Annotated in this window: 52 protein-coding genes and 1 tRNA gene (2 of these 53 cut by a window edge); 27 read left to right on the top strand and 26 right to left on the bottom strand. The window is 66.0% G+C overall.

Annotation, left to right across the window (positions count from 1 at the left end):
• Together cobA and RSW2DRAFT_RS00790 are read right to left on the bottom strand one after the other, a co-directional pair.
• On the bottom strand, window positions 1-511 hold the 5' portion of the coding sequence (cobA, locus tag RSW2DRAFT_RS00795) for a uroporphyrinogen-III C-methyltransferase (RefSeq protein WP_008027073.1). 293 nt of this gene lie to the left of the window's left edge; only the first 511 of its 804 coding nucleotides appear in the window; the start codon lies at window positions 509-511; the stop codon falls past the left edge of the window.
• A 74-nt stretch (window positions 512-585) separates the two neighbouring features.
• The gene (locus tag RSW2DRAFT_RS00790) at window positions 586-2346 is read right to left on the bottom strand and encodes a nitrite reductase (protein ID WP_008027070.1); all 1761 of its coding nucleotides are present in this window, start codon (window positions 2344-2346) and stop codon (window positions 586-588) included.
• A gap of 150 nt (window positions 2347-2496) precedes the next feature.
• On the opposite strand from RSW2DRAFT_RS00790, the gene RSW2DRAFT_RS00785 reads away from it, so the two are divergent.
• The 8 genes from RSW2DRAFT_RS00785 (at window position 2497) to RSW2DRAFT_RS00750 (ending at window position 10968) form a co-directional block, all read left to right on the top strand.
• A complete protein-coding gene (locus tag RSW2DRAFT_RS00785) occupies window positions 2497-4515 on the top strand; it encodes a NosR/NirI family protein (RefSeq protein WP_008027068.1) in 2019 nt (672 codons plus the stop codon).
• A 3-nt stretch (window positions 4516-4518) separates the two neighbouring features.
• Window positions 4519-5364 carry an FAD:protein FMN transferase gene (locus RSW2DRAFT_RS00780; RefSeq protein WP_008027065.1) on the top strand — a complete coding sequence of 282 codons (846 nt, stop codon included), beginning with the start codon at window positions 4519-4521 and terminating at the stop codon, window positions 5362-5364.
• Between the two features lie 103 nt (window positions 5365-5467).
• The gene (locus RSW2DRAFT_RS00775) at window positions 5468-5920 is read left to right on the top strand and encodes a c-type cytochrome (RefSeq protein ID WP_008027063.1); all 453 of its coding nucleotides are present in this window, start codon (window positions 5468-5470) and stop codon (window positions 5918-5920) included.
• A 12-nt stretch (window positions 5921-5932) separates the two neighbouring features.
• Window positions 5933-7297, top strand: a complete 1365-nt coding sequence (locus tag RSW2DRAFT_RS00770; protein ID WP_008027061.1) for a cbb3-type cytochrome c oxidase subunit I — start codon at window positions 5933-5935, stop codon at window positions 7295-7297.
• Window positions 7298-7302: 5 nt separating this feature from the next.
• A complete protein-coding gene (locus RSW2DRAFT_RS00765; RefSeq protein ID WP_008027058.1) occupies window positions 7303-8136 on the top strand; it encodes a CbbQ/NirQ/NorQ/GpvN family protein in 834 nt (277 codons plus the stop codon).
• Between the two features lie 8 nt (window positions 8137-8144).
• Entirely contained in the window at window positions 8145-10100 is a 1956-nt protein-coding gene (locus RSW2DRAFT_RS00760) for a nitric oxide reductase activation protein NorD (protein WP_008027056.1), read from the top strand.
• Complete coding sequence (locus RSW2DRAFT_RS00755; protein ID WP_008027055.1) at window positions 10097-10711, top strand: cytochrome c oxidase subunit 3; 615 nt, start codon at window positions 10097-10099, stop codon at window positions 10709-10711. Before RSW2DRAFT_RS00760 ends, RSW2DRAFT_RS00755 begins: the two co-directional genes overlap by 4 nt.
• Window positions 10708-10968 carry a hypothetical protein gene (locus RSW2DRAFT_RS00750; RefSeq protein WP_008027053.1) on the top strand — a complete coding sequence of 87 codons (261 nt, stop codon included), beginning with the start codon at window positions 10708-10710 and terminating at the stop codon, window positions 10966-10968. The genes RSW2DRAFT_RS00755 and RSW2DRAFT_RS00750 overlap by 4 nt, the downstream gene beginning before the upstream one ends.
• Before the next feature lie 6 nt (window positions 10969-10974).
• Here RSW2DRAFT_RS00750 and RSW2DRAFT_RS00745 read toward each other — a convergent pair whose 3' ends face one another.
• Complete coding sequence (locus tag RSW2DRAFT_RS00745; RefSeq protein ID WP_008027051.1) at window positions 10975-11676, bottom strand: Crp/Fnr family transcriptional regulator; 702 nt, start codon at window positions 11674-11676, stop codon at window positions 10975-10977.
• An 81-nt stretch (window positions 11677-11757) separates the two neighbouring features.
• Window positions 11758-12960, bottom strand: coding sequence for an NnrS family protein (locus tag RSW2DRAFT_RS00740; RefSeq protein WP_008027049.1), 1203 nt, complete (start codon window positions 12958-12960; stop codon window positions 11758-11760).
• Window positions 12961-13102: 142 nt separating this feature from the next.
• Between RSW2DRAFT_RS00740 and ric the strand changes: the two genes are divergently transcribed.
• Window positions 13103-13768: an iron-sulfur cluster repair di-iron protein gene (gene ric / locus RSW2DRAFT_RS00735; protein WP_008027048.1), complete on the top strand. Its 666-nt coding sequence runs from the start codon at window positions 13103-13105 to the stop codon at window positions 13766-13768.
• Between the two features lie 476 nt (window positions 13769-14244).
• Window positions 14245-15014, top strand: a protein-coding gene (locus RSW2DRAFT_RS17310) for an IS5 family transposase (protein ID WP_156790588.1) whose coding sequence is annotated in 2 segments (ribosomal slippage) — window positions 14245-14566 and window positions 14566-15014 — 771 coding nt in all. Because the reading frame shifts where the segments join, the coding sequence is not laid out codon by codon here.
• 254 nt (window positions 15015-15268) lie between these two features.
• Here the strand turns inward: RSW2DRAFT_RS17310 and RSW2DRAFT_RS00720 are convergent.
• From RSW2DRAFT_RS00720 to RSW2DRAFT_RS00690, 8 genes are all read right to left on the bottom strand, one after another.
• A complete protein-coding gene (locus RSW2DRAFT_RS00720) occupies window positions 15269-16714 on the bottom strand; it encodes a tryptophanase (protein WP_008027041.1) in 1446 nt (481 codons plus the stop codon).
• A 697-nt stretch (window positions 16715-17411) separates the two neighbouring features.
• Window positions 17412-17597, bottom strand: a complete 186-nt coding sequence (locus tag RSW2DRAFT_RS18760; RefSeq protein WP_332250504.1) for a hypothetical protein — start codon at window positions 17595-17597, stop codon at window positions 17412-17414.
• Complete coding sequence (locus RSW2DRAFT_RS18755; RefSeq protein ID WP_332250502.1) at window positions 17597-17851, bottom strand: hypothetical protein; 255 nt, start codon at window positions 17849-17851, stop codon at window positions 17597-17599. The genes RSW2DRAFT_RS18760 and RSW2DRAFT_RS18755 overlap by 1 nt, the downstream gene beginning before the upstream one ends.
• Before the next feature lie 201 nt (window positions 17852-18052).
• Entirely contained in the window at window positions 18053-20518 is a 2466-nt protein-coding gene (locus RSW2DRAFT_RS00710) for an arsenate reductase (azurin) large subunit (RefSeq protein ID WP_008027033.1), read from the bottom strand.
• Between the two features lie 13 nt (window positions 20519-20531).
• A complete protein-coding gene (locus RSW2DRAFT_RS00705; RefSeq protein ID WP_008027031.1) occupies window positions 20532-21059 on the bottom strand; it encodes an arsenate reductase (azurin) small subunit in 528 nt (175 codons plus the stop codon).
• A 150-nt stretch (window positions 21060-21209) separates the two neighbouring features.
• Window positions 21210-22430, bottom strand: a complete 1221-nt coding sequence (locus tag RSW2DRAFT_RS00700) for a sigma-54-dependent transcriptional regulator (protein WP_008027029.1) — start codon at window positions 22428-22430, stop codon at window positions 21210-21212.
• Complete coding sequence (locus RSW2DRAFT_RS00695) at window positions 22424-23836, bottom strand: ATP-binding protein (RefSeq protein WP_008027028.1); 1413 nt, start codon at window positions 23834-23836, stop codon at window positions 22424-22426. Before RSW2DRAFT_RS00695 ends, RSW2DRAFT_RS00700 begins: the two co-directional genes overlap by 7 nt.
• Before the next feature lie 3 nt (window positions 23837-23839).
• Entirely contained in the window at window positions 23840-24694 is an 855-nt protein-coding gene (locus RSW2DRAFT_RS00690) for a substrate-binding domain-containing protein (RefSeq protein WP_008027026.1), read from the bottom strand.
• A 157-nt stretch (window positions 24695-24851) separates the two neighbouring features.
• Here RSW2DRAFT_RS00690 and RSW2DRAFT_RS00685 point away from each other — a divergent pair, with 157 nt between their 5' ends.
• The 3 genes from RSW2DRAFT_RS00685 to arsB are packed head-to-tail and all read left to right on the top strand — an operon-like array spanning window position 24852 to window position 26707.
• Window positions 24852-25226: an ArsR/SmtB family transcription factor gene (locus tag RSW2DRAFT_RS00685; protein WP_394295231.1), complete on the top strand. Its 375-nt coding sequence runs from the start codon at window positions 24852-24854 to the stop codon at window positions 25224-25226.
• Window positions 25219-25656 carry an arsenate reductase (glutaredoxin) gene (gene arsC, locus RSW2DRAFT_RS00680; RefSeq protein WP_008027022.1) on the top strand — a complete coding sequence of 146 codons (438 nt, stop codon included), beginning with the start codon at window positions 25219-25221 and terminating at the stop codon, window positions 25654-25656. Before RSW2DRAFT_RS00685 ends, arsC begins: the two co-directional genes overlap by 8 nt.
• A 1-nt stretch (window position 25657) precedes the next feature.
• Complete coding sequence (arsB, locus tag RSW2DRAFT_RS00675; protein WP_008027021.1) at window positions 25658-26707, top strand: ACR3 family arsenite efflux transporter; 1050 nt, start codon at window positions 25658-25660, stop codon at window positions 26705-26707.
• 18 nt (window positions 26708-26725) lie between these two features.
• Here the strand turns inward: arsB and RSW2DRAFT_RS18170 are convergent, their stop codons facing one another.
• The 5 genes from RSW2DRAFT_RS18170 to RSW2DRAFT_RS00650 all read right to left on the bottom strand — a co-directional run bounded on the left by RSW2DRAFT_RS18170 (window position 26726) and on the right by RSW2DRAFT_RS00650 (window position 30806).
• Entirely contained in the window at window positions 26726-27145 is a 420-nt protein-coding gene (locus RSW2DRAFT_RS18170) for a hypothetical protein (protein ID WP_008027018.1), read from the bottom strand.
• Between the two features lie 415 nt (window positions 27146-27560).
• Window positions 27561-27637: transfer RNA gene (locus RSW2DRAFT_RS00665), tRNA-Pro, on the bottom strand.
• Window positions 27638-27719: 82 nt separating this feature from the next.
• Window positions 27720-28691, bottom strand: a complete 972-nt coding sequence (locus RSW2DRAFT_RS00660; protein WP_008027015.1) for a DMT family transporter — start codon at window positions 28689-28691, stop codon at window positions 27720-27722.
• A 51-nt stretch (window positions 28692-28742) separates the two neighbouring features.
• A complete protein-coding gene (gene leuB / locus RSW2DRAFT_RS00655) occupies window positions 28743-29849 on the bottom strand; it encodes a 3-isopropylmalate dehydrogenase (RefSeq protein ID WP_008027013.1) in 1107 nt (368 codons plus the stop codon).
• A gap of 60 nt (window positions 29850-29909) precedes the next feature.
• Window positions 29910-30806, bottom strand: a complete 897-nt coding sequence (locus RSW2DRAFT_RS00650; RefSeq protein ID WP_040671400.1) for a LysR family transcriptional regulator — start codon at window positions 30804-30806, stop codon at window positions 29910-29912.
• A gap of 88 nt (window positions 30807-30894) precedes the next feature.
• On the opposite strand from RSW2DRAFT_RS00650, the gene RSW2DRAFT_RS00645 reads away from it, so the two are divergent.
• On the top strand, window positions 30895-31776 hold the full coding sequence (locus RSW2DRAFT_RS00645; protein ID WP_008027011.1) for an NAD-dependent epimerase/dehydratase family protein: 882 nt from the start codon (window positions 30895-30897) through the stop codon (window positions 31774-31776).
• Here RSW2DRAFT_RS00645 and RSW2DRAFT_RS00640 read toward each other — a convergent pair.
• The 4 genes from RSW2DRAFT_RS00640 to leuC form a co-directional block, all read right to left on the bottom strand.
• Window positions 31763-32713, bottom strand: coding sequence for an endonuclease/exonuclease/phosphatase family protein (locus RSW2DRAFT_RS00640; protein ID WP_008027010.1), 951 nt, complete (start codon window positions 32711-32713; stop codon window positions 31763-31765). The two genes, RSW2DRAFT_RS00645 and RSW2DRAFT_RS00640, sit on opposite strands and share 14 nt — an antisense overlap.
• 101 nt (window positions 32714-32814) lie before the next feature.
• Window positions 32815-33681 carry a hypothetical protein gene (locus tag RSW2DRAFT_RS00635; RefSeq protein ID WP_008027009.1) on the bottom strand — a complete coding sequence of 289 codons (867 nt, stop codon included), beginning with the start codon at window positions 33679-33681 and terminating at the stop codon, window positions 32815-32817.
• Between the two features lie 235 nt (window positions 33682-33916).
• Entirely contained in the window at window positions 33917-34522 is a 606-nt protein-coding gene (gene leuD / locus RSW2DRAFT_RS00630) for a 3-isopropylmalate dehydratase small subunit (protein WP_008027008.1), read from the bottom strand.
• Window positions 34523-34534: 12 nt separating this feature from the next.
• Complete coding sequence (gene leuC, locus RSW2DRAFT_RS00625) at window positions 34535-35956, bottom strand: 3-isopropylmalate dehydratase large subunit (RefSeq protein WP_008027007.1); 1422 nt, start codon at window positions 35954-35956, stop codon at window positions 34535-34537.
• A 219-nt stretch (window positions 35957-36175) separates the two neighbouring features.
• Between leuC and RSW2DRAFT_RS00620 the strand changes: the two genes are divergently transcribed.
• Window positions 36176-36793: an SOUL family heme-binding protein gene (locus tag RSW2DRAFT_RS00620; RefSeq protein WP_008027006.1), complete on the top strand. Its 618-nt coding sequence runs from the start codon at window positions 36176-36178 to the stop codon at window positions 36791-36793.
• 15 nt (window positions 36794-36808) lie between these two features.
• Here RSW2DRAFT_RS00620 and RSW2DRAFT_RS17695 read toward each other — a convergent pair whose 3' ends face one another.
• On the bottom strand, window positions 36809-36955 hold the full coding sequence (locus RSW2DRAFT_RS17695; RefSeq protein WP_008027005.1) for a hypothetical protein: 147 nt from the start codon (window positions 36953-36955) through the stop codon (window positions 36809-36811).
• A gap of 227 nt (window positions 36956-37182) precedes the next feature.
• Between RSW2DRAFT_RS17695 and rsfS the strand changes: the two genes are divergently transcribed.
• From rsfS to RSW2DRAFT_RS00590, 6 genes are all read left to right on the top strand, one after another.
• Window positions 37183-37626 carry a ribosome silencing factor gene (gene rsfS / locus RSW2DRAFT_RS00615; RefSeq protein WP_008027004.1) on the top strand — a complete coding sequence of 148 codons (444 nt, stop codon included), beginning with the start codon at window positions 37183-37185 and terminating at the stop codon, window positions 37624-37626.
• A complete protein-coding gene (rlmH, locus tag RSW2DRAFT_RS00610) occupies window positions 37626-38096 on the top strand; it encodes a 23S rRNA (pseudouridine(1915)-N(3))-methyltransferase RlmH (RefSeq protein ID WP_008027002.1) in 471 nt (156 codons plus the stop codon). The genes rsfS and rlmH overlap by 1 nt, the downstream gene beginning before the upstream one ends.
• Window positions 38097-38215: 119 nt before the next feature.
• Window positions 38216-39733, top strand: coding sequence for a 2,3-bisphosphoglycerate-independent phosphoglycerate mutase (gpmI, locus tag RSW2DRAFT_RS00605; protein ID WP_008026997.1), 1518 nt, complete (start codon window positions 38216-38218; stop codon window positions 39731-39733).
• Entirely contained in the window at window positions 39733-40860 is a 1128-nt protein-coding gene (locus RSW2DRAFT_RS00600) for a murein hydrolase activator EnvC family protein (protein ID WP_008026995.1), read from the top strand. Before gpmI ends, RSW2DRAFT_RS00600 begins: the two co-directional genes overlap by 1 nt.
• A gap of 7 nt (window positions 40861-40867) precedes the next feature.
• A complete protein-coding gene (locus tag RSW2DRAFT_RS00595; RefSeq protein ID WP_040671367.1) occupies window positions 40868-42217 on the top strand; it encodes a S41 family peptidase in 1350 nt (449 codons plus the stop codon).
• A gap of 48 nt (window positions 42218-42265) precedes the next feature.
• Window positions 42266-42754 carry an RNA pyrophosphohydrolase gene (locus tag RSW2DRAFT_RS00590; protein ID WP_008026991.1) on the top strand — a complete coding sequence of 163 codons (489 nt, stop codon included), beginning with the start codon at window positions 42266-42268 and terminating at the stop codon, window positions 42752-42754.
• An 81-nt stretch (window positions 42755-42835) separates the two neighbouring features.
• Here RSW2DRAFT_RS00590 and RSW2DRAFT_RS17035 read toward each other — a convergent pair whose 3' ends face one another.
• Window positions 42836-43843, bottom strand: coding sequence for a Hint domain-containing protein (locus RSW2DRAFT_RS17035; RefSeq protein ID WP_008026989.1), 1008 nt, complete (start codon window positions 43841-43843; stop codon window positions 42836-42838).
• A 350-nt stretch (window positions 43844-44193) separates the two neighbouring features.
• Here RSW2DRAFT_RS17035 and dapE point away from each other — a divergent pair, with 350 nt between their 5' ends.
• From dapE to RSW2DRAFT_RS00560, 5 genes are all read left to right on the top strand, one after another.
• Window positions 44194-45339, top strand: coding sequence for a succinyl-diaminopimelate desuccinylase (dapE, locus tag RSW2DRAFT_RS00580; RefSeq protein WP_008026987.1), 1146 nt, complete (start codon window positions 44194-44196; stop codon window positions 45337-45339).
• Window positions 45336-45758, top strand: a complete 423-nt coding sequence (locus RSW2DRAFT_RS00575) for a GNAT family N-acetyltransferase (RefSeq protein ID WP_008026985.1) — start codon at window positions 45336-45338, stop codon at window positions 45756-45758. The genes dapE and RSW2DRAFT_RS00575 overlap by 4 nt, the downstream gene beginning before the upstream one ends.
• 113 nt (window positions 45759-45871) lie before the next feature.
• Window positions 45872-48121, top strand: a complete 2250-nt coding sequence (gene rnr, locus RSW2DRAFT_RS00570; protein ID WP_008026982.1) for a ribonuclease R — start codon at window positions 45872-45874, stop codon at window positions 48119-48121.
• A 56-nt stretch (window positions 48122-48177) separates the two neighbouring features.
• Window positions 48178-49431, top strand: a complete 1254-nt coding sequence (locus RSW2DRAFT_RS00565; protein ID WP_008026980.1) for a lytic murein transglycosylase — start codon at window positions 48178-48180, stop codon at window positions 49429-49431.
• An 84-nt stretch (window positions 49432-49515) separates the two neighbouring features.
• Complete coding sequence (locus RSW2DRAFT_RS00560; RefSeq protein WP_008026979.1) at window positions 49516-52305, top strand: error-prone DNA polymerase; 2790 nt, start codon at window positions 49516-49518, stop codon at window positions 52303-52305.
• A 97-nt stretch (window positions 52306-52402) separates the two neighbouring features.
• Here RSW2DRAFT_RS00560 and RSW2DRAFT_RS00555 read toward each other — a convergent pair whose 3' ends face one another.
• Both RSW2DRAFT_RS00555 and trpS read right to left on the bottom strand, forming a co-directional pair.
• Complete coding sequence (locus tag RSW2DRAFT_RS00555) at window positions 52403-52888, bottom strand: VOC family protein (protein WP_008026977.1); 486 nt, start codon at window positions 52886-52888, stop codon at window positions 52403-52405.
• Window positions 52889-53179: 291 nt separating this feature from the next.
• The gene (gene trpS, locus RSW2DRAFT_RS00550) at window positions 53180-54223 is read right to left on the bottom strand and encodes a tryptophan--tRNA ligase (protein ID WP_008026975.1); all 1044 of its coding nucleotides are present in this window, start codon (window positions 54221-54223) and stop codon (window positions 53180-53182) included.
• Between the two features lie 95 nt (window positions 54224-54318).
• Between trpS and RSW2DRAFT_RS00545 the strand changes: the two genes are divergently transcribed.
• A complete protein-coding gene (locus RSW2DRAFT_RS00545; RefSeq protein ID WP_040671392.1) occupies window positions 54319-55005 on the top strand; it encodes a rhomboid family intramembrane serine protease in 687 nt (228 codons plus the stop codon).
• Between the two features lies 1 nt (window position 55006).
• On the opposite strand, the gene murJ is transcribed toward RSW2DRAFT_RS00545, so the two are convergent.
• Window positions 55007-55478, bottom strand: the end of a protein-coding gene (gene murJ, locus RSW2DRAFT_RS00540; protein WP_008026969.1) for a murein biosynthesis integral membrane protein MurJ. Its footprint extends 1073 nt past the window's final position; the window shows 472 of its 1545 coding nt (coding positions 1074-1545); its start codon lies beyond the right edge, outside the window; its stop codon occupies window positions 55007-55009.

Raw genomic sequence — 55478 nt, 5'->3', positions numbered from 1 at the left:
CGCAGGCCAGCGACGCCCAGTCCAGATCCAGCGCCGCATCGCGGGCGCGGTGCCCGGTGACATAGCGCACCCCGGTGGCCAGCCCGCGATGGGTCAGCGGCACGCCGGTGCTGGCGGCACAACCCTGTGCGGCGGTGATGCCGGGCACATAATCGACGGCCACACCCGCACGGCGCAGGTCTTCGGCCTCTTCCGAGCCGCGCCCGAAGATCAGCGGATCGCCGCCCTTCAGCCGCGCCACCCGCAGCCCTTCCTGCGCCAGCGACACCAGCAGCGCGTTGATCGCCTCTTGCGGCAGCTTGTGGCATTTGGGCAGCTTGCCCACGTCGATCCGCCGCACGCTTTCGGGCACCAGCGCCATGATCTCGGGGCTGACCAACCGGTCATAGACCACCACATCGACGCTTCTTATCAGCCGCAACGCCCGCAGCGTCAGCAGTTCGGGGTCGCCCGGCCCGGCGCCGATCAGGTAAACCCGGGCAGTCGGGGCGGGATTGGACAGGTCTTTCATCGGGGTCACTCGCGGCAAAAGGGGGGTCGGGGCGGGCGGGGCATCGTGCGCCCCGCCCGCCACCTTGGGACAGATCAGTAGATGTCGCCCCGGGTGTTGAAGACGTTGAACTTGCCGGTCGGCGTGATCAGCCGCGGATCCTTGATCACCGCCTTCAGCTCCAGCGTCTTGTCATCGACCACGACGATGGCCGACACCTTGTCCTTGGCATTCCAGACCGAGAACCAGACCTCGGTGCCGGCGCTGTTGAACTCGGGCTGCACCACGCGCGGCTGGCCATCGGTGATCCCGGCCCATTCGCCGATCGGCAGGGTGACGATTTCCGGATCGACATCCGCCGCCCCCATCTTGTCGATGCTGAACACCGCCACCGATCCCGAGGTTTCGGCATCGGGGTTCAGCGTGGCATCGACGTAAAGGTGGTTCGAGTTCGGGTGGGTCTTGATGAACAGCGACCCGCCGCCCAAGGCGTAGAAGCTGTCAACGATCTTCCAGGCCAGATCGGGATGGCCTTCGGGGTCGGTGCCGATCAGCGCCACCGATTCGTCGCCCAGGTGGCTGGTTGCCCAGACCGGCCCGAACAGCGGATGCACAAAGTTGGCCCCGCGCCCCGGATGCGGCGTCTGCCCGCCGGTTTCGGTGATCGCGGCCAGCTTGCCTTCCTTGGTGTCGATCACCACCAGCTTGCCGCGGGCGTTGGCGGCGGTGATGAAATAGCGCTTGGTGCTGTCAAGCCCGCCGTCGTGCAGGAAGCGTTCGGCTTCGATCTCGGTGGTTTTCAGGTTCTTCAGGTCGGTATAGTCCACCAGCAGCACCTTGCCGGTTTCCTTGACGTTGATGATGAATTCCGGCCGGTAGTGCGAGGCCAGAATGGCCGCCACCCGCGGTTCGGGGTGATAGATCTGCTCGTCGTAGATGTTGCCGCGGGTCGAGACGATCTTCAGCGGCTCCAGCGTGTCGCCATCCATGATCACGAACTGCGGCGGCCAGTAGTCGCCGGCGATGGCGTATCTGTCCTCGTAGCCCTCGAATTTCGAGGTCTCGATCGAGCGGGCTTCCATGCCGACCTTGATTTCGGCCACCGGGCCGGGAATTTCCATCCACAGGTCGATCATCACCACCTTGGCATCGCGACCAATCACGAAAAGATAGCGCCCCGAGGCGGAAATCCGGCTGATATGCACCGCATAGCCGGTGTCGATCACCGTCTTGATCTCGTAGGTATCGCCGTCGATCAGTGCCACCTGGCCGGCATCGCGCAGCGTCACCGAGAACAGGTTGTCGATGTTCCAGTCGTTCAGCTTTTCTTTCGGCCGGTCTTCGGGTTTGACGATGACCTTCCAGCTTGCCAGCATGTCGGGCATGCCCCATTCCGGCGGTGCCGGCGGTTCCAGCAGCAGATAGCGGGCCATCAGATCGACCTCGGCTTCCGACAGCGCCCCCGAGGTGCCCCAGTTCGGCATGCCCGCAGGCGAGCCATAGGTGATGAAGCTTTGCAGGTATTCATAGCCATTGGCGCGGGTGATGTCGGTGGTCAGCGGCTTGCCGGTGGCCCCCTTGCGCAGCACGCCATGGCAACCGGCGCAACGCTCGAAGAAGATCTTGGTGCCTTGGGTGAATTCTTCCTGCGTCATCACCGGATCACCGGGTTTGCGGCCGGGGATTTCGGCATTGATCTCGGCCAGCGTGGTCATGCTGGGCTGATAGGCGGCGGCTGGTCCGTCGGCGTGGGTCGGCGGCTTTTCCTGGGCCGCGGCGACGCCGGCAAACAAGGAAATCGCCAAAGCGGCGCTGGATAGCAGCGCGGATCTGGCGTGAAAGGCTTGGGGTGTCATGGCAATTCTCCGTTCCGCTGGTGAGGCTGGCTGCACCATGCGCCCCACCCCGCCACGGCTCCTTGACTTTCGTTAAGGCAGAAAGATTGTCGGATGCGCAGGGTGGCCTTGGGTCGAACGGCCCCCACCCCCGGCGCCCAAGGTGTCCTGATGCGATGTCTGCCCCTGCTTGCGTTCTGCCTGAGCCTGCTGGCAGGCCCGCTGGCCGCAGGCGGTCTGCCGGTCGGCACCATCAGCATTACCGCCCCCGGCCCGGAGCTTGCGGCAGAGCTGCTGGCGGTGACAGGGCCAGTGCAGGTGATCCGGCAAGAGGCGGGCGTGCCCGGCTGGGATGTGCAGGCGGCGGGCAAGACCCTTGGCCATCTGGCCTCGACCTGGGAGGTGGCGGGGTCAGTCGGCTATTCGGGCCGGCCGCTGGATGTGCTGGTGGCCGTCTCGCCGCAGGGCCGGATCGCCGGGGCGCGGCTGATGCAGCACAACGAACCGGTGCTGACGCTGGGCATCTCGGATGCCGATATTGCGGCCTATGTCAGCGGCTTTGCCGGTTATGACCTGACCGCGCCACCGGGAACCGGCCTGCACCAGCCCGGCCTGCCGGACGTGATTTCGCGCGCCACCGTATCGACCGGCGTCATCCGCGACGGCATCCTGCGCACTGCCCGCACCTTGGCCATTGGCCGCGGCCTGATCGCCGCAGGCGGTGGCATCGACCGGCTGGGCTTTCAGGAAACCGACTGGCCCGGCCTGCTGGCCAGTGGTGCGCTGGCCGAAGTGCGGGTGTCGATGACCGAGGCCGCCCGCGCCCTGGCCGGTGCCAAGGTGCCGCTGCAACCGGGCGATGCGCCGTTCCTGCAGCTTTGGGCCGGGCTGATCGACCCGCCGACCGTGGGGCAGAACCTGCTGGGGCAGCAGGCCTTCACCCAGGCCATCGGCAATCTTGGCCCCGGCGAGACGGCCTTGCTGCTGATTTCGCGGGGGCTGCACTCGCCGCGCGGCACCGATTGGCGGCAGTCCGGCGTGTTTGACCGCATCTGGATCGTGCAGGGCGAGGTGCGGCATCAACCGACCGAGGCCAGCTTTCAGATGATCAAGCGGCTGCGTGCGACCGGCGCGCCGGAAGTCAAGGAAATCAGCCTGTTCCGCCTGCCCGCCGCCATCGACCCGCTGCGCCCGTTCCGCATCGAGGTGCAGGCCAGCCGCCCCACCGCCAGCGGCGAAATGTCGATGCTGATCGCCACCGACTACAGCCTGCCCGACCGTTTTCGTCTGGCCCCGCCGCCAGAGCCTGCGCCGCTGTGGCGCGCGATCTGGGATGCCAAGCGCATGGAAACCGCCGTGGTTGCCGCCATGCTGGCGGTGCTGACGCTGATCCTTTTCGCGCAGGACTGGATCACCCGCCGCCCGCGGCTGTGGCGCGCCGGCCGGATCGGCTTTCTGCTGACCACGCTTGTCGTCCTGGGCTGGGGGCTGAACGGCCAGTTGTCGGTGGTGCAGGTGATCGCCTTCCTGCACGCGCTGCTGACCGGCTTTCGCTGGGAAACCTTTCTGATCGAGCCGGTGATCTTTCTGCTGTGGGGCTTTACCGCGCTGGGCATGCTGTTCTGGGGCCGTGGCGTCTATTGCGGCTGGCTGTGCCCGTTCGGCGCCTTGCAGGAACTGCTGAACGATGCCGCCGTGCGGCTGGGCATCCGCCAGATTGCCGTGCCGCAGGGTCTGCACGAACGGCTTTGGGTGATCAAATACACCGCCTTTGTCGGCATCTTGGCGCTGTCGTTCTATTCGATGCACGACGCGCTGATTGCCGCCGAAGTTGAGCCCTTCAAGACCGCAATCAGCCTGCGGATGCTGCGAGCCTGGCCCTTCGTGCTGTTCGTGCTGGTGCTGCTGGCGGCGGGGCTGTTCATCGAGCGGTTCTACTGCCGCTATCTGTGCCCGCTGGGGGCGGCCATCGCCATTCCGGCCAAGCTGAAGATCTTCGACTGGCTGAAGCGCCGCCCGCAATGTGGCCGCGAATGCCGGCTGTGCGAGACGAAATGCACGGTGGGCGCGATCGACCCGCTGGGCCGGATCAATGCCAACGAATGTGTGCTGTGCCTGCGCTGCCAGGTGATCATGAACGATGACGCCACTTGCCCGGTTCTGAAACGCCGGGCGCGGACCGAAGGGTAGGCCATGAACCGTCGCCGCTTTCTGACCATCACCGCCGCCGCCCTGGCCACGCCGCTGCACGCCGAAACCCAATGGCAGGGCCGGGCGCTGGGGGCCATGGCCAGCATCCGGCTGGCAGGCCCGGCCCCACAGACCGCGCGGCTGTGGCGCAAGGTCGAGGCGGAACTGGCGCGGATCGAGGACCACTTTTCGCTGTATCGCGACTCGGCCCTGACCCGGTTGAACCGCGATGGGCGCTTGCCTTACCCCGATCCGCAGATGCTGGCGTTGATCGCGCTGGCGGGCCGGGTGCATGCCGCCAGCGGCGGTGCCTTTGATCCGTCGATCCAGCCCCTGTGGCTGGCCACCGCGCTGGGGGGCGATGTTGCGGCGGCCCGTGGCCTGACCGGCTGGCACCGGCTGCGCGCCGATGCGCTGGAATTGCGGCTGGACCCCGGCATGGCGCTAACCTTCAACGGCATCGCCCAGGGTCATGCCGCCGACCGCATCGCCGCCCTGCTGCGCGCCGAAGGTTACGGCGCGGTGCTGATCGACATGGGCGAGATCGTCGGCCTTGGCGACACCTGGGATGCCGCCGTGGCCGACCCTGCCGGGGTCGAACTGGCCCGGCTGCCGCTGCGCAACCGGGCGCTGGCCACCTCCAGCCCGCGCGGCACGGTGATCGGGGCGGGCCAGCCGCATATCCTGCACCCCGACGGGCGGGCGGCGCAGTGGTCAACCGTTGCCGTTTCGGCGGCTTCGGCGGCGCTGGCCGATGCGCTTTCCACCGCCTGCTGCCTGCTGACCCGGCCACAGATCGACGCGGCATTGGCGGCCTTTGCCGATGCCCGGCTGGAGGCGCTGGCCTGAGCCCGCAACTTTCCTGACCGGCAATTGACTTTCGTTAAGGCTGACCGGCCCGCCCCCGACCACAACGGACCCACCTGAAACCGCTACGGGAAGGATAAGCGCAATGCGCGAAGTCATGACCAAGAGCATGGCCCGCAACATCTTTTACGGCGGGTCATTGTTCTTCATCCTCATCTTCATCGGGCTGGCATGGAACAGCCACCGCTACATCGTCACCACCTCGACCGCCGATTCGCCGCTGACCGACAGTGTCATCGCCGGCAAACGCATCTGGGAGAACAAGAACTGCGTCAACTGTCACACCATCCTGGGTGAAGGCGCCTATTTCGCGCCCGAACTGGGCAATGTGATGACCCGCTGGGGGGTGCAGGACGATCCTGACGCCGCCTTCGAGATGCTGAAAGCCTGGATGCAATCCATGCCAAGTGGCATCGAGGGCCGCCGTCAGATGCCGCAATTCAATCTGACAGACGAAGACTACCGCAACGTTGCCGACTTCCTGCTGTGGACCAACAAGATCCGCACGCAAAGCTGGCCGCCGAATGATGCGGGCTGAAGGAGAAAAACCATGAAATATCATACACAAAAGATCGCGCTGGTCTATTTCGTCGTGGCCATGGCGCTGTTTGCGGTGCAGGTTTCGGTCGGGCTGATCATGGGGTGGGTCTATGTCGCGCCCAACTTCCTGTCGGAAATCCTGCCGTTCAACGTGCTGCGCCCCTTGCACACCAACAGCCTGATCGTCTGGCTGCTGCTGGGCTTTTTCGGTGCCGCCTACTATCTGATCCCCGAGGAATCCGAGCGCGAGATTCACTCGTCCAAGCTGGCATATCTGCAACTGGGGATCCTGGTTCTGGGCACGCTGGGGGTGGTTCTGACCTATACCTTCAACCTGTTCGAAGGCAATTTTCTGCTGGGCAAAGAGGGGCGCGAGTTTCTTGAGCAACCCAAATGGGTCAAGCTGGGCATCGTCGTCGCCGCGCTGATCTTTCTTTACAACGTCACCATGACGGTGCTTGCGGGCAAGAAAACCGCCATCACCAACATCCTGCTGCTGGGCCTTTGGGGGCTGGCGCTGCTGTTCCTGTTCGCCTTCTACAACCCCGGCAACCTGGCGCTGGACAAGCAATACTGGTGGTTCGTCGTCCATCTGTGGGTCGAAGGCGTGTGGGAGCTGATCATGGCCGCGATCCTGGCCTTCCTGATGCTGAAGCTGACGGGGGTGGACCGCGAGGTGGTGGAGAAATGGCTTTACGTCATCGTCGCCACCGCGCTGTTCTCGGGCATCCTTGGCACCGGCCACCATTACTACTGGATCGGCACGCCGGGGTATTGGCAGTGGATCGGCTCGATCTTCTCCAGTCTGGAAATCGTGCCGTTCTTTGCGATGATGTCGTTTGCCTTCATCATGGTCTGGAAGGGGCGGCGTGACCATCCCAACAAGGCCGCACTGCTGTGGAGCCTTGGCTGTGCCGTGCTGGCGTTCTTTGGCGCGGGCGTCTGGGGCTTTCTGCACACGCTGCACGGGGTCAACTTCTACAGCCACGGCACCCAGATCACCGCGGCGCATGGGCACCTGGCGTTCTATGGCGCCTATGTCTGTGTCAACCTGGCGATCATCACCTATGCCATGCCGAACCTGCTGGGGCGTGACCCCTACAATCAGGTGCTGAACATGGCGTCGTTCTGGCTGATGTCGGCGGGGATGGTGTTCATGACCGTGACGCTGACCTTTGCCGGAGCGCTGCAAACCCACCTGCAACGGGTGAACGGCGAGGCTTACATGGACGTGCAGGATCAACTGTGGATCTTCTACGCCATGCGCTTTGGTGCCGGTGCCGCGGTGGTGCTGGGGGCGCTGTTGTTCATCTACTCGGTGATGGTGCCGCGCCGCGAGATCATCACGCCACGCCAGACCATGCCGGCGGAGTGATGCAGATGGATGGAACCACAAACCTGAAGGGGGCGGCGCAAGCCCCCTTCCACCTGACGCAGGGCGACGCCCCCTTCTACTTGCCGCAAGGCGATGAATGTGCGGTGTTTCGTGCCGCGTTCGAAAACCGGCTGCCGGTGCTGCTGAAAGGCCCAACCGGCTGTGGCAAGACCCGCTTTGTCTCGCATATGGCCGCCACGCTGGGCCGGCCGCTTTATACCGTGGCCTGCCACGACGATTTGTCCGCCGCCGACCTGATCGGCCGCTATCTGCTGAAGGGCGGCGAAACGGTCTGGGTCGATGGCCCGCTAACCCGTGCGGTGCGCGAGGGGGCGATCTGCTATCTGGACGAGGTGGTTGAAGCCCGCAAGGACGTGACGGTGGTGCTGCACCCGCTGACCGACGACCGCCGCATCCTGCCGATCGACCGCACCTCGGAAGAACTGGAGGCCGCACCGGGCTTCATGCTGGTGGCAAGCTACAACCCCGGCTACCAGAACATCCTGAAAACCCTGAAACCTTCGACCCGGCAACGCTTTGTGGCGCTGGAATTCACCTTTCCGCGGCCCGAGCACGAGATCCCGGTGGTGGCGCGCGAAAGCGGGCTTTCGGAAGACCGGGTGCAACCGCTGGTGCGTCTGGCGAACAAGCTGCGCGCCATGAAGGGGCAGGATCTGGAAGAGGGCGTCTCGACCCGGCTGGTGATCTATACCGCCACGCTGATCGCGCAGGGCATGGCCGCCGACCGTGCCATTCTGGCGGCGATGATCGAACCCTTGACCGATGATGCCGATACCAAACGCGGGCTCCTCGATCTTGTTGCGGCCGTTTTCGGGTGAGGCCGGCTGTGGCAACGATTGATCTGGAACCATGGGAACCCGAAGAAACCGTCGGGAAACTGTGGCACGCCTATGCCAGCCGTCTTGACAGCCTGCCTGTCCACGACGGAGCCCGTGTCGATCTGAGTGAGATCGGCGGACGGCTGGCAGTGCTTTTCCGCGGCCTGGGCGGCAGCCCTTCGGTGGAGATCAAGGCCACCGCCGACGAGGTCTCGCACCACCGTCTCAGCTTGCGCCGCTTTCTGGGCAACGCGACCGAGGCCACCCCGCGCAGCAGTTTCGACGGCGCGGCGCTGCGGCTGCCTGCGTCGCTGGCGGTGTTTCCCGCCCGTGAAGCCAACGCCGCCCTCTACCTGTGGTTGGCCGCCGCTGCCGCCCATGCCCCGGCGCATGACCCGCAAACCGACCCGCTGTGTGCCGATCTGGCCTGCCTGCGCGCGGCCTTGCAGATGGCCCGCCGCACCCTGGCCGAGGCCCCCGGCCTTCGCAGCCTTTATGCCGATCTCTGCACCGCCACCCTGGGCCTGCGCCAGACCCCGCACCTACCCGAGGCCGAAGCCACGGTCGAGGCCGCGATCCGGCATCTGCTGGGCGATGCGGCCCCGCTTGGGCCCAAGGCAGACCGCATGGTGCAGGCCATCGGATCGGGTGATTACTCCGCCTACCGCGCCCCGCGCCGCTATCGCCCGTTCCGTCCGGTGGCGCTGTGGCCCGACCTGCGGGCGCCCGGTTCTTCGCAGACCACCGGCGTCGAAAGCCGCGCCACCGAAGGCACGCCCGAGGAAGGCGAGGGCAACCGCAGCCACCGCGCCAAGCGTCGCGCCGCCGATCAGGCCGAGCGCAACGACAGCTTCATCCTGCACAAGTTCGAGGCGATCCTGTCCTGGGCCGAGTTCATCAACCTCAACCGCCGGGTCGAAGATGACGATACCGACGACGCCAAGAAGGCCGCCGACGATGCCGAGGAAATCGGCCTTGGCCAGATTTCCAAAGCCCCCGCCACCCGGCTGAAACTGCATCTGGACCTTGCGCCCGAAGACGTGGACCGCGAGGCGCTTTCCGGCATTTCCACCTATCCCGAATGGGACGTGCGGACCGGGGCCTATCTTCCCGCCCATGTCCGGGTGCTGACCTCCGATATTTCCCCGGTTCTCAGCACGCCCCCGTTTCGGGACGATCCGCGCGCGAGCGCCCGTATCCGCGCCGTCAAACGTCAGTTCGAGGCTCTGCGTCCTGCCCGAATTTCGACCACTGGCCACCCTGACGGCGACGAACTTGATACGGACCGGGCGGTGCGCGCGCGGGTCGATTTTTATGCGACGGGGCAGGGGGATGACCGCATCTGGCGGCAAACCCGGCCGCAGAAACGCGATCTGGCGGTGTCGATCCTGCTGGATGTGTCGCGTTCCACCGAATCGGCGGTGCCCGGCCATGGCCATGGTGGCCGCTCGGTGATCGACATCGAACGCGAGGCGCTGGCGGCGTTAAGCTGGGGTCTGGCGGCCTGCGGCGACGATTTCGCCATCCATGCGTTTTCCAGCCTGAAGCGCGACCGGGTCTATATCCAATGCGCCAAACGCTTTGGCGAGCCGATGTCGGACACCGTGGAACACCGCATCGCGGCGCTGAAACCCGGGTTCTACACCCGGCTGGGTGCTGCCATCCGCCACGCCTCGGTGGGTCTGTCCGAACAGGCGCGCAAGCGGCGGCTGTTGCTGGTGATCACCGATGGCAAGCCCAATGATCTGGACCATTACGAAGGCCGCCACGGCATCGAGGACAGCCACAAGGCGGTGCTGGAGGCCCGGCGGATGGGCCACGCGGTGTTCGGCATCACCGTCGATCGCGACGGCAAAAGCTGGTTCCCGCGGATGTTCGGCCAGGGCGGGTTTGCACTGATCCCGCAGCCGGAAAAGCTGACCCAGGCGCTGCCCGAGATTTACCGCCAGTTGGTTGGCGCATGACCGCGGCTTCCGAGTCCTGGCAGGCGCCGGCCCTTGAGCGCGAAGACCGCCCGCAAGGAAGGGATGAGCCGCCCTCGCCGTTCGACGATCTGCCCGGCGATCTGATGATCTGGGTGCTGATCGTGTCGGAACTCCTGGTGTTCGGCGCCGGTCTGACGGCGTTTCTGGCGGTCCGCATCACCGACCCGCAGGGCTTTGCCGAGGCGCAGGATCAGTTGCACCGCGCCATGGCCGGGGTGAACACGCTGGTGCTGGTGACCTCGGGCTGGTTGGCGGCCTTGGCGCATCGCGCGGCGCTGGCGGCACAAATCGCGCGGACAAGGGGTTTGCTGGCCGGCGCCGGAGCGTTGGGGCTGGTGTTCCTGCTGGTGAAAGCGCTGGAATATGCCGATGCCGCGGCGCAGGGGATCAGCACTGAAACCCATGCGTTCTTTACCTTTTACTACCTGCTGACCGGCTTTCATGCCGCCCATGTCGTGGCGGGCATCGCGCTGTTTGCGCTGGTCGCCGCCCGCCCGACGCCGCGCCCGGTGCAGGCGGTCACCGCCTTCTGGCACATGGTCGATCTGGTCTGGGTGCTGCTGTTCCCGGTGGTGTATCTGTTGCGATGACACGGGAAACCCGCACCTGGACCTTGCTGGTCGGCCTGTCGGCCCTGTCCACCCTGCTGGCCCTGCTGCTGCCGGACCTGACCGGCATCGGCCTGTGGCTGGCCGGGGCTGCGCTGCTGGCGCTGGCCTTTGCCAAGGCGCGGCTGATCCTGGCCGATTATCTGGGCCTAGCCGCCGCCCGGCCCTGGCTTGCCGGGTTTACCGGCGTGCTGGCGCTGCTGATGAGCCTGTGGCTGGTATTGCTGCTGGTGGCCTGACCGGCGTCAGCCGCGGGTCCAGGCGTCGGCGGGGTCTTCCTCGGCAAAGTGGCGCAACACGGCGACATCGGCGATGCTGGCCACGCTTTGCCGCACCGTCACCCCCTGATCGCGCAGCTTGGCGAAGGCGCGGCTCAGGCTTTCGGGCTTCATCCCCAGACGCCCGGCGATCAGCACCTTGTCATAGGGCAGCGTCACCTCGCAGGCACCGCTGCTGCACGGCGCCAGTTCCAGCAGGAACTCGGCGATGCGCTGCGCCCCGGTCTGCGCCTTCAGCGCCTCAAGCTGCGCCACCAGGCTGTTCAGATGCAGAAAGGTGGCCGACAGGATCGAGATCGCCACCTCGGGGTTCTGCCGGATCTGCCGCAGCAGACTGTCGGCCTCGATGCGGATCAGCACGCAATCGGTGGCGGCCTCGGCGGCCACCGGATAGGTGTCGTGACGGAACGCCACCGCCTCGCCAAAGCTGCGGCCCTTGGTGAACACCCCCACCACCGCCTCGGCGCCATTTGGGGCGATGCGGTAAAGCTTCACCCAGCCTTCAGCCACGATGTAGATGGCACTGGCGCGTTCGCCTTGCAGAAAGATCGTGGCACCGCGGTCGAAACTGCGCACCCGCGCCTCGGCCAACACCTGCCCGATCACATGTTCGGGGATTGCCGACAACAGCAGCGACCGGCGGGCAATCTCGATGTGGTCGGCGTGCATGGGGGCGTCCTGCTTTGCCTCACAACACCACAAACCGCGCGGAAAAACCACCCCTGCATGGTGATGGACCGGGGCGGCGGGTCAGCCCGCCCGCCGGGGCTGCAGCTTCGGGCGGGCCAGGATCGGCCAGAACAGCAGCGCAAAGCCGCCGAAGGCCAATATCCAGCCACCCGCCGCGATGTGCAAAAGCCACGGCAACTGCGGCCAGAACCCGGCCAGAACCCGGGCCAGCACCGCGCATATCAGGGCTGCGTAAAGCAGCGCCACCCCCTTGCCCGCCGCCAGCGGATAGCCGCCATGGCCAAGACTGGCGCGGCTCATCACCGCCAGCGTCATCAGCCCGACCGCCCCGGCCATCCAGACGTGTTTCGAGGCCGGACCCAGTGCCATCAGCCCCAGCGCCTCGGCCCCGACCGAAAAGAACCCCAGCGCCACGAAGGCGAAACTCGCGTGCAGCACCCAGACCAGCGGCTCGGCCAGGGTACGGTGGCCCTGCCAGCGCGCCAGCCGCCACAGGTTTGCCACCCCCGCCAGCAGGCACAGCCCGCCGATTGCCGCAGCGTCGGGCAGCGCCGCCCAGCTTGCCGCGGCAGCAACGGTGATCGCCATGCAGGCATCGTCCAGCCGGTCGGCCGCCGCGGGCAGCGGCTGGACCCGGCGCTGCGCCAGCCAGTTGCGGGTAAAGCTGGGCACCACCCGACCGCCGATCAGCGCGATCAGCACCACCAGCACGGCCAGCCCCAGCCGGGCACCGAACCCGGCCGCCGCCGCACCCTCATGCGCCGCCTGCCAATGAAACAGCCCATCGGCCAGGATCAGCAGCCCCAGCAAGCCCAGCACCTTGAGATTGCGCCAGTTGCGCCCGGCCACGATCTCGCGCCCGATCGCCAGCGCCAGAACGACCGGAAACGCCAGATCGACCACCGCCACCGCCAGCGCAGGCAACCCCAGCGGCAGCGTCACCACCGCGCGCCCAGTCAGCCATAGCGCCGCCAGACCGGCCACCGGCCAGCCGGTAATTGGAAACCGCCCGGTCCAGTTCGGCACCGCCGTCATCAGGAACCCGGCAATCACCGCGGTGGTATAACCAAACAGCAGCGCATGGGCGTGCCATGTCACCGGCTCGAACGCCGCTTGCCATTGCAGCGCGCCGCTGATCACCAGAACCCACATCCCCATCACCAGCACCGCCCAAAGCGCTGCCAGCAGAAAGAACGGCCGGTAGCCCTGGCTCAGGATCACCGGGCCGCGCCAGGCCCGCATCTGTTCTGCCGAAGTGGTCATGCTGCCCCCATGCGTTACGCGCCGTTCATAGAACGCCACCCCCGCGCCAGACTTGACCAACGTCAAGCGATGCCCGCAGCAGCACTGCTATCAAGCCGGCAATGCCCGGCCAGACCGGGCCAATTTTTGCCAGGAGCCTCCGATGGTCGTGTTTTCCCCCGAAACCTCGGTCGGCGAGTTTGCCGCCGATCTGCCCGGTGCCGCCGAGATTTTCCGCAAGGCAGACATCAGTTTCTGCTGCGGTGGCAGCCTGTCGCTGGCCGATGCCGCAACGCGCGCTGGCCTTGATCCGGCCGCCCTGCTGGCGGAATTGCACGCTCTGGCCGATGTCGCCGCAACCGAGGCCCCCACCGACACCCCGGCGTTGATCGACCATATCCTGTCGCGCTATCACCAGACCCACCGCGCCGAACTGGAATGGCTGATCCCGCTGGCCGAGAAGGTCGAGGCGGTGCATGGCGACCATCAAGCGGCACCGTTGGGCGTGATGGCGGCGCTGATCGCCCTGGAACGCGAGCTGGACAGCCACATGATGAAAGAGGAACAGGTGCTGTTCCCGATGATGCAGGCGGGCGGTCATCCGATGATCGCGCATCCCATCGCCGCCATGCGCCACGAACACGACACCACGAACGACCTTCTGCGCGACGTGCTGCGCGTGACCCACAACCTCGACCTGCCCGACGGCGCTTGTCGATCCTGGACCGCACTTTATACCGGGCTGCGCAAATTCGCCGACGACCTGACCCGGCATATCGCGCTGGAAAACCAGGTGCTTTTCCCGCGCTTTGCGGCGCAGGCAACCTGACATTCCACATCATTCCGGGTTCCGCCATGCGCAATTGCGTGACCGTGATCGCCGCTTGCACAGGCACCGCCCGGATCCGCCACCTTCGTTGTCGGGTGACATCGCGGATCGGGCTGCGGCACCGCGATGCAGATGGAAATGGCCGTGCAAGTTCCAAGACCGCACCCCGTCAAAAAGCGGAAGAAGCCCCCGGTTTGGAATGATCATTGTCGCCGCCTGACGCACTGAGCCGGAGATCGGTATCCTCTCCCGGTATCTGGTCTGCCGTTGCTTCTACAGCCAGCAGAGGGCGTTTTCTTGGGCTGATTTTGTAACAGGCCGAAAAGGCGGTCCAAGCGGCCTGCGATGGGCATGCACGAAATTTCCAGCCGTGCAAGGCACTGGCAAAGAAGCTATCAGGGTCAGGACCCTTTGATCTGCTTGAGGGTGGCGTGCCAGCTTGGAGTCAAGCTCCCGAACTGACGGGGGGGGGGATGATGAGCAACCTTTTCTGGCTGACGGACGCACAGATGGCGTGCCTTCGGCCGTCCTTCCCGAAGAGCCATGGCGTGCCGCGGGTCGATGACCGACGGGTTTTGAGCGGCATAATCTTCATCAATCGCAATGGTTTGCGTTGGTGCGACGCACCCAAAGAGAATGGTTCGTCGAAGCCCCTTTACAACCGATGGAAGCGCTGGAGCGACAAAGGTGTTTTCGCCAGGATGATGGATGGGCTGGCCTCCGAGGCCGCCGTTCCGAAGGCGGTGATGATTGACGCGACCTGTCTCAAGGCGCACCGCACGGCGACCAGCCTGCGGTCGAAAAAGGGGGATCAGGCGACCAAAGGGGCCGCCTGATCGGGCGCACGAAGGGCGGTATGAACACCAAACTGCATGCCGTCACCGACGCTGACGGTCGCCCGATCCGGTTCTTCATGACTGCGGGCCAGATCAGCGACTACACCGGAGCGGCAGCCCTGCCGGGCAGTCTGCCAAAGGCGGAATGGTTGCTGGCAGACCGGGGCTATGACGCCGACTGGTTCAGAGATGCGTTGAAAGACAAAGGGATAAAGCCATGCATCCCAGGTCGGGTGTCGCGCGGCAAGCCATTCAAGCACGATAAGCGACGCCACAAGCGGCGCAACAGGATTGAGATCATGTTCGGCCGTCTCAAGGATTGGCGGAGGGTCGCCACCCGCTACGACCGATGCCCAAAGCTATTCCTCTCGGCCGTCGCCCTCGCAGCAATCGTCATGTTCTGGCCATGAAACTAGAACGAGTCCTGATCCTAAAAGCCACCTCTTGCGCGCTTTCCCGCGAATTTTTAGTGGTGTGAGCTTTCCGCCAAAGGTCTTGCCTGAATGCAGAGGGTCGTGATTGCAATGAAACAAGCCTGACACGGCCAGGCCGAGAGGCCCCTCAATCGCTGGCGGCGAATACCATAGCGGCGGGTGAACCGAGGCGCCAGGATGAGTCTCCGCCGACCCCGAACTTGATCGGGGCCGGGTTTGGTCTTGCAGACTTACAGGCTGTCACCGAAATCGACACGGAACTTTGCCGCCAGTTTCTGTTGCCAATCGCCCACCGGGTCGAGACGGCCATAGAAGAAGCGCAGGATCTCGGGCTCTTCGACGAACACCAGCCCGCCCACCAGATCGCGGTTCTGATACAGCCAGTCGATCCGGTCGATGGCGTATTTCACCTGAGACAGGGTGAACACCCGGCGCGGCATCGCAAGGCGCAGCAATTCCATGTTGGAATAGACCTCGCTGCCGTCGGGGTTGCGCTGTTCGGACAGCGACCCCCGCTCCATCCCGCGGATCCCGCTCGCGATGAACAGCGCAGATGCTAGGGCACCCGCCGGGTATTGCGACTGCGGCACATGCGGCAGGAAGCGCATCACGTCGATATGGCAGCCAAGCCCGCCCGCAGGCGTGATCACCGGCACGCCGCGTTTGACCAACTCGTTCACCATGTATTCGATGAACAGCGGGCCTTGCGAAATCATGTCCACGTCCATGGTCTCGTCCAGACCCACGGTCAGCGCCTCGATCTCCCGGACCGACATCCCGCCATAGGTCAGGAAGCCTTCATACAGCGGCACCAGCACCCGCATCTTGCGGTAAAGTTCTTCCGAGCGGATGCAGATCGCCCCGCCGCGCGCACAGCCCAGCTTGCGGGCCGAGAAATAGATCACATCGCACAGGTCCGCGATCTGCCGGGTGATTTCGGCAATCGACAGGTCCTTGCAGCTTTCCTCGCGGGTCTTGTTGAACCACAGGTTGTCGGCCAGCAGGCTGGCATCCAGCACGAAGGTCAGCCCGTGCTTGTCGCAGACCGCGCGGATCTCGCGCATGTTGGCAATCGAGATCGGCTGGCCGCCGATCAGGTTGGTGCCCGCCTCCATCCGCACGAAGGCGATCTTGTCGGCGCCGTGGGTTGCCACCAGCGCCTTCAGCTTGCCGATGTCCATGTCGCCCTTGAACGGACGGGTCGAGGTGACCTCCAGCGCGTGATCGTGGCAGATTTCCTCGACCGCGCCGCCATTCAGCACGATATGCGCCTTGGTGGTGGTGAAGTGATAGTTCATCGGCACAATGGTGCCCGGTTTCACCAGAACCTGCGCCAGGATGTTTTCGCAGGCGCGGCCCTGGTGGGTGGGCAGAATCCAGTGGATGCCGAAAATCTCGCGCATCTTGGCCTCGAACCGCTCGTAGGTGGCGGAACCTGCATAGCTGTCGTCGGCCACCATCATCGCCGCCACCTGCCGGTCGCTCATCGCGTTCACGCCGCTGTCGGTCAGCATGTCCATGAACACATCGCGGTTCAGCAGCAGGAAGGTGTTGTTGCCCGCTTCGGCAACCGCCTTCACCCGGTCCTCGATCGGCGCCAGCGTCAGCTTTTGAACTACGCGCACCTTGTGCATTTCAAGCGGCACGGTATCGCCACCGAAGAATTTCACGACCATCACTTGCTCCCCCGGGCTGGTAGCCCTGTTGCGTCAAGTGGGATAGAGCGCGACGCCACCGTGCCGATCAATCCCTTCCGTCTGCGTCACAAGATCACGGCTGGCAACACGGCGGGGTCCGGCCTCTTCCTGCAAGCCTTCTCCGTTTCCGCCCATTGCGTGGATGGCGTTCGATCTTCGGCACGGCGGTGCTGCTTCGCACCAGCGGGCATCACATCCACATCCGCAGGCTCCAGAAGCGAGTCATAGAGGCGCCTGGTGCGCGCATCGCATGCCAACCCTAACGGAAGGTTCATCATAGTGTCAGGGGCTCTCCTGCAGCCTCTGCCAGCGCTGGCACAAGCCACTGTTTCAACAGCAACGGCAGAATCGCGCAATGTCACCGGACCACTCGCCCACCACGGCCCCAAACCGCGTTGGCACGAGAAAAACACGCGAGGACGGCTGCCACTCCGAAGGTCGCTTTTAGCCGCCCCGCTTCGCCGCCTGCACCAAGCCCTCGATCACGACCGCAGCGCACGCCCCTTCCGGTTATCCTCGATCACCCTTTTCAGCCCCTGCATGAGCGCCAGTGTCGGCGCAGGCACGGCGTCATTTCAGATCAGCCGCAGGAATCCGACCCAGGCATGCTCTGCTTCGGTGATTGCCGCCGTCGAGGGCAGCGTGCAGCCCACCATCACCTTTCTTTCCACGCCGGTCATTTGCCGAAGATCCCGCGCAGCGCCGCCCTGGCCCGGCTGGCCAGGCGAGGGTCGGTCCTGGTCGATGCTTCCCGCAGTTCTTCCAGCCAGTCGACTTCGTTCGCGGTCACCGGCGTGCCGAGGATCTCGATCAGCGCCTTGGCGGCCGTGCCGCCGACAGCCTGTTCAAACGTCAGCCGCATCAGGTAGGCCGCATCGCACGCCAGCGCCTCGGCAAGCGCCGGCACACGGTGAACGCCAACTTCGACGCCCCCTGCTTGACCATCGTCAGAAAGTTCGCATTGGCGAATCCGGCTTCGGTGGCAATATCAGCTTGGGTTTTCGGTCTGAGTTCGAGCCCCCGGCGGGTCAGGTATTTCGCCAGTTCGGTATCGGCATGCGGCCGGTTCGCCATGATCCATATCCTTGAAAACACGAACGCATCAGTGCGTTTCATGCTTCAGTCATAGCGATTGGCCAAAGAGAGATTGTCGGGATATGCGGCGGAAGACTCGCAAACCTGACAAGCCAGCAATGGGAAGCAGTTTCATTTTACAATGCGCAAGGCAAACGCTGCACGTCTGCCTTGCGCCTGTGCAGGTCACATGCATGGCGAAATTCGCCGCCCGGATTCTGCACCCGGGCGGCGAGGGTCAGATCACAGCTCGACTTCCCACGACTTGTAGGACACCCGCTGCGCCGCCGGTGTGGCATCCGAGATCTTGCGGATGTTGGCCCAGGTCTGCTTGTAGTTCGGCAGGATCAGCTCGTTGACCCCGGCGTTGACCACGTTGCCCTGGGTGCCCGAGGGGGCGCCGAAGATCATGAAGGTCTCGTTCGCCCGCGCCGTCGGTTCGGGATAGGCCAGCGCCTGCGTCGCGCCGACATCGTTGTAAACCTCGACCATGTCGCCCGGCTTCAGGCCAAGGCTGGCCATGTCGTCGGGGTGGATCTGGATGAAGGGCACCGGAAAGCGGTCCATCACGAAGTCATTCTTCTGGTCAAGGAACCAGTTCTGCCAGTTCATGTTGGCCCGACCGTTGTTGATCAGGAAGCGGTGGTTGGCGCGCTGCTGCTCCTTGCCGGGAGCCTGCAATCCGCGCCAGGTGCCAAGGCAGAACAGCGCCAGCTTGTCATCGCGGCCATGCCGGTCGAACTTGCCGTCGGCGTAAAGCCGTTTGGTGCCGACCAGCTTGCCATCTTCAAAGCCGGTCACCGGCTCTTGCACGCCGTTGTTGCCCATCGCCCGCAGCCGGTCATAGGTGACGATCTGGCCGGTGTTGGCGTGATAGCCGTCCATGAAGGCGTCTTCCTCGCTGGCCCAGTCGAAGCCCTTGAACTGGTCGGCATAGTCGTTGCGCCCTTCCTCGCGCAGCACCCGTTCCAGGTTCTGCGCGATGGCGGCGGCGATCATGCAGTCGGGTTTCGACGCCCCCGGCCCGTCCATGTATTTCTCGACCAGCCGCATCCGCCGCTCGCCGTTCATCGAGGTCAGGTTCATCTCGCCCGATTCCACGGCAGGCAGGATCACATGCGCCGCCTGGCCGATCTGGGTGTGGATGATATCGACATCGACCGAGAACAGCCCACCGGCGTTGATGGCGCTGACGATGGCATCCACCATTTCCTCGCGGGTGGCGCCGGCGCGGGCATCCATCGCCTCTTTCACCATGTTGGTGCGCCGGGCGTAGGTGCGCTTGAACTCGGCGGCGTTCAGCGTGGTCTTGTAGTGGTCGTTGGCCCAGATGTGATGCACCTTGCCTTGCCCGGCGATGATCAACTGGTCAAGATAGGGCGCAGGGCGGCCGACATGGGCGTCGGAGGGCCGCATGTAGCCTTCCTGATGCCCGCCCAGACGGCAGACCCCGCCGCCTTCCCGGCCGATGTTGCCGGTGGCCAGGCCGATGTTCACCAGCGCGCCGATGGTGCGGTAGTTGTCGTTGCCCCAGATGATGCCCTTTTCATAGGCCGTCACGCATTTGCGCCGCGCGCCGCCTTTCGGCTCGGCAATCCAGGCCGCGGCTTTGGCGATATCCGCCGCAGCCACGCCGCAGATCGCCGCGGCATCGTCCAGCGACAGATGGCAGGCCGCCACCGCCGCCTCGAACGACCCCAAGGCCGCGGGATGCGCGCTGTCTTCCGGCACCGCGATGTCGCCCTGAAAGGTCGAGGCCTTGATGAAATCGCTGTCCACCCAGCCCTGCGCCACGATCTCGGTAAAGAGGGCGTTGAACAGCGCGAGGTCGCTGCCCGAGGCGATCTGCAGGTGCAGCACCTTGTCCTTGCCCGCCGCTTCCTCGCAGGCGTTGATGGTGACAGTGCGGCGCGGATCGACCACCACCACGCGGGCGCCGTTCTGGATGCCGGGCAGCATGTGGTTCAGGAACAGGTTGGTCTGGGTCTCGATCGGGTTGGCGCCGATCAGGAACAGCGTGTCGGTCAGGCCGTAATCCTCGTAGGCATAGTTCAGCTCGCCCACGCCCATGTCACGGGTGGAATGCACCTCCGAGTTATAGGCGGGCCGGTTGTGGATGCGGCAGTTCTTCACCTTCATCGCGCCGAAATACAGCTTGCCGGTGCCCCAGGTGTTTTCATAGCCGCCCGCCGAGCCGCCATGGTCGAACATCGACACCAGAAGGTCGTTCTCGTTGTCCTTGTCGATCACCCGTGCGGTCACCCGCGCCACCAGATCGAGGGCATCATCCCACGAGGTCGGCTGCCAGGTGCCATAGCGCCAGACCATCGGCTCGGTCAGCCGCTGCTGCTGGCTGCCGGTGATGTCCGAGCGGCGGTTCTCGGCAATCCGCGCGCCGCGGATCGAGCCAAGCCCGCCGTTCACCACGCAATCGGCGTCGGGTTTGATCACCAGATGCACGTCGCGGCCATCCTGCTTGACCACGTTGTACATCGAGGGCGCATACCAGTTCGGGGTCAGCGCCTGCTGCTGCTGCGACAGGTCGACGCCGAACTTGTTTTGCCCGGGGTCGGTGCCGCCCTGCTTGTTCAGCGGCCAGGTGTAGGCCTTGTAGCCACAGCCGACGATGCAATAGTGGCAGGTGACGTTGTGTTCCTTCGCGTCGGCGGGAATGATCGGCAGACGGTCGATGCGGCGTTTGTAAGCCATTGTTTTCGCTCCCTCAGGCTTGCAGGACGTTGGACAGACGGCCGTAGATCAGCTCGTCGGCGCCCTCGGCGAAGATGTCGCCCGCATCGTCCACCCGCAGTTCGAACTGCGTCAGGTTCTGCGTGGCATGGCCCCAGACCTGCTGGCCGCCATTTTCGGTATCAAACCGCGAATAATGGCCGGGGCAGTTCAGCGTCTTGTCGGCCGCGTGATAGCTGAGCGGAAAACCCTTGTGCGGGCACAGCACCGAATAGGCCACCACGTCGCCGTCCGGCCCCACACCACCTTCGACCGGCTTGCCCAGCTTCAAGAGGATGCCGGGGCTGTTGTCGTCGGGATAGGCGATGTCCACCGGCTCATCCACCTTCAGATCCTTCAGGTTGCCAACCCGGTTTGACGGATAGGCCACCCGCGCCAGCGCGATTTCCGCTTTTGCCGGGGCTGCGGGCAGCACCGATGCCGCCGCCACCCCCGCCACGCCCAGAACACCGCCGCGCAGGAACTGGCGGCGGCCGGCATCGACCAACCGATTGCATTTCATGGATGGAATCCTCCCTTGGTTGCTTTTCCCGAACCCTAGCAAGCACGGGACGCGGCGCGCGACGCCCAAGTCACCGCTGCCGCAGCGCGGCAAGCCGTTCACATCGTGATGAAATTTTCAGCGTTCGGAAATCCGAACATGCGGCGGGGCCTACAGACCCAGCTTCTGCATCTTTTCCCACAGCGTGGTGCGCGAGATCCGCAAGAGCTTGGCTGCCTCGGCCACCTGGCCGCCGGTGCGCTCCAGCGCCGCGATGATCTGTGCCCGTTCGGCGGCATCGCGCGCCTCGGCCAGGCTCAGCAGCCCGGTGTCGGCAGGGTCGGTCTGGCGTTCGGGGAACAGGTCGGCAGGGAACAGCCAGTCGCCCTGCGCCGTGGCCAGTGCCTGCACCAGACGCGCGCGCAACTCGCGCCCGCCGCCCGGCCAGTCATGCCCCGCCACCGCCTGATCGGCCAGTGCGGTGATGCCACGCAGGGGCGGGCTGCGGCGCGGGTTCAGGGTGGCGAATTGCTGATGCAGCAGCCAGACCGCATCATCGGGGCGGTCGCGCAGCGGCGGGATCGGAATTTCGAACGGGTTCAGCCGGGCGTAAAGATCGCCGCGAAACGCGCCCGAGCCGACAAGATCGGCCATGTCGGCACCGCAGGCAGCAATGATCCGCGCCGCGCCGGTATCGAGCCAGCCCATCAGCCGGGCCTGTTCCAAAGCCCCAAGCCGCTCCAGCGCGTTCAGGAAAAGCACGCCGTCGCCCACCTCGGCCAAGGCCGCTTCCAGGGCGGCGCTGGCATCGGCCTCGCGCGCCAGATTGACATGCACGAACGGTGCGGCACGGCGGTCCGAGGCCGCATGGATGCGCCGCGCCACCAACGCCTTGCCGGTGCCCGCGCCGCCACGGATCAGCACCGGTCGGTCATGCGCAGCCGCCGTCAGCGCCAGATCCTCGACCCGCCGGGCGGCGGGCGAGGGGCCAAGCAGCATCGGCAGCCGGGCCAGCGGTGCCGCGCGCAGCAGCGCCGAAAGCCGGTCCAGAAACACCGGCATGCCAAACGGCTTGGTGAGGTAATCCGCCGCCCCCGCCTGCAACAGCCGCACCGCCTGATCAATCTCGCCCTGGCCGGTGATGAACAGGAACGGCGGCGGGGTGATGCTGCGGCAGAGCGTGGCAAACACCTCCTCGCCGCTGCCATCGGGCAGGCGGATGTCGCAGACCACCGCATCGATCGGTGCCCGCGGCGTGCGCAGGGCGCCGATGGCCCGCTGCGCCAGCTTCAGCCACAGCACCTCGGCGCCCTCGAGTTGCAGGCGTTGCAACAGCGAGGCCCCCATGATCTCGTCATCCTCGATCAGCGCGATGCGGCGGCCTTTCAGCATGGCGGGTTCCCCGGCAAGGTGACCTGCACCGTGCTGGTGGCGTCCAGCCGCCGATAGCCGATCTGGCCGTTTGCCGCCTGCACCAGCTCGCGCACCAGCCGCAGGCCGACGCCGCCGCCCGGCTGCACCGGATCGTCGGTCAGCAGCCGTTGCAGCGCCGCGTCATTCATGCCGGGGCCGCTATCGCTGACCGTCAGGGCCAGCGCGCCGTCGCTGTCCTGCACCGCCAGCCCGAGGACGCCGCCCGCCCCCGCCGCCGCCGAGGCGTTCAGCAACAGGTTCAACGCGATCTGCCGCACCGGTGCTGCGGCATGGCGGGCCAGCGCCGCGCTGAAAGCCTCGATCCGCCAGTCCAGCCGCTGCTCCAGCCGCAGGGTCTCGGGGCGAAACAGCAGCTTCAGGTCGTCGAAATCCTCGGGCGTCAGCGGCAGGCCGCTGCGGTCCAGCCGGTTGTGCTCCAGCGTCGCCCGCGCCACGTCGCGCAGATGCCGCAAGCCGCGATCGACCAGCGCCGCCGCCTCGCGCACCACGTCCGGGCGGTCGGGGTAGGTCAGCAACGTGTCGGTGGCGGCCAGCAGCCCGCCCAACGGGTTGTTGATCTCGTGCGCAAGGGACGACGACAGCCGCCCGAGGCTGACAAGGCGTTCGCGGTCGGCCAGCCGCCGCTCGGCCTCGGCCTTGGCTTCGGCGGCACCGGTCATGCTGTTGTAGGTCTGGAACAGCCGCCCCAGTTCGGTATCGCCCCGCGGGATCAATTGCGGCGGAATCGGGCGCGGCGCGCCGGTGGTTTCGGCCATGTGCGAGGCCAGCAGCGTCACCGGCCGCAGCATCCGCCGCATCGCCAGATAACCCGCGAAGGCCAGCACCGCGGTGGCCAGCGCATTGCCCGCCAGCAAGGCCAACCCGGCCTGCCGCCGCTCGGCCACAAGGTCGGTCACGTCCAGTTCGCTGAAAATCCGGCCGACCGTGCGGCCCTGGTAGACCAACGGTGCCGCCACCCGGATCACCGCATCGCCACCGCCGACGGTCATCGCATCCAGGCTTTGCGCCCCTGGCATCAGTGCCGTGGCGTCGCTGTCCACCGGCACCCGCCGCGGGTCCGACGCCGCAATCACCCGGCCCTTCTCGTCGGCCACCACCGAAAGCATCAGCCGTTGCGCGTCGGGGGTAGCACCGGCGCGGTCGAGCGTGTCGAAAACCTCCCACACGTCATGGCGCAGCACCGCTGGACCCAGCGCCAGCGCCAGCCCCTCGACATGCAGCCGCGCCAGTTCGCGCATCCGCGCATCCTGCACCGCCCCCAGCGCCGACAGCACCAGTTGCGAGGCCACCACGCCCAGCAAAAGCATCAGCCCCGCGGCAATCAGCGGCACCCGAAGCGACAGCGGCAGGTTGGCCAGCCGCATCTGCTACAACGCCGCCAGATCGCGCATCCGGGCGCGGATGCCGTCGAAAAGCGCAGGCTCTGCCGCGATCACCTTTTCCAGTTGCAGCATCTCCAGTGCGGCCTTGCCCGCGGCACTGGCATCCAGCCCCAGCAGGGCGCCCCGCAGCGCCTGCACCGGCGCCGTGTCGGCCCGGTCCTTGCGGGCCACGAAGGGCGGAAAGCCCAGAAGCTCGGATTGCGCGATCACCCGCGTGCGCAGCATCAGCTCGGGTTCGACCGTCGAAAGCGCCTCCCAGACATAGCCGTCAACACTGCCCGACCGGGTCAGCCCGCCCGCCACCGCCCGCACCACGTTGCGATGGCCATAGGCAAACAGCGTGCGGCCGAAAAAGTCGTCCACCCGCTCGCCCAGCCGCGCCAGATCGGAGGCGGTGACCAGCCAGCCCGAGTTGCTGTCGGGGTCGGAAAACGCATGTGCACCGCCGCGCAGATCGGCCAGGCTGGTTGCCGGATCGTCGATGCCGGTGATCAGATACGACCGATACAGCGGCGCGCCCTGCCAGACCGGCACGCCCAGCAGGCTGAGCGCATCTTCGTGCAGCAGATAGGGATAGCCGCAGAGCCAGGCCGCATCGACGCCGCCTTCCAGCAGCAGGCCCGTCACCTCCTGATAGGTGCGCCGCTGCACCAGTTCGACGCTGCGCCCGGTGCCGCTGCCGAAGGCGTCGCGCAGCCGGGCGATCACCTCGGCGTCATTGTCCAGAAACACCGGCGTCAGGCCAAGCCGCAACGGCTCGGCAGCGCGCAGCCGCATGGGCACTGCCACAGCCGCCCCAGCCAGGGCCATCATCCGCCGCCGGGAAACCTTTAGCTGCATGATCTCTCCCTCAGGCTGCAAGGTTAAGGCGCGCTGTTGCCGTTGCACAAGTGCCGTTGTTCGCCGGGCGCCGCGGCAGGCCTTTCCGGGCTGGCCGCTGTCGGGCGGCGGAACGGTCTTGTTTCCGCAGCGGCGGTCTGCTACCGAATATCTAAACATGACTGGAGATGTTGAGATGTTGAGCGAGCCACAGGCAATCCTGGCCTTTGCCGCCCTGTCGCAGGAACATCGGCTGCGAATCGTCCGCCTGCTGGTCGAAGCCGGGCCGCAGGGCATGCCCGCCGGGGCTTTGGGTGATACCCTCGGGGCCGGATCGTCGAAGATGTCGTTTCATCTGTCGCATCTTGAACAGGCCGGGCTGGTCCGATCGCGCCGCGACGGACGCCAGATCATCTACGCCATCGAGATTGCAACCCTGTCGGCGCTGATCGCCTTTCTGCTCAAGGACTGCTGCGGCGGGCGGCCGGAGTTCTGCCTGCCCGCATTGGCCACCGCCACCCGCTGTGCATCAAAGGAGCAAGCCGATGCCTGATTTTCCGGTCCGCATCTATCACAATCCCGCCTGCGGCACCTCGCGCAATGTGCTTGGCCTGATCCGCAACGCCGGGGTAGAACCGGAGATCATCGAATACCTGAGCGCACCGCCGACACGGGCAGAACTGCTTGATCTGGCCGCACGGATGGCGATGCCGCTGCGCGACCTGCTGCGGGTAAACGGCACGCCCTATGCGGAGCTGGGGCTTGCCGATCCGTCGCTGACACAGGAACAGCTCCTGGATGCGATGATGGCGCACCCGATCCTGATCAACCGCCCGATCGTCGTGACACCCCTGGGGGTCCGGCTGTGCCGCCCCTCGGAAACGGTGATCGAGCTTCTGCCAGCGCAGCGCGGCGCCTTCACCAAGGAAGACGGCCAGCCGGTCGTGAACGCCGATGGTTGGCCCAGCGGAACCGGAGCCTGAGATGCAGCGCCTGTCCTTCCTCGACCGCTGGCTGACGCTGTGGATCTTTGCCGCGATGGCCATCGGCGTGCTGCTGGGCACCTTCATCCCGGCCCTTCCTGGGGCGCTGGACCGGCTGTCGATCGGCTCGACCAACCTGCCGATCGCGGCGGGGCTGATCCTGATGATGTATCCGCCACTGGCGAAGGTGCGCTACGAGGATTTGCCGAAGGTGTTTCAGGATCGCCGGATTCTGGCGCTGTCGCTGGTGCAGAACTGGATCATCGGGCCGGTGCTGATGTTCGCGCTGGCGGTGCTGTTCCTGTCGGACAGCCCGGAATACATGACCGGGCTGATCCTGATCGGGCTGGCGCGCTGCATCGCCATGGTGCTGGTCTGGAACGGGCTGGCCTGCGGCGACAACCAATATGGCGCGGCACTGGTGGCGTTCAATTCGGTGTTCCAGATCCTGTTCTTTTCGACCTACGCCTGGGTGTTCCTGACGGTGCTGCCGCCGCTGTTCGGGCTGGAGGGCCAGATCATCGACGTGGGCTTCTGGACCATCACCCAGGCGGTGCTGATCTACCTGGGCATTCCCTTTGCCGCCGGATACCTCAGCCGCCGCATCCTGGTCGCGCGCCGCGGCGAGGCCTGGTATCAGAGCCGTTTCCTGCCGCGGATCGGGCCGATCACGCTGGTGGCGCTGCTGTTCACCATCATGGCGATGTTCGCGATGAAGGGCGGCGAGGTGGTGCGCCTGCCGGTCGATGCCCTGCGCATCGCCGTGCCGCTGACACTGTATTTCATCATCCAGTTCGGCATCGGCTTTGTCATGGGGCGGCTGATCAAGGCCGATTATCCCCGGACCACGGCGGTGGCGTTCACCGCGGCGGGCAACAATTTCGAGCTGGCCATCGCGGTGGCCATCGCCACCTTCGGGCTGGCCTCGCCGGTGGCCTTTGCCACGGTGATCGGCCCGCTGGTCGAGGTGCCGGTGCTGATCGGTCTGGTATCGGTGGCGCTGTGGCTGGGTCGGCGCTGGTTTCCGGCCACGGCACCGGGCAAGGCCTGAGCCGAGCCCCGGCGGCGCTCAGGTGGTAAGGCAGGCACCGGCCCGGGCGCAGGTCGCGGTTTCCAGTTGCAGCGTGACATGGGCGGTGACGGCAATCAGCCCCGAGACGGCAATGGCCACCGCTGGGTCCAGCCATTGCCAGCCGGTGAGCATGATCCCCGCGGCGGCCAGCACATTGCCGACGCCTTCGCGCTTGCCCGCCAGCAGGGCGCGGGTGCGCTCGGGCGAAAAGAAGCAGCGCACTACCCCCATGCCGAACACCATTGGCGTCAAAAGCTGCATCATCTTGGGTGTGTCGTAGAAAAAGAACGCCTGGGCTTCGCCGGTCTGGCTGTGCCGGGCCACCGGCAGCAGCGAGACCATCCGCTCCGTCGCCGGGATCAACTGGCGATAGACTAACCACCAAACGCCAACGAAGGCAGCAACGCCAACGACCATAACCAGCCCGGCGCCTCCTGTGCCTGCAGGCTCATGCCGCGTTCCTTTGCACCTTGGGGGCTGCCGCCATCACCGCCGCGACCACTGTGCGCAGGTCTGGCGACAGATCGGGGTTAAGCCGGTAGCGCACTTATTGCACATCGCGCCTATCCACGATCAGCCCGGCCTGCGTCCTTGCCCTGACTGCGCTTCCGGACACGGGATGAGGCGTCGGCGGTAGAACGGTTAGCCGGTTCCCAAAGTGCAATGCTCGAATCGGGTCATCAGATGGCGGTGGAGGAGCCATCTGTCTCCCGGCGCCACGCGAACCATCTGGTGGGGATCGCTATCTGATCCGCTTCTCTTGTCCGGGAGAGTGATCCGGGTGAGAAAGCCTCGCGCCGGTCACTCATTGATATATCGGGATTATTTACATTGGTCGGAGCGAGAGGATTCGAACCTCCGACCCCCTGCTCCCGAAGCAGGTGCGCTACCAGACTGCGCTACGCTCCGACCGTGGCGTGGGGGTTAAACCGTCGTGGCGGCATTTGCAAGGGGGCAAGACACGGATTTGCACCCGGCGTTTGCACCCCGGTCAATCGTCGGCTTCTTGCCGTTCGATCCGCCGCAGCATCAGGCTGATGCGGGGCAGGATGCCGGTCTCGGGGCGGCTTTTCGATTGCAGCACCGGATGGTTCAACGACACGTTGCCGCGGTCCTCGCGCAGCACGATGTAAAGGCCCGAAGCAATGATCACCGCGGCACCCGCCAGCGTGTAGGCATCGGGATTTTCGTTGAAAATCAGCGCACCGAACACCGCGGCCCAGACCATCTGCGAATATTGCATCGGCGCCACGATCACCGCCTCGGCGCTGCGATAGGCGTCGATGATCAACAGCATGGCGACGAACCCGAAGGCGGCAATCACCCCCAGCATGCCGATATGTGCCACCGGCATCGGCCGATAGACAAACGGCAGTGCCGCCCCCAGCACCACGAAATTCGCCATCATCGGATAGAGCAGCAGCACCACCGCGCGTTCGTCCTTGCCGATCTTGCGCACGATCACCGAGGCCAGCGACGAGGCCACCGCCGCCGTCAGCGCCGCCGCATGGCCCAGCGTCAGCGGTGCCGCCCCGGGGCGCAGCACGATCATCACCCCCGCCAGCCCGACCACCACCGCCAGCCCGCGCCGGATGCCGACCTTCTCGCCCAGCACCGGAATGGCCAGCAGGGTGATCAGCAAGGGCGCCGCAAACAGGATCGCATAGGTCTGCGCCAGTGGCAGTTTGGAAAACGCATAGAACGCCGTGACGCCGGTGACCACGGTGCAGACCGTGCGCACAGCGGTCCACCACGGATGCACCGGGCGCAGGTGGCCATCGCTGCGGTCGTTCATCAGCATGAAGGTGACCAGCGGAAAGCTGAACAGCACGCTGAAAAAGATGATCTGGACCGCCGAATAGGTGCCGCCCAGAAACTTCACCACCACATCATGCGTGGCGAACACTGCAAACGCGGTCAGCGCCATCAGCGCGCCGCGCAGGTTCGATTTCGCATGGCGCATGGCGATGCCTTTCGCGGCCGAAAGGGGGCGGGCGGCCCCCCCCCTGATAGCTTACAGGCTGGCGTCCAGTGCCGCCAGAATGGCATCGCCCATGCCCGAGGTGCTGACCGGCACGCCGCCTTCCGGGCCCATCAGATCGGCGGTGCGCAGCCCATCGGCCAGCACCTTTTCCACCGCCTGTTCCACCCGCGCCGCCTCAACTCCCAGATCGAAGGAATAACGCAGCGCCATGGCAAACGACAGGATACAGGCGATCGGGTTGGCCTTGCCTTGCCCGGCAATGTCGGGGGCAGAGCCATGCACCGGCTCATACAGCGCCTTGGGCCGACCATTGGCCATCGGCGCGCCCAGGCTGGCCGAGGGCAACATGCCAAGCGAGCCGGTCAGCATCGCCGCACAATCCGACAGCACGTCGCCGAACAGGTTGTCGGTCACGATCACGTCGAACTGCTTGGGCGCGCGCACCAGTTGCATGGCACCATTGTCGGCATACATGTGCGAAAGCTGGATGTCGGGATATTCCTTGTCGTGCACCTCTTGCACCACCTGCCGCCACAGCACGCCCGATTCCATCACATTGGCCTTCTCCATCGAGCAGACCTTGCCATTGCGCTTGCGCGCCAGTTCGAAGGCCGAGCGCGCCACCCGGGCAATCTCGGACTCGGTATAGCGCTGGGTGTTGATGCCGACCCGTTCATTGCCTTCGGTGAAAATCCCGCGCGGTTCGCCGAAATACACCCCCGAGGTCAGCTCGCGCACGATCATGATATCCAGCCCGGCGACGATATCACGCTTCAGGCTGGAGAAATCGGCCAGCGCGTCAAAGCATTGCGCCGGGCGCAAGTTGGCATAAAGGTCCATCTCCTTGCGCAGCCGCAACAGGCCGCGCTCGGGTTTGACGCTGAAATCCAGCACGTCGTATTTCGGCCCGCCCACAGCGCCCAGCAGCACCGCATCGGCGGCCTGCGCCCGGGCCATGGTTTCGTCGGTCAGCGGCGTGCCGGATTTGTCATAGGCCGCCCCGCCCACCAGATCGTCGCTGACGTCAAAGGCGATGCCGCGCTTGGCCTCGAACCAGCGGATCAGCTTTTTCACTTCGGCCATGACTTCGGGGCCGATGCCGTCACCGGCAAGGATAAGAAGGGACGGATTGGCCATCTGGGCGCTCCTGCGGCTGTTTTCGGGTTGCCGTTCGCCTAGCCGCTTGGGGGGGCAGGGTCAAGCGGCGGGCAGGTTTTCCAAGGCATTTGTCAGGAAATCCCACACCCGCCGCAGCCTTGGTGCGCTGCGCAGCGCCGGGGCAGCGGCCAGCCACAAGGGCAGGGCGGGCAACGTCACGATGCCGTCAAGCGGTTCCACCAGCGGATCGGCGTCACCGATGTTGCGCTGCATGCCGCCAATGCCGCCGCCCGCCCGCACCAGGTTCCAATACACCAGTTGGTCATCGCAGCGCAGACCGAAAAAATCGCGGGTCACCGGCACGCCCAGCCCGGCCATCATCCGCAAGATCATGTCAGACCGGTCGTAGCCCACAAAATCCAGCGCCAGCAGTTCGGCACGGTTTTGCGGTCGCCCCCGCCGGTCCAGATAGCTGCGCGCGGCATAGACCGCCATCGGCAGGTCGGCCAGGTGCCGGGTGATGATGTCGGCTTGCGTCGGCCGATACATCCGCAGCGCGATGTCGGCCTCGCGGAACAGCAGGTTTTCCGAGGTGTCCGAGGGCACGAGGTCGATCTGGATCCCCGGTTCCGCCTGCCGCAGCGCCGAAAGGATCGGCGGCAGGATGTGGTGCGACATGATCCGGCTGGCCGTGATACGCACCGACCCCGCCAGCCGGTCGGATTTCGCCGCTGCGGTCAGCGCCAGCCTTGCGGCGGCGGCGCGCATCTCCTGCGCCGCAGGCAACAGCGCCTGCCCGGCCTCGGTCAACGCCAGGCCACGCGGTTGGCGGGTGAACAAGGCCACCTCCAGCGCGGTTTCCACCTGCCTGATGTGCCGCCCCAGACTGGGCTGGCTTTGGCCCAGGGCGCGGGCGGCGGCGGAAAGCGAGCCGGTCTCGGCCACGGCCAGAAACGACCGGATCAGCGACCAATCGAGGGGGGCAAGGGTATCCATGCAGAAATGCATATCACACCGCCGGATTTCCGCAATTTTTCATGCGCGGGTGAATGTCTATCTTCGGGGCAGGCAGATGGAGGCGACAATGACAGGGAAAGTTCTGGTTCTGGGGGCATCGGGCGGCTTTGGTGGCGCTGCGGCCAAGGCCTTTGCCGAGGCGGGCTGGCAGGTCAGTCGCTTCACCCGCGGCACCGACATGGTGGCGGCGGCGCGGGGGATGGACCTGATCGTGAACGGGCTGAACCCGCCCGGCTATCACGATTGGGCCAACCTGATTCCGCAGATCACCGGGCAGGTGCTGGCGGCGGCCAAAGCCTCGGGGGCCACCGTTTTGGTGCCGGGGAATGTGTATGTTTACGGGCGCGAGCCGAGCCCCTGGGGGCCGGACACGCCGCACCGCCCGGTCAGCCGCAAGGGGGTGATAAGGGCGACGATGGAGGCGCAGTATCGGGAGGCGTCGGCGCAGGGCACACGGGTGATCCTGCTGCGCGGCGGCGATTTCATGCAGCCGGATGCGCCCAGTTCGGTGCTGTCGCGGGTGGTGCTGAAGGGCGTGGCCAAGGGCCGGATTGTCAGCCTCGGCGACCCCGCCGCCCGCCGCGCCCATGCTTACCTGCCCGACATGGCCCGGGCGGCGGTGGCGCTGGCCGACATCCGCGACACCCTGCCCGCCTTTGCCGATGTGCCCTTCGCCGGGCATTGCTTCAGCACCAATGATCTGGCGACGGAGGTGGCACGTCAGACCGGCAAGCCGGAAAAGGTGGGGCGTTTTGCCTGGTGGCAGTTGCGGCTGCTGGCGCCGTTTTGGGAACTGGCGCGGGAGCTTCTGGAAATGCGCTATCTCTACGACCTGCCGCACAGCCTGTCGCCCGCCGAACTCGACCGCCTGCTGCCGGGGTTTGCGGTGACGCCCTTGCAGCAAGTCGTGGCGCTGCACCTGGCGGCCGCCGGGGTCAGGGCAGGTTGATCTCCACCCAGACCGGCCGATGCCGCGAGGCGGCGGCAAGGGTTGCCGCCAGCGGGTCAGACTCCGGCGGCCACAAAACGCCCGAACCCGTCACCGTCAGGTCAACCGAGGGCAGGATGTAATCGACCCGCAACCCGCCCGGCCCGGCATCGGCGGTGTAATCAGCAGTGTCCAGCGCGGCATCGCCCTGCTGCCCCGGATCAACCCGCCCCGAAGTGCCGCGCGGACCGGGGTCTTGCAGCGCCGGATGTGCCAATAGCCCGGCAATCCCGGCAGTCAGCCCGTCGCCATCCACCGGGTCCAGATTGGCATCGCCCAGCAGGATGAACGGCGTCGCAGGGGCGGGGAACGGCAACGCGCCGTCAATCAGCCGCGCCCAGAACGCCGCCTCGTCATGGTTGCGCCGCCCGTTGCGATCTTCCGGCCCGTCGAAGATCGGCGGCGTGGCATACCAGACCAGCAGCGCCAGGTTCCTGCCATCGGGCAGGGTGACCGGCACTTCCCAATGGCCAGTGGTGGACAGCCGCTGAATCTCTGCCCCCGGGAACGGGTCGGGCAGCAAGGCCCCCGGCAGATCGCGCCAAAGGAAGCCGGAAAAATCCCGCGCCGAAGCCGTATCAATCGGCAGGCGCGACAGCACGGCCATCCCGGCCTCGCCGGCAAAGCGCCCGTAACCCTGGGCGTCGCGGGCATCGCCCGGAAAGCCGTTGCCATCCAGATCAAGGCCCGTTGCCCTGCCGGTATTGGGGCGCAGGGCAAAGCGGTAGGGATAGGGCGCACCCGCCTGCGCCAGCAGATCGGCAAAGGCCGAAAGCGCCACCAGATCAAGGTCATAGTCCACCGCCGTCAGCACCAGCACATCGGCGTCAAGGGCGGTCACCACCTGCACCGCGGCGGCGATCTGCGGATCATCGCCCTTCAGGATGTCGCGCAGCAACAGCCCCGGCCCGTCGCGCGAGAGGTCGGCATTATAGGTGGCAATCCGCAGGGTTTCCGCCGAAGCCGCACCACACAGCCCGAAGACCAGCGCCGCCGCGATCAGGCTGCGATATAGCCCGAGTTTTCCAGCAGCCCGTTCGCCCGCCGCTTTTCGCGCACCATGTCGGCGATCTTGCTCATCGCGATACCGCGCATGAACAGACTGGCGGGAAGAAAGGCCCATGCGGTCATCGTCCAGATCAGGGTTTGCGGCGAAGTCAGGGTCAGCGGCTCGAACCCGGCCGAGGAAATCTTTACCACGGCGGGGATCAGGAAGGGCAGCAAAAATCCAAGCGCAATATTGACGCGGGCATCGCGGTCCAGCCGGTGCACCACATCGCCGCCGACCGACGGATCAAACGTCGGCAGGTTGACCCAGATGTTGAAGGCGGCGTTGCGGGTGGGCCAGCGGCCAATCTTGATCATCACCACGAACACCGACAGCCCGACCAGCGAGATCAGATAGGCCATGCCCGCCGCCGTGCGCACCGCCGCCACCTGATGATCCAAGGCCCCGCTGGCCATCATCAGCGTCGCCAGCCGCACCGGGCTGTAGGGGAAATCCATCGCCTGACCGATCACCGTGCCCAGCGCCTGCACAAAGGTGCCCATGGTGCTGGGGTCGGTGGCGTTTTGCGCGATCACCGTCAGGCAGAACACCGTGAAAAAGCCGATCAGAAACCGCACCCGGTTCAGCGGCGCGGCATCGCGGAACTCGATCAGGCCGGGATAGGTGGCATTGTATTCAACAAAGGTCAGCAGGCCTGCGAACAACGCCACCAGCGCCACCATCTGCTTGCCATCCGCGCCGATGCCGGGCAGCAGCACCGAGGGCGTGGCAATCAGCACCATCACCAGAAACGCGCGAAACAGCGCACCTGCTGCACGAGAAACCACTGCCTTGCCTTCCTCGACCCGGACGGACATGGTGCTTTGCCATGGCCTTTTTCCGCTGAATTCCCGCACATTGTGGCGGACTGCCTCATTCTTGCCCAATTTGTGCCTTCTTTCACTCTGTCCCGCAACATCCCTTTCAATTGACTTAAGAATTGTGACCGTTTCACGCAGAATGTGTCGCCGGATTGCATCAAATTAAGGGTGAAAAAAGGCCGCCATGCGTGATCTGCGCAAGGCGGCCCAAGATGTTGTGGTTAAAGAGGATTCAGACCCAAGGCCGCAATGTGGCGGCCTTTTTCTCGAAACTGTCGATGGCAGACGCCTTTTCCAGCGTCAGGCCGATGTCGTCCAGCCCGTTCAGCAGGCAATGCTTGCGGTGGCTATCCACCTCGAACGGAAAGCTTTGGCCATCCGAGGTGGTGACGGTCTGGCTTTCCAGATCAATGGTGACGCGGGCGTTGGCACCCTTTTTCGCGTCGTCCATCAGGATCGCCACCTGATCGGCGGGCAGCACGATCGGCAGGATGCCGTTCTTGAAGCAGTTGTTGTAGAAGATGTCGGCATAGCTGGTCGAGATCACGGCGCGGATGCCGAAATCCAGCAGCGCCCAGGGCGCGTGCTCGCGGCTGGAGCCACAGCCGAAATTGTCGCCCGCCACCAGAATTTCCGCCTTGCGATAGGCAGGCTGGTTCAGCACGAAGCCGGGGATTTCGGCACCGTCTTGCGTATAGCGCATCTCGTCGAACAGGTTCTTGCCAAGGCCGGTGCGGGCGATGGTTTTCAGGAACTGCTTGGGGATGATCATGTCGGTGTCGATGTTGACCAGCGGCATGGGCGCCGCGATGCCGGTCAGTTTGGTGAATTTGTCCATCTTTCCGGTTCCTTATGCGTGTTCGGGCATCATCTGGCGAATGTCGGTCAGGTGACCGGTGATCGCCGCCGCCGCCGCCATGGCGGGGGACAAGAGGTGGGTGCGGCCGCCGCGGCCCTGACGGCCTTCGAAGTTGCGGTTGGAAGTCGCAGCGCAACGCTCGCCGGGGCTAAGCTGGTCGGGGTTCATGGCGAGACACATCGAACACCCGGCCAGACGCCATTCGAAGCCTGCATCGAGGAAGATCTGCGCCAGCCCTTCCTCCTCGGCCTGCGCCCGCACCAGACCCGAGCCAGGCACCACCATCGCCCGCATCCCAGCCTTGATCTTCTTGCCCTTCAGCACCGCGGCGGCGGCGCGCAGGTCTTCGATCCGGCCATTGGTGCAAGAGCCGATGAACACCGTATCAATGGCGATATCGGTCAGCTTCTGCCCCGGGGTCAGGCCCATGTAATCCAGACTGCGCTGCACCGCCTCGGCCTTGCCGGGCTCGAACTGCGACGGCGAGGGCACCACGCCGGTGATCGGCAGCACGTCTTCCGGGCTGGTGCCCCAGGTGACGACCGGGGCGATATCTTCGGCCTTCAGCGTCAGCACCTTGTCGAAATGCGCGCCCTCGTCGGTGTAAAGCGTCTTCCAGTAGGCCACCGCGGCTTCCCACTGCGCGCCTTTCGGCGCATGCGGGCGGCCCAGGCAATAGGCAAAGGTCTTCTCGTCGGGCGCGATGATCCCGGCGCGCGCCCCGCCTTCGATGGCCATGTTGCAGACGGTCATGCGGCCTTCCATGGAAAGCTCGCGGATCGCCTGACCGCAGTATTCGATGACATAGCCGGTGCCGCCCGCGGTGCCAGTGGCGCCGATCACCGACAGGGTGATGTCCTTGGCGGTAACGCCGGGGCGCAGGGAGCCGGTGATTTCCACCTTCATATTCTTCGATTTCTTCTGGATCAGCGTCTGCGTCGCCAGAACGTGCTCGACCTCCGACGTGCCGATGCCATGCGCCAGCGCGCCAAAGGCGCCATGCGTCGCGGTATGGCTGTCACCACAGACCACGGTCATGCCGGGCAGGGTCCAGCCCTGTTCCGGGCCGACGATATGCACGATGCCTTGGCGCACATCCGACACCGGGTAGTAGTTCACCCCGAAATCGCGGGCGTTCTTGTCCAGCGCCTCGACCTGAATCCGCGAATCCTCGGTCATGGTGGCGGCATTGGCGCGATCGAGCGTGGTGGGCACGTTGTGGTCGGGCACGGCGATGGTCTTTTCGGGCGCGCGCACCTTGCGGCCAGTCATCCGCAGCCCTTCAAAGGCTTGCGGGCTGGTGACTTCATGCACCAGATGGCGGTCGATATACAGCAGACAGGTGCCATCGGCGGCCTGATCGGCGACGTGGTCATCCCAGATCTTGTCATAGAGCGTGCGGGGAGCGGGCATGGCGCTGCTTTCATTTGGGGAAACAGGGAAAGGGGCAGACAGGCAAAGGCTGGCCGTCAGGCGCGGGCCAATATCGAGCGGGTCGCGCCGTAAAAGCGCCAGGGCAGGCGCTTGCGGTCGTCCATGGCGAAAATGCGTGTCATGGCCTTGGGAAATACGCGGGAACGGCTGGTAAATCAAGCGGCGCACCCCACATAAAGCCCTACAAAGGGGGCCAGGATGCGCGGGATCATTGCAGGCGTGCTGATGCTGGGGGCGGCCACAGCGGCGGAGGCGGAAATGCACAAGGGCTACGAGACGCCGGGTTACACGGTGGAACGCGCCGATGGCGCGGTGGAGTTGCGCCACTATGGCAGCCATATCGCGGCGCAGGTGGTGGTGTCGGGCAACCGCTCGGCGGCGATCGGCACCGGTTTCCGGGTGCTGGCGGGCTATATCTTCGGCAAGAACGCCAGCAAGGCCAAGGTCGCCATGACGGTGCCGGTGGCGCAAGCGCCCAGCGAAACCATCGCCATGACAACGCCGGTCACACAGACCGGCACCGATGGCGCATGGGTGGTGCAGTTCATGATGCCCGCCGCCTATACGCTGGACACGCTGCCCAAACCCTTGGACCCGTCGATCCGTTTCGTGACAGTGCCGGGGTCGCGGCAGGCGGTGTTGCAGTTTTCCGGCCTGCCGCAAACCGCGGCGCTGGCACAGAAGGAACGGGAATTGCGAGCCTGGGCCAAGGCAAACGGCGTCACGCTGGACGCAGGACCCTTCTACTACTTCTACGACTCGCCGATGACCCTGCCGTGGAATCGCCGCAACGAGGTGGCGTTTCTGCTGAAGTAATTCGGGCTGAAGTGATCAGAACCCGGCGAACTTGCCGCGGGCAATCTCGGCCTCGCGGCGTTCAAGGTCGTAAAGGCTGACGGATTGGTTCAGGTAGGCCAGTTCGGCATCTTCGCGAGTCACGAACAGCGGGAACAGGCGGCGGAACAGGGCTTTGGTCATCTTGTCTCTCCAATTCACCTCCCTCGGTAAATATGCTGCGCCGCAGCAATGTTCGCTAGGGCCGATGGCGACATGCCGTCATGCGCTTGACGCATGGCTCACCGCGGATGCGCATATCACCCCCCTTGCGCCGGGCCGCTGTGACGGGTAAGCGCTCCATTCCCCCCGTCATTGAGATTTCGGCCTTGCGATGCTAGGTTGGGGGCAAGCCCGGCGCCGGGGCATGGATGGCGCGTTTTCTGGAGGACGATGTCCTGACTCATTCTGATCCCGCGACCGGCCTGCCGGTCGGACCGCGTGCGGCGCGCGCTGCCGTTGCCGATGCCACCAGCGAAGACCTTCTGGCCCATGTTCTGGCCTCGCTCGACGACGACAAGGCCGAAGAGGTGGTGCAGATCGACCTGCGCGGCCGTTCCGACATGGCCGATTACATGGTGATCTGCTCGGGCCGGTCGTCGCGGCAGGTGGCGGCGATCTCGGAAAAGCTGGTGGACCGGCTGAAGGCCGACCTGGGGCGGCTGTGCAAGATCGAAGGCAAGGAAACCGGCGACTGGGTGCTGATCGACGCGGGCGATGTGATCGTCCACGTGTTCCGCCCGGAAGTGCGCGAGTTCTATCAGCTTGAAAAGATGTGGCGTCCCGGCGGCCACATGGGCGTGCGCGAGGACTGATGCGGCTGCATTTGTGCGCCGTGGGGCGGCTGCGATCCGGCCCCGAGCGTGACTTGCTGGACGATTACGCGACACGGTTCGACCGCACCGGCCGGGCGCTGAGCCTTGGGCCATTGGTGCAGCACGAGGTCGAGGACAAGCGCGGCGGCGGCATGGGCGCCGAGGCCGAGTTGCTGGCCCGCGCGGTGCCTGCGGGAGCTTTGCTGGCGGTGCTGGACGAACGCGGGGCGGTGCTGTCCTCGCCCGAGCTTGCACAACTGCTGGCGGGCTGGCGCGATGGCGGGCGGCAGGATGTGGCCTTCGTGATCGGCGGGGCGGATGGCATAGCGCCGGAACTGCGGGGGCGGGCGGATTTCGCGCTGAGTTTCGGGCGGATGGTCTGGCCGCATATGCTGGTGCGGGTGATGCTGGCCGAACAGCTTTACCGCGCGGCCTCGATTTTGGCAGGAAGCCCGTATCACCGGGTGTGACCCAAAATCCTTCGAAGGATTTTGCAAAACTTTTCGAAAAGTTTTGCCGCCAGTCTGCAATGGTTGCCCCTGCACCCGGTCCGGCGTAAAACCACGGCATCGCAGTGAAAGGCCCCCAGATGAGCGTTCCCAAACCCGTTGTGCTGTGCATCCTTGATGGCTGGGGGCTGCGCGAGGACCGCGCCAACAACGCCCCCGCGCTGGCCAACACCCCGAATTTCGACGCGCTGATGGCCACTTGCCCGCACAACACGCTGGTAACGCATGGCCGCGACGTCGGGTTGCCGACCGGGCAGATGGGCAACTCCGAGGTCGGCCACACCAATATCGGCGCGGGCCGGGTGGTGGCGATGGACCTGGGCGCGATTGATCTGGCGATCGAGGATGGGTCGTTTGCGCTGAATCCGGCGCTGCTGGCCTTTGTGGCAAGGCTGAAGGCGACCGGCGGCACCGCGCATCTGATGGGCGTGGTGTCCGATGGCGGGGTGCATGGGCATATCCTGCATCTGTTGGCCGCGGTGCGGGCGGTGGCCGGTGCCGGGGTGCCGGTGGTGGTGCATGCCATCACCGATGGCCGCGATGTGCCGCCGGATTCTGCCGCGCGGTTCATGGCGGAACTGGTGGCGGGCCTGCCTGCGGGGGCAAGCATCGGCACGGTGATCGGGCGCTACTGGGCGATGGACCGCGACAACCGCTGGGACCGGGTGGCGCGGGCTTTCGCCGCCATGCTGCACGGGCAGGGTGAGGCTGCGGTGGATGCGGTGGCCGCGGTGACCGCCAGCTATGCCAAGAACGAGTTCGACGAATTCATCGCGCCCACGGTGATCGGCGCCTATACCGGCGCCCGCGATGGCGACGGCCTGTTCTGCCTGAACTTCCGCGCCGACCGGGCGCGCGAGATTCTGGCGGCCTTGGGCGACCCGGCCTTCACCGGCTTTGAAACCGGCATCCGGCCAAAATGGGCGGCGATGCTGGGGATGGTCGATTATTCCAAGGCGCATGACGCCTACATGACCAGCGCCTTCCCCAAACAGGTGCTGCACAACACGCTGGGCGAATGGGTGGCCAGCCATGGTCGTAGCCAGTTCCGGCTGGCGGAAACCGAGAAATACCCGCATGTCACGTTTTTCCTGAACGGCGGCAAAGAGATACCGGAAACCGGCGAGGACCGCTACATGGCGAAATCGCCCAAGGTGGCCACTTACGATCTGCAACCCGAGATGTCGGAACCCGAGGTGGCCGAGCATCTGGTGGGCGCCATCGAACAGGGCTACGACCTGATCGTGGTCAACTTTGCCAACCCCGACATGGTCGGCCATACCGGCAATCTGGCGGCGGCGATGGCGGCCTGCGAGGCGGTGGACGAAGGGCTGGGCAAGGCTGTGGCCGCCTTGCGCAAGGCCGGTGGGGCGATGATCGTCACCGCCGACCACGGCAATTGCGAAACCATGGTCGATCCGGTCACCGGCGGGCCGCATACCGCGCATACCACCAATCCGGTGCCGGTGATCCTGTTCGGCGGGCCTGTGGGGGCCAAGCTGCGGCATGGCCGGCTGGCTGACCTCGCGCCGACGCTGCTGCAACTGATGGGCCTGCCGCAACCGCCTGAAATGACCGGCGAAAGCCTGATCGTCTGATGCGGGTCGGCTGCGGCCTTGCCCTGTCGCTGTGGCTGGCGCTGGGCCTTGCTGCCTCGGCGCAGACGGTTGCCGAACAGGCGGGCAAGGCGGCTGCCGATCTGCAAACGGCGGTGGCGGCACTGGACGACGCTCGCGGTGCGCGCGATCAGGTGTCGGCGCTGACCCAGACCATTCAGGCCTATGAACGCGGCTTGTCGGCGCTGCGCGAGGGGTTGCGGCAGGCCAGCATCCGCGAGGCGGCACTGGCGCTGCAATTCGACGCCAAACGCGACCGGGTGGCGCAACTGGTGGGCGTTCTCAGCCGGATCGAGGCCGATCCCGGCCCCTTGCTGCTGTTGCACCCGACCGGGCCGCTGGGCACCGTGCGGTCGGGCATGATGCTGGCCGATGTCACCCCGGCACTGCAGGCCGAGGCCGAGGCGTTGCGCGTCCAGTTGCAGGAGTTGCGCGACCTGCGCGGCCTGCAGGTGGCAGCGGGCGACACCCTGGCCGATGGCCTGCGCGCGGTGCAAGAGGCGCGGTCGGCGCTCAGCCAGGCAATCTCGGACCGCACCGACCTGCCCAAACGCTTCACCGAAGACCCCGAGGCGCTGAAACGCCTGCTGCAAAGCGCCGACACGCTGGAAGCCTTTGCCGGGGGTCTGGCGCTGAACGCCGCCGAAATCGAAGGCATGACCGATTTTACCGCCGCCAAGGGCAGCCTGCCGCTGCCGGTGCTGGGCACGCTGCTGCGCCGGGCCAACGAGGCTGACGCCGCCGGGGTGCGCCGCCCCGGTATCCTTTTGGCCACAAGGCCCCGCGCGCTGGTTACCGCCCCATGGCCTGCGACCATCCGCTATCGCGGCCCGCTGCTCGACTACGGAAATGTGATCATCCTTGAACCCGGCGGCGGCTATCTTCTGGTGCTTGCCGGGCTGGAAACCGTGTATGGCGAGGTGGGAGAAGTGGTCAATGCCGGTGCCCCGCTGGGCCTGATGGGCGGCGCGGTGTCGGGTGTGGCCGAGTTTATGGTGTCGGTGCAGGACGGCGGTGGTTCACAGGGCACCGAAACGCTTTATATGGAACTGAGACAGGGGGCCAAGCCGGTCGATCCGGCGGAATGGTTCGCCACTACAGGAGAATAGCTGAGCTATGAGGAAATTCGTGATGGCCGCTCTGGGCGGCACCGTGGCCGGGGCACTGTTGACCACGCAGGTGGCCGGGCCGCTGATCGCACAGGAAGCCACGCGCAGCGCCTCGGTCTATGAACAGCTTGACCTGTTCGGCGACATCTTCGAGCGGATTCGCGCCCAATATGTCGAGGAAGTGCAGACCGACAAGCTGATCGAGGCGGCGATCAACGGCATGCTGACCTCGCTGGACCCCCATTCCAGCTATATGGCGCCGAAGGATTTCGACGACATGCAGGTGCAGACCCGCGGCGAGTTCGGCGGGCTGGGCATCGAGGTGACGCAGGAAGAGGGCTTCATCAAGGTGGTCTCGCCGATCGACGATACCCCGGCGGCAGCGGCGGGCATCCAGTCGGGCGACTTTATCACCCATGTGAACGGCGAATCGGTGCTGGGCCTGACGCTGGATGCTGCCGTTGACAAGATGCGCGGCGAGGTCGGGTCAGAGATCATCATCACCGTGGTGCGCAAAGATGTGGCCGACCCGTTCGACGTGTCGATCATCCGCGACGTCATCAAGCTGACGGCGGCGAAATCGCGGGTGGTCGGCAATACCGTGGTGGTGCGCCTGACCACCTTCAACGACCAGACCTATCCGGGCCTGGTGGAAGGCATCGAGAAATCGGTCAAGGAATTGGGCGGCATCGACAAGGTCGATGGCTTCGTGCTGGACCTGCGCAACAACCCTGGCGGGTTGCTGACCCAGGCCATCAAGGTGTCGGATGCCTTCCTGGAAACCGGCGAGATCGTCTCGACCCGCGGCCGCAACCCCGCCGATGGCGAGCGCTTCAACGCCACACCGGGCGATCTGACCGGCGGCAAGCCGATGGTGGTGCTGATCAACGGCGGTTCAGCCTCGGCATCGGAGATCGTGACCGGCGCCTTGCAGGACCACCGCCGCGCCATCGTGGTCGGCACCAAGAGCTTCGGCAAAGGCTCGGTGCAGACGGTGATCCCGTTGCGTGGCGAAGGCGCGATGCGGCTGACCACGGCGCGGTATTACACGCCCTCGGGCCGCTCGATCCAGGCGCTTGGCGTGTCGCCCGACATCATCGTCAACCAGCCGGTGCCGCCGCCGGTGGCCGAAGGCACAGAAGCCGACACCCCGACCTCGGCGGCGAACCGTGGCCGGTCGGAAGCCGATCTGCGCGGCATCATCAGCAACGATTCGATGACCGAGGATGAAAAGCGGCTGCTGGAAGAAGAGCGCGCCCGCGCCGAAGAGGCCGCGAAACTGCGCGACGAGGATTATCAACTGGCCTATGCGGTGGATATCCTGAAGGGCCTGAACGCCATCGCCGCCAAGCCCTGAGGCGAAAGGGGGCCGGGAAACCGGCTCCCCATTCCAAGCGGATAGACCATGACCCAAAACCCCGATCCCGCAAGCCTGCCCTACCGCCCCTGCGTCGGCATCATGCTGCTGAACCCGCAGGGGCTGATCTTCGCCGGGCAGCGTCTGGACGCGCAGCAACCGGCCTGGCAGATGCCGCAGGGCGGTATTGATGCGGACGAAAAACCCCGCGCCGCAGCGCTGCGCGAACTGTGGGAGGAAACCGGCATCACCGCCGATCTGGTTGAAATCCTGGCCAAATCGCCCGATTGGCTGAGCTATGATCTGCCGCCCGAGCTGCTGGGCCGGGTCTGGGGCGGCAAATACCGCGGCCAGCGCCAACGCTGGTTCCTGATGCGCTTTCTGGGCCGTGACGACCAGATCAACATCGCCACCGAACACCCCGAGTTCGACCGCTGGCAATGGACCGAAGCCGACGCCATGCTGGCCTCGATCGTGCCCTTCAAACGCGCGGTCTATGACCAGGTGATCACGACGTTCCGCGACCATCTGGCCTGACGCCGGTCGTGGCGGCAATCGGGTTCAAACCGCTGCAGACCTGACCCGGCATCGCCGCCAGCACCGTTCGCGCCAAGGCGATCAGGCCGCGCGCCGACCGTTGCCGCGCCCCAGCAATGCCAGCAGAGGCACCGCTTCATAACTGTGCAGAAGGCGGCGCAGCAGCGGCGGGCGGCTGGCCAGCGGGCCGTTGTGATGGCTGGCCAGCAGGCAGCCGTCGCTTTGCAACAGGTCCGGGCTGCCGAGATCAATCGACACACAAGAGGTCACGGCGCGGCGGTCATCGAACAGCGCCGACCAGCCGTCGGTCAGGTGTCGCGCCTCGGCCAGCACCTCGTCCTCGGCAAACAGGTATTCGACCTCCGGCCCCGACAGCGCGATCAACTGATCGGCCGAGACCAGCAGATCGGTGCGGTCGGCAAAATACGGGCCGCGCAGCAGCACCGGCGCAAAGAAGCCGCGGCTGGGCAGGTCCATCTTGCGCACCGATTGCACGGCGCGCGCCCCGCCATCGGCGGTCAGCACCACATCGCCGGGTTTCAGCGTGCCAGCCGGGCAGTAGCCCATCGCCGTCGCCACCGGCGTGCGCAGCCCGATCCAGGGCGCGCGTTCCGGCGGGTTTTCGCCGCGGGTGGCACCAAACCACAACAGCGCCGGGTGCCGCTGGGTGATGCCAATGCCGCCGCACAGCGCCAGCAGGTCGGCCAGCGGCAAGGGCAGCGGATTGACCCCGCAGGAATCGACGAACACGCCGCTTTCCGGCAATTCGTAGCGCAGGCCCCAGGTTCGCGCCGGGGCGTCCCAGCGCAGGATCAGCCGGGCAATGCCGATGTCGCGCGGCAGCGGTCCCGGCAGGGTATGGCGCACCAGCCGCTCGCCCTGCCGGTGCAGGATGCCGATGCCCATCTTCGGGTCGTGGAACACCGACAGCGCCCGCGGCTCGGCGCCGGTCAGGCGGTAATCCAGCAACACGCAGGGCACTTCCAGCGGCAGCGCCAGTTCCATCACCAGCGCACCCTGCATCAGCAGCGCCGGAGTGTCCGGCTCCAGCGGCTCGGCGCGGTCGGAAAGGGCGATCCAGTCGGCCATCGGTTCAGGCCGCCGCCGCAGCCTGATGCCTTGCACCAGATGGATGTGAAAGCCCGGCGCCTGCCGCCATCATTGCCTCTGTTTTCAAAGGCACGCCAAACGCCGCAGGACAGGCCGCTTTGGCGGCTCTGGCGATGCGATGACTGCTCTGGGGTGCGTTGACCCCGCGTTTACCCTGCCTCGGGACGTGTTATTGCCCAATCATAGGCCACAGGTGCGGGATTTGTCATCGGGGTATTTGCCATGGCGCAAAGCGGTGTCGCCCCGGCCACACCCACCGGGTGGCGCCGTTGCGCGGGGGAGCGGACGCGGCTATGTCTGGGCCGCCATCTGCCAGCAAGGAGCCTGCCATGCCCGCCATCGACCCGGTCGCCCTGACCGCCGATCTGATCCGCTGTCCGTCGGTCACGCCGGCAGAAGGTGGCGCGCTGGGGGTGTTGCAGGCGGTTCTGCAAGGCGCGGGGTTTGACTGCACGCGGGTGGACCGTGGCGGTATCGCCAATCTTTACGCTCGCTGGGGCCGCAAGGGCGCGAACAAGGCGTTCGGCTTCAACGGCCATACCGATGTGGTGCCGGTGGGCGATGCCGCCGCCTGGACGCAAGACCCGTTCGGCGCCGCGGTGGTCGATGGCTGGATGTATGGCCGCGGTGCCACCGACATGAAATCCGGTGTCGCCGCCTTTGTCGCGGCGGCGGTGGATTTCGTCACCGACACGCCCCCCGATGGCGCGGTGATCCTGGCGATCACCGGCGACGAGGAGGGCGAAAGCGTCGATGGCACCCGCGCCCTGCTGGACTGGATGGCCGCGAATGGCGAGGCGATGAGCCATTGTCTGGTGGGCGAGCCGACCTGCCCCGAGGTGATGGGCGAGATGATGAAGATCGGTCGCCGTGGTTCCTTGACCGCATATTTCACCGCCCGCGGCGTGCAGGGCCATTCGGCCTATCCGCACCGCGCGAAAAACCCGGTGACGGCGATGGTGGCCTTGATGGCGCAGCTGGAGGCGCAGCCGCTGGATGCGGGGACCGCGCATTTTGATGCCTCGACGCTGGCGATCACCACCATCGACACCGGCAATCCGGCGACCAATGTGATTCCGGCGGTCTGCCGCGGCACGGTGAACATCCGCTTCAACGACGCCCATTCGGGGGCCAGCCTGTCGGACTGGCTGCGGGCCGAGGCAGCGGCGGTTCAGGCGCAGACCGGGGTGGAGATCGCTGTTGCGGTCAGCATTTCCGGCGAAAGCTTCCTGACGCCGCCGGGGGAGTTTTCGGCGCTGGTGGCGGCCTCGGTGCAGGCGGAGACCGGGCGGCTGCCGGTGGCTTCGACCTCGGGCGGCACTTCGGATGCGCGGTTCGTCAAGGACCACTGCCCGGTGGTGGAATTCGGGTTGGTGGGCAAGACCATGCATCAGGTCGATGAACGGGTGGAGGTGGCGCAGATTTTGGCGCTGAAGGCGATCTATGGCCGGATCTTGCGGGATTATTTCGCATGAGTCTGGTGATTGCCGTCACCGACGATATCGCCACCTGCCGCGCCCTGCGCCGGGTGGTGTTCATCGAGGAGCAGGGGGTTTCCGAGGCCGACGAGGTGGACGATCTGGACGGGCAGGCGGTGCATCTGCTGGCATGGCTGGAGGGCCGTCCGGTCGGCTCGGCCCGGCTGCTGGTGCAGGGCGCGGTGGGCAAGATCGGCCGGGTCTGCGTGCTGGCCGATCAGCGTGGCACCGGGCTGGGGGCGGCGCTGATGCGGGCGGCGGTGCAGGAGTTTGGCGCCATGCCGGGGGTGGCGAAGGTCAAGCTGGGGGCGCAGACCCATGCGCTGGGATTCTATGAAAAGCTGGGCTTTGTGGCGCAGGGGCCGGTGTTCGACGACGCCGGTATCCCGCACCGCGAGATGGTTCTGCTGCTGTAGCGCGCGCTCATCGGTCCCTTGCGGTCCCTCTTCGCTGCAATAACAGCGATGACGCCCGTGCGGGCGGAAGAGCGGGTGTTTGAAGAAGCGGGCGCCGCGTGTTAGGCAGGGGCATGGACCAGATACCCGGCAAACAGCAGATCCTGCAGTGGATCAACGACAACCCGACGCTTGTCGCCAAGCGCGACATCGCGCGGGCCTTTGGCATCAAGGGCAGTGCGGCGCGCATCGAGTTGAAGCGCCTGCTGCGCGAGATGGAGGCCGAAGGTGCCTTGACCAAGCGCGCCCGCAGTTACCGCGATGCCGAGGCGCTGCCGCCGGTCTGCATCCTGCAGGTGCTGGCGCCGGATGCGCAGGGCGATCTGTGGGCGCGGCCTTTGGAATGGACAGGCACTGGCCCCGAACCGCTGGTGCTGCTGATCCCCAACAAATCCGACCCGGCATTGGGCGAGGGCGACCGGATTCTGGCGCGGCTGACCGATGTGGAGGGCGAGGGCCACAGCCACGAAGGGCGGCTGATCCGCAAGATCGGCTCGAACCCGTTGCGGCTGCTGGGGGTTTTCCGGGCCGGGTCTGAAGGTGGGCGCATCGTGCCGATCGACAAGGGCAGCGACAAGGAATGGCGCGTTTCCCGCGACATGGCCGGCGGTGCCAAGGATGGCGAGCTGGTCGAGGCGGAACAGGTCGGCCCCAAGCGGCTTGGCCTGCCGCAGGCGCGGATTCTGGCGCGGCTGGGCGACCCCTCCGGCCCCCGTGCCGTCAGCCTGATCGCCATCCACCAGCACGGCATCCCCGACCAGTTCCCCGATGCGGTGATTGCCGAAGCCGATGCCGCCGACCCGAAGGTGGCCCTTGGCGAGCGTGAGGATCTGCGCGGCATCAACCTGATCACCATCGACCCGGTGGACGCCCGCGACCGCGATGATGCGGTCTATGCCGAGGCCGATACCGACCCGGCAAACCCCGGCGGCCATATCGTCTGGGTGGCGATTGCCGATGTGGCGCATTACGTCCGCCCCGGCTCGGCGCTGGATGTCGAGGCCCGCAAGCGCGGCAACTCCAGCTATTTCCCCGACCGGGTGGTGCCGATGCTGCCCGATATCCTGTCGGGCGACCTGTGCAGCTTGCACGAACATGTCGATCGCGCCTGCATGGCGGTGCGGATGAAGCTGGATGCCCATGGCGCCAAGCTGAGCCACCGGTTTGTGCGCGGGCTGATGCGCTCGGCAGGCTCGCTGGACTATGCGCAGGTGCAGGACGCCATCGAGGGGCGGCAGACCGCCAAAACCGCGCCGTTGCTGGAGCCGGTGCTGAAGCCGCTCTATGCCGCCTACGAGGCCTGCAAGCAGGCGCGGGCGGTGCGGCAACCGCTGGACCTTGATCTGCCCGAACGCAAGATCGTGCTGGGCGAGGATGGCCGCGTGGCCTCGGTCGCCTATGCGCCGCGCTATGACGCGCATCGGCTGATCGAGGAGTTCATGATTCTGGCCAACGTCTCGGCCGCCGAAGAACTGGTGCGGTTGCGCCGGCCGCTGCTGTTCCGGGTGCATGAAGAACCCAGCCCCGAAAAGCTGGAGGCGCTGCGCGATGTGGCCGAGGCCTCGGGCTTCACGCTGGCCAAGGGGCAGGTGCTGAAGACCAGCCACCTGAACCGGCTGCTGGCGCAGGCCCAGGGCACCGAGTTTGACGAGTTGATGAACATCACCACGCTGCGCTCGATGACCCAAGCCTATTACAACCCGCAGAATTTCGGGCATTTCGGGCTGGCCTTGCGGAACTACGCGCATTTCACCTCGCCGATCCGGCGTTATTCCGACCTGATCGTGCATCGGGCGCTGATATTGGCGCATGGCTGGGGCGATGACGGGTTGTCCAAGCAGGATATCGACACCTTGGCCGAAACCGCCAAGCTGATTTCCGACACCGAGCGGCGCAGCATGATGGCCGAACGCGACACCACCGACCGATATCTGGCGGCCTATCTGTCGGATCGCGTGGGGGCGGAGTTCACCGGGCGAATCTCGGGCGTGCAGCGCTTCGGTTTGTTCGTGAAGCTGGATGAGACCGGGGCGGACGGGCTGATCCCGATCCGCTCGGTCGGGCGCGAGTTCTTCCACTATGACGCCGACAGCCAGACCCTGCGCGGCGCCGATACCGGCATGACGCTGGGCCTTGGCCAGCGGGTGACGGTGCGGCTGGCCGAGGCGGTGCCGATGACCGGCGGGCTGATGCTGGAACTGCTGACGCTGGAAGAACGCGCCCTGCCGGTGGGGCAGGCCCCGCGGGGCCGCTATGCGCCGCGCAAGCCCGGGCAGGCGGCGGCGCGCGAGGCCAAGCGGCGGGTCAGCCGCAAGCGCAAATGACCGGGCGGCGGGATGGTGGAGATGCGGGAGCCTCCGGCGGGGATATTTGAGAACAGATGAAACGGGGTGCGGTCGGGGCGATGCGGGCAGGAGCGGTGGTGCTGGGGGTGGTGTTGGCGTTTTTTGCCGCGCCTTTGGCACAGGCGCAGGAGGGTAAGGGAGGGGTGGAATTGGCTGAAACTGCAGGAACCGACGCGGGGTTGCAGGCCTGGATTGCCGGGTTCCGGCCAAGGGCGCTGGCGATGGGGATCTCCGAGGCCACATTCGATCAGGCGTTCCGTGGTGTTGCGTTCAACGCGCAGGTGATCGACCGTGACCGGCATCAGGCCGAGTTCACCAAGACGATCTGGGCCTATCTGGACATCGCCACCTCGGACGACCGGGTGAACGCGGGCCGCAAGGCGTTGCAGGCGCATGGCCCGTTGTTGCAGCGGATCGAGGACACTTACGGCGTGGACAAGCACATCCTGCTGGCGGTCTGGGGGCTGGAGACCAGCTATGGCGCGGTGCGCGGCAACTACGGGCTGATCGAGGCTCTGGCCTCGCTGGCCTATGACGGGCGGCGGCGCAGTTTCTTCGAGACCGAGTTGCTGGCGGCGCTGAAGATCGTGCAAAGCGGCGATGCCCGGCTGGAGGAGATGATCTGCAGTTGGGCGGGGGCGACCGGGCACACCCAGTTCATGCCCTCGTCCTATCTGGCCCATGCCGTTGATTTCAACGGCGATGGCAGGCGTGACATCTGGGGCGACGATCCGGCGGATGCGCTGGCCTCGACCGCCGCCTATCTGCGGCACTTCGGCTGGCAGGCGGGGCAGCACTGGGGGCTGGAGGTCAACCTGCCCGCCGGGTTTGACTATGAACTGACCGGCAGTTTCGTGAAAAAGCCGGTGGCCGAGTGGCGGGCGCTGGGGGTGCGACCGGCGGCGGGCGGCGACCTGCCCGAGGACGGCGCGGGATCGGTGCTGCTGCCAGCGGGTGCGCGCGGCGCGGCGTTTCTGGTGTTTCACAACTTCACCGCCATCGAGGCCTATAACCCGGCCGATGCCTATGTGATCGGCGTGGGGCATCTGGCCGACCGCATCGCCGGTGGGCCGCCGATCCAGGCTGCGTGGCCGCGCGAGGACCGCTTGCTGACCCCCGACGAGCGGCTGGAGTTGCAGGCGCTGCTGGCCCGCGCCGGGTTCTATGCCGACGCGGTGGATGGCCGGATCGGGCCGAACACCGTGGCCGGGGTCAAGGCGTTCCAGCGCGCCAACGGGTTGGTGCCGGATGGTTATGCCAGTCTGGATATCCTGACCCGGCTGCGCTGAACGGCAAGGTGGCTGTCTGCCTGACCGCTGGCCAAACTGCCGGTCATGCGCTAGGTTTGTTCCTGTTTCGTTCAGGTTCACCCCATGCCCTTCGTCGAGCTTTCCGCCACCTCCAACTTCAGCTTCCTGACCGGCGCCTCGCACCCCGAGGAGCTGATGCAGCGGGCGCATGAGCTGGGCCAACCGGCGCTGGCGATTGCCGACGAGAACTCGGTGGCGGGTATCGTGCGGGCGCATGTGGCGGCGCGCGAGATAGCGCGCAGCGACGGGCAAGCGCCAAGGCTGATCCCGGCGGCGCGCATCGTCACCCGCGACGGTTTTGTAGCCACCGTGCTGCCGCGCGACCGGGCGGCCTGGGGGCGGCTGTGCCGGTTGCTGACGCTGGGGCGCAGGCGGGCGGCCAAGGGGGCCTGCGATCTGGGGCTGGACGATCTGCTGGACTGGGGCGAGGGGCAGGAGATGCTGCTGCACCCGGCCCGTTACGCCGGTTGGGTCGCACAGGCCGGGCGGCTGGCGCGGCAGTTCCCCGGTCAGGTCAGCCTGCTGCTGGCGCCGCGTTATGACGGGCAGGACGCCGCGCGCTTTGCCCGGCTGGAAGGTGTCGCGGCGCGGCTGGGCATTCCCACCGTCGCCTCGGCCCTGCCGATGATGCACCACGGCGCGCGGCGCAAGCTGGCCGATGTGCTGGCGGCGATCCGGCTGGGCTGCCGGGTGGAACAGCTTGGCCGCCGCGCCCTGCCGCATGCCGAACAGCGGCTGCGGTCGGAACCCGAGATGCTGCGGCTGTTCGCGGGTTTCGAGGCGGCGGTCGCCCGCAGCGCCGAGATCGCCGCCCGGCTGGAGTTCAGCCTGGATATGCTGCGCTATGAATACCCGTCCGAGATCACCGAGGGCGAAACCGCGGCCGGGCGGCTGGCGCGGCTGGCGCAGGCCGGGCTGCACTGGCGCTACCCGGCGGGCATCCCGGCCAAGCCGCAGGCGCAACTGGCGCATGAACTGGCGCTGATTTCCAAGCTGCACTACGAACCCTACTTCCTGACCGTGCATGACATCGTGGCCTTTGCCCGCGGGCGCGGCATCCTGTGTCAGGGCCGGGGCTCGGCGGCCAATTCGGTGGTTTGCTACGCGCTGGGCGTCACCTCGGTCTCGCCCGAGATCGGCACCATGGTGTTCGAACGGTTTGTCTCGGAGGCGCGCGATGAGCCGCCCGACATCGACGTCGATTTCGAACACGAGCGCCGCGAAGAGGTGATCCAGCACATCTACGCCCGCTATGGCCGCCACCGCGCCGGGCTTTGCGCCACGGTGATCCATTACCGCGGCAAGCGGGCGGTGCGCGAGGTCGGCCGCGCCATGGGGCTGTCGGAAGACACGCTGGCGGCGATGTCCAGCCAGATCTGGGGCTGGGGCGGCAAGGGCATCAACGACGCGCGGCTGCGCGAGATCGGGCTGGATCCCGCCGACAAGCGGTTGGCGCAGACACTGGCGCTGGTCGAGGAGATTCAGGGCTTTCCCCGCCACCTGTCGCAGCATGTCGGCGGTTTCATCATCACCGAAGGCCGGCTGGACGAGCTGGTGCCGATCGAGAATGCCACGATGGACGACCGCACCGTGATCTGCTGGGACAAGGACGATATCGACGCGCTGGGCATCCTGAAGGTCGATATCCTGGCGCTGGGGATGCTGTCGTGCATCCGCAAGGCATTCGATCTGCTGGAGAAACACCACCACACCCGCTATTCGCTGGCCACCCTGCCGGCCGAGGATGCCGCCACCTATGACATGCTGTGCCGGGCGGACTCCTTGGGCGTTTTCCAGGTGGAAAGCCGGGCGCAGATGAACTTCCTGCCGCGGATGCGGCCGCGCAAGTTCTACGATCTGGTGATCCAGGTGGCGATCATCCGGCCCGGGCCGATTCAGGGCGACATGGTGCATCCCTACCTGCGGCGGCGCAACGGGCAGGAGGTGGTCACCTTTCCGTCGGACGAGTTGGGCCGCGTGCTGGGCAAGACCCTGGGCGTGCCGCTGTTTCAGGAACAGGCGATGCAGATCGCCATCATCGGTGCGGGGTTTTCGCCGCTGGAGGCCGACCGTCTGCGCCGCGCACTGGCCACCTTCAAGAAGCACGGCAACGTCACGGCACTGAAAGAGCGGTTCCTGCAAGGCATGGCGGCGAACGGCTACGAGGAAGACTTCTCGAACCGCTGTTTCAGCCAGATCGAGGGCTTCGGCAGCTATGGTTTCCCCGAAAGCCACGCCGCCAGCTTTGCCTTTCTGGTCTATGCCTCGGCCTGGATCAAACACCACCACCCCGGCATCTTCGCCTGTGCGCTGCTGAATTCGCAACCGATGGGCTTCTATGCCCCGGCGCAGATCGTGCGCGATGCCCGGGCGCATGGCGTGCGGGTGCTGCCGCCCTGCATCAACGCCAGCCACTGGGACAACGTGATGGAAGCCTGCGGCGACCAACTGGCGCTGCGGCTGGGCTTTCGCCAGATCAAGGGCGTGGCGGAAGACGAGGCGCTGTGGATCGTGGCGGCGCGCGGCAACGGCTATACCGCGCCCGAGGACGTCTGGCGCCGCGCCGCCATTCCGCCCGCCACCCTGACCCGGCTGGCCGAAGCCGACTGCTTTGCCAGCCTGAACCTGAGCCGTCGCGATACGCTGTGGGCGGCACGGGCGCTGCCGGCCGACACGCCGCTGCCGCTGTTTGCCAATGACATCGACGGTGAAGGCATCATCGAGCCCAACCTGCGTTTTGCCGCGATGACCGAGGGCGAGCAGGTGGTCGAGGACTATGTGGCCATGCGTCTGACCCTGCGCCGCCACCCGATGGCCCTGCTGCGGCATCTGCTGACGCCAGCGATGGCCTGACAATTTCATCTGTTCTCAAATATCCCCGCCGGAGGCTCCGGGCCTTGCCGTCAGAGCCTCCGGCGGGGATATTTGAGCAAAGGTGAAGCCCGTGGCGTCAGGCAGCTTCGGCCAGCAGGGCGTTCACATCAAGCCTGGCGGTGATCATCTGCAGGTTGCCTTGCGGATCACGCGGCCATTCGGCTGGCGCGCGGTCGCGGTAAAGCTCGACGCCGTTGCCGTCGGGGTCGGTGAGATACAACGCTTCCGACACGCCATGGTCGGCGGCACCTTCCAGCGGCACGCCGGCGGCAAGCAGGCGTTTCAGCACGGCGCCAAGGCTGGCGCGGTCGGGGAACAGGAAGGCGGTGTGGTAAAGCCCGGTATGGCCGGGCGGCGGCGGGGTGGCGCCACGGCTTTCCCAGGTGTTCAGGCCGATGTGGTGGTGGTAGCCGCCCGCCGACAGGAAGGCGGCCTGGGTGCCAAAGCGTTGCGTCACCTCGAAGCCCAGCACCCCGGCATAGAAGCCGATGGCGCGGTCAAGATCGGCGACTTTCAGGTGGACGTGGCCGATGCGGGTTTCGGGGGGCAGGATGGCGGTCATGGCGGGTCTCCGGTTGTGCGTTGCGCTGAACATAGGCCGGATGCGGCGCTGCGTTAAGGCAAGGCGCCGCACAGGCTCTGCGCAAACCGGACATCGGGGAAAAAGACCCCCGGACCCGAGGGGAATGGGTCCGGGGGCAGATCGGGCGCGATGCGGCACCAAGGGGACAGAGGTGCCGCAGTCTTGGGGGACAGGATGGCCCGTTGCGGTGGGATGCCGCAGGGCCACCCTGGCGCAGGATTGAATCGGCAAAATGACAGGTGCCAGAACACCCGCCGGATCAGGGCTGCCTCAGCGCCCGCGGCTGCGGATCATGCCAACGATGTCATAGACCTGATCGACGATCGGCCGGGCAATCGCCTCGGCCCGTTCGGACCCGGCGCCAAGGATGCGGTCGATCTCGGCCGGGTCCTGCATCAGGCGGCTCATCTCGGTGGTGATCGGCGACAGCTTGGCCACCGCCAGATCGGCCAGCGCCGGTTTGAAGCTGCCGAACTGCGCTCCGCCGAAATCGCGGATCACCTGTTCGGCGGTGTGCCCGGCAAGGGCTGCATAGATGTTCACCAGATTGCGCGCCTCGGGGCGGTCTTTCAGGCCCTCCAACTCCGACGGCAGTGGTTCCGGGTCGGTCTTCGCCTTGCGGATCTTCTTGGAAATCGTGTCGGCATCGTCGGTCAGGTTGATGCGGCTTTGATCGGAAGGGTCGGATTTCGACATCTTCTTGGTGCCATCGCGCAAGGACATCACCCGGGTGGCGGCACCTTCGATGATCGGCTCGACGATGGGGAAGAAATTCACCCCGTAGTCGTTGTTGAACTTGATGGCGATGTCGCGGGTCAGCTCCAGGTGCTGCTTCTGATCCTCGCCCACCGGCACATGCGTCGCCTTGTAGGCCATGATGTCGGCGGCCATCAGCGAGGGGTAGGCGAACAGGCCAAGGCTGACATTCTCGGAATTCTTCCCGGCCTTGTCCTTGAACTGCGTCATCCGGCTCATCCAGCCCATCCGCGCCACGCAGTTGAAAATCCACGCCAATTCGACATGCGCCGTCACCTGGCTCTGGTTGAACAGGATCGAGCGGCTGGGGTCGATGCCCGCCGCAATGAAGCCCGCCGCCGCCTCGCGCGTTTGCTGGCGCAGCTTGGCCGGGTCTTGCCAGACGGTGATGGCGTGCATGTCCACCAGGCAATAGACCGTCTCGATGCCCTCGTCCTGCTTTTCGACAAAGCGTTTCAGCGCCCCCAGATAGTTGCCCAAGGTCAGCCCGCCCGACGGCTGGATGCCCGAGAAGATGCGCTTTGCGAAAGCCTGAGGCGTTTGGACCGGCTCGGCCATGGGGTGCTCCGTTTCTGGTGACTGGAAATTGCTGCCGGTTCGGCTTATCGCTGGCGGCAGGGGGCGTCAATCGGATGCCGGAGGACAGGATGCCCATGCAGACCGATCACAATGCCGCACCGCTGAACCCGCTGCCGCCGGTGGTCTGGCTGCTGGCGCTGCCGATCATCGCCATGGAGGTGGTGATCAGCCTGGGCGCGCGCGGGCTGGTGGGCGGGCCGATGGCGGTGGGCTGGCGGCTGGATGCGGTCGAGAAATTCGCCTTCTCCTCGGCGCTGATGCGGGCAATGTGGGATGCCGGGCAATTCCCCCTCGACGGCATGATGCGCCTGATCAGCTATCCGCTGGTGCATGCCAATTTCACCCATGCGCTGTTCGTGGTGGTGATCCTGCTGGCGCTGGGCAAGATGGTGGGCGAGGTGTTCCGGTGGTGGGCGGTGCTGGTGGTGTTTTTTGGCGCCGCGGCGGTGGGGGCGCTGGCCTATGCGCTGGTGCCGGGCACGGCGGCGCCGCTGATCGGGGGCTATCCGCCGGTCTATGGGCTGATTGGGGCGTTCACTTTTCTTTTGTGGGTCAATCTGGCGGCAACGGGGGCGAACAAATACCGCGCCTTCAGCCTGATCGGCTTTCTGCTGGGGTTTCAGTTGGTGTTCGGGCTGGCCTTCGGCGGCGGCCTGGACTGGGTGGCCGATCTTGCGGGCTTTGCCACCGGGTTCGTGCTGTCTTTCGTGGTCAGCCCCGGCGGCTGGGGCCGGGTGATGCAAAAGATCCGCGACCGTTAAGCTACCGCTTGCGGCGCAGGGCGGATGCAAAATCACCCAGACGGAAGGCACCGATCAACCCGCCGATGGCGAAATAGCTGACGATGCCGCTGCCGACCAGCAGCGCCAGCCCCAGATAACGCCAGCCCGGGCTGCCCAGCAGCGTGCCAAGCATCAGCCAGGCCAGCCACAGCACCACCCCCATACCGACCGAGGCCATGATGATGCGCGGCAGGCGGCTGCGGAACCGCGCGTCAAAGCGGGCGGCATCGCCCATGCCGCGCGCCCCGCGCCAAAGCTGCCAGACCATCACCCAGGCCGACACCGTGGTGGCCAAGGCTGCGGCAAAGAACCCCAGCACGGGCATCAGCCCCACCGCGAACCCGGCGTTCACCAGCATGGCGACCATGGCATAAATGAAGGGGCGGCGGGTATCCTCGCGGGCATAATACAGCGGCTGCAACACCTTGTGCAGCACGAAGGCCGGCAGCCCG

Origin of the sequence: Rhodobacter ferrooxidans, assembly GCF_000176015.1 — a bacterium.
Classification (GTDB): Bacteria; Pseudomonadota; Alphaproteobacteria; order Rhodobacterales; family Rhodobacteraceae; genus Pseudorhodobacter_B; species Pseudorhodobacter_B ferrooxidans.
Note: the sequence above shows the minus strand (reverse complement) of the source record. Positions and strands in the feature narration are given on the sequence as shown.

Coding starts and splice junctions, on each gene's coding strand:
- RSW2DRAFT_RS00790 (WP_008027070.1), bottom strand. CDS start 2,346: ATGACACCCCAAGCCTTTCACGCCAGATCCGCGCTGCTATCCAGCGCC.
- RSW2DRAFT_RS00785 (WP_008027068.1), top strand. CDS start 2,497: ATGCGATGTCTGCCCCTGCTTGCGTTCTGCCTGAGCCTGCTGGCAGGC.
- RSW2DRAFT_RS00780 (WP_008027065.1), top strand. CDS start 4,519: ATGAACCGTCGCCGCTTTCTGACCATCACCGCCGCCGCCCTGGCCACG.
- RSW2DRAFT_RS00775 (WP_008027063.1), top strand. CDS start 5,468: ATGCGCGAAGTCATGACCAAGAGCATGGCCCGCAACATCTTTTACGGC.
- RSW2DRAFT_RS00770 (WP_008027061.1), top strand. CDS start 5,933: ATGAAATATCATACACAAAAGATCGCGCTGGTCTATTTCGTCGTGGCC.
- RSW2DRAFT_RS00765 (WP_008027058.1), top strand. CDS start 7,303: ATGGATGGAACCACAAACCTGAAGGGGGCGGCGCAAGCCCCCTTCCAC.
- RSW2DRAFT_RS00755 (WP_008027055.1), top strand. CDS start 10,097: ATGACCGCGGCTTCCGAGTCCTGGCAGGCGCCGGCCCTTGAGCGCGAA.
- RSW2DRAFT_RS00750 (WP_008027053.1), top strand. CDS start 10,708: ATGACACGGGAAACCCGCACCTGGACCTTGCTGGTCGGCCTGTCGGCC.
- RSW2DRAFT_RS00745 (WP_008027051.1), bottom strand. CDS start 11,676: ATGCACGCCGACCACATCGAGATTGCCCGCCGGTCGCTGCTGTTGTCG.
- RSW2DRAFT_RS00740 (WP_008027049.1), bottom strand. CDS start 12,960: ATGACCACTTCGGCAGAACAGATGCGGGCCTGGCGCGGCCCGGTGATC.
- ric (WP_008027048.1), top strand. CDS start 13,103: ATGGTCGTGTTTTCCCCCGAAACCTCGGTCGGCGAGTTTGCCGCCGAT.
- RSW2DRAFT_RS00720 (WP_008027041.1), bottom strand. CDS start 16,714: ATGGTCGTGAAATTCTTCGGTGGCGATACCGTGCCGCTTGAAATGCAC.
- RSW2DRAFT_RS18760 (WP_332250504.1), bottom strand. CDS start 17,597: ATGCGGCTGACGTTTGAACAGGCTGTCGGCGGCACGGCCGCCAAGGCG.
- RSW2DRAFT_RS18755 (WP_332250502.1), bottom strand. CDS start 17,851: ATGAAACGCACTGATGCGTTCGTGTTTTCAAGGATATGGATCATGGCG.
- RSW2DRAFT_RS00710 (WP_008027033.1), bottom strand. CDS start 20,518: ATGGCTTACAAACGCCGCATCGACCGTCTGCCGATCATTCCCGCCGAC.
- RSW2DRAFT_RS00705 (WP_008027031.1), bottom strand. CDS start 21,059: ATGAAATGCAATCGGTTGGTCGATGCCGGCCGCCGCCAGTTCCTGCGC.
- RSW2DRAFT_RS00700 (WP_008027029.1), bottom strand. CDS start 22,430: ATGCTGAAAGGCCGCCGCATCGCGCTGATCGAGGATGACGAGATCATG.
- RSW2DRAFT_RS00695 (WP_008027028.1), bottom strand. CDS start 23,836: ATGCGGCTGGCCAACCTGCCGCTGTCGCTTCGGGTGCCGCTGATTGCC.
- RSW2DRAFT_RS00690 (WP_008027026.1), bottom strand. CDS start 24,694: ATGCAGCTAAAGGTTTCCCGGCGGCGGATGATGGCCCTGGCTGGGGCG.
- RSW2DRAFT_RS00685 (WP_394295231.1), top strand. CDS start 24,852: ATGACTGGAGATGTTGAGATGTTGAGCGAGCCACAGGCAATCCTGGCC.
- arsC (WP_008027022.1), top strand. CDS start 25,219: ATGCCTGATTTTCCGGTCCGCATCTATCACAATCCCGCCTGCGGCACC.
- arsB (WP_008027021.1), top strand. CDS start 25,658: ATGCAGCGCCTGTCCTTCCTCGACCGCTGGCTGACGCTGTGGATCTTT.
- RSW2DRAFT_RS18170 (WP_008027018.1), bottom strand. CDS start 27,145: ATGGTCGTTGGCGTTGCTGCCTTCGTTGGCGTTTGGTGGTTAGTCTAT.
- RSW2DRAFT_RS00660 (WP_008027015.1), bottom strand. CDS start 28,691: ATGCGCCATGCGAAATCGAACCTGCGCGGCGCGCTGATGGCGCTGACC.
- leuB (WP_008027013.1), bottom strand. CDS start 29,849: ATGGCCAATCCGTCCCTTCTTATCCTTGCCGGTGACGGCATCGGCCCC.
- RSW2DRAFT_RS00650 (WP_040671400.1), bottom strand. CDS start 30,806: ATGGATACCCTTGCCCCCCTCGATTGGTCGCTGATCCGGTCGTTTCTG.
- RSW2DRAFT_RS00645 (WP_008027011.1), top strand. CDS start 30,895: ATGACAGGGAAAGTTCTGGTTCTGGGGGCATCGGGCGGCTTTGGTGGC.
- RSW2DRAFT_RS00635 (WP_008027009.1), bottom strand. CDS start 33,681: ATGTCCGTCCGGGTCGAGGAAGGCAAGGCAGTGGTTTCTCGTGCAGCA.
- leuD (WP_008027008.1), bottom strand. CDS start 34,522: ATGGACAAATTCACCAAACTGACCGGCATCGCGGCGCCCATGCCGCTG.
- leuC (WP_008027007.1), bottom strand. CDS start 35,956: ATGCCCGCTCCCCGCACGCTCTATGACAAGATCTGGGATGACCACGTC.
- RSW2DRAFT_RS00620 (WP_008027006.1), top strand. CDS start 36,176: ATGCGCGGGATCATTGCAGGCGTGCTGATGCTGGGGGCGGCCACAGCG.
- RSW2DRAFT_RS17695 (WP_008027005.1), bottom strand. CDS start 36,955: ATGACCAAAGCCCTGTTCCGCCGCCTGTTCCCGCTGTTCGTGACTCGC.
- rsfS (WP_008027004.1), top strand. CDS start 37,183: ATGGCGCGTTTTCTGGAGGACGATGTCCTGACTCATTCTGATCCCGCG.
- rlmH (WP_008027002.1), top strand. CDS start 37,626: ATGCGGCTGCATTTGTGCGCCGTGGGGCGGCTGCGATCCGGCCCCGAG.
- gpmI (WP_008026997.1), top strand. CDS start 38,216: ATGAGCGTTCCCAAACCCGTTGTGCTGTGCATCCTTGATGGCTGGGGG.
- RSW2DRAFT_RS00600 (WP_008026995.1), top strand. CDS start 39,733: ATGCGGGTCGGCTGCGGCCTTGCCCTGTCGCTGTGGCTGGCGCTGGGC.
- RSW2DRAFT_RS00595 (WP_040671367.1), top strand. CDS start 40,868: ATGAGGAAATTCGTGATGGCCGCTCTGGGCGGCACCGTGGCCGGGGCA.
- RSW2DRAFT_RS00590 (WP_008026991.1), top strand. CDS start 42,266: ATGACCCAAAACCCCGATCCCGCAAGCCTGCCCTACCGCCCCTGCGTC.
- RSW2DRAFT_RS17035 (WP_008026989.1), bottom strand. CDS start 43,843: ATGGCCGACTGGATCGCCCTTTCCGACCGCGCCGAGCCGCTGGAGCCG.
- dapE (WP_008026987.1), top strand. CDS start 44,194: ATGCCCGCCATCGACCCGGTCGCCCTGACCGCCGATCTGATCCGCTGT.
- RSW2DRAFT_RS00575 (WP_008026985.1), top strand. CDS start 45,336: ATGAGTCTGGTGATTGCCGTCACCGACGATATCGCCACCTGCCGCGCC.
- rnr (WP_008026982.1), top strand. CDS start 45,872: ATGGACCAGATACCCGGCAAACAGCAGATCCTGCAGTGGATCAACGAC.
- RSW2DRAFT_RS00565 (WP_008026980.1), top strand. CDS start 48,178: ATGAAACGGGGTGCGGTCGGGGCGATGCGGGCAGGAGCGGTGGTGCTG.
- RSW2DRAFT_RS00560 (WP_008026979.1), top strand. CDS start 49,516: ATGCCCTTCGTCGAGCTTTCCGCCACCTCCAACTTCAGCTTCCTGACC.
- RSW2DRAFT_RS00555 (WP_008026977.1), bottom strand. CDS start 52,888: ATGACCGCCATCCTGCCCCCCGAAACCCGCATCGGCCACGTCCACCTG.
- trpS (WP_008026975.1), bottom strand. CDS start 54,223: ATGGCCGAGCCGGTCCAAACGCCTCAGGCTTTCGCAAAGCGCATCTTC.
- RSW2DRAFT_RS00545 (WP_040671392.1), top strand. CDS start 54,319: ATGCAGACCGATCACAATGCCGCACCGCTGAACCCGCTGCCGCCGGTG.